Raw genomic sequence first — 56,738 nt, forward strand, 5'->3', positions numbered from 1 at the left:
ATGCTGTACATGGCCGGCGGCGGGCGCATCACCCGCGTGCACGGCCCCTTCTGCTCCGACGAGGAGGTCGAGAAGGTCGTCGCCCACCTCAAACGACAGGGCCGTCCGCAATATCTCGACGCCGTCACGGCGGACGAGGATGGCGGTGGCGGCGACGGCGGCGACGCGCCGGTCTTCGACCAGGGCGAGTTCGGCTCCGGCGGCGGCGACCTCTACGACCAAGCCATCGCCGTGGTGCTGCGCGACAAGAAAGCCTCGACCTCCTACATCCAGCGCCGCCTGCAGATCGGCTACAACCGCGCCGCGTCGCTGATGGAGCGGATGGAGAAGGAGGGCATCGTGGGGCCGGCCAACCATGCGGGCAAACGCGACATCCTCATGGAAAGCGCCGGAGGCATGGACGGGGATTAAGCTTCGGCTTCGTCTTGGGGCGGAGAACCGGATCGGATTTTCGCGCGGTGCGCTAGCCACTGCGTCACTACGTGGCCATATAACGTGGCCGATAATGGCGCTATGGTGGGCTCAAGGAGAATATTCGGATGCGGTGTTCGGGCTTTGCGGCCTTTGCGACGGTTCTTGCGGCAGGTTTCGGCGCGGGATCATTGCCGGCTTCAGCCCAGATGGTGCCGACGGACATTCTCCTGCCGCAGTCGCACGGCCAGGAACCAGCCACGATGGAATCCATCGCGCAAGGGTTCAATCTTTCCGCCGCGCCGTTGCCCACCACCACGTTTCAGCCGAGAACGCCCCCCTCGGGCCCGGTCGCCATCGTCGAGTCGGAACCCGAACCGGATCCGATCCTTGAACGGGCCAGGCCCGCCATGGCGGAGCCGGCCAAGCCACCGCCACCACCCACGCGGCCTGGTCCGCCCAAACCGGACGCCGGCGAGCCCATCGAGATCGCGCCCCGCCCGGTCGTCACTGCGGCCGCCGGCTCCGAGGCCTTGGGCAAGGTCGAGCAGCTCTCGAACCGGGAGATCGTCGAGCGGGCGAACGCTTACTTCACGAACCTGACCACACTGGTGGCGGATTTCACGCAAGTGGGCGGCGACGGACGCCGGCAGGGCGGAACGCTCTATCTCCAGCGGCCCGGCAAGGTGCGCTTCGAGTACGACTCGCCCGCCACCCTTGAGGTGATCGCCGACGGCTCGTCGGTGGCCGTGCGCGACAAGAAGCTCGCCACCCAGGACCTCTATTCGATTTCGCAGACGCCCCTGAAATTCCTCCTGCGCGAGCAGGTCAATCTCGGCCAGGACATCACGATCCGGGGCATCACCACCGACAACGATTCCGTGCGCGTCGCCCTGGAAGACCGCTCGACGCTGGGCGGCACCTCCCGGATCACCCTGTATTTCGACCCCAAGATCGAGACCTTGACCCAGTGGCGCATCGTCGACCCGCAGGGCTTCCAGACCGCCGTGATCCTGAACAAGACCCAGAGAGGCCGCCGCATGGACCCGGACCTGTTCAAGATCCAGTACGAGGCCATCCTCGGCAATAGCAACCGGTAACCGTCCCGGGCATTACGGCTTCCCTCCCGGCGCAATCTGTCGTAGCCGGAAATCAGGCTTGCCGAAGGACCGTGCCGTGAAACTCACCGTCTCCACCTGGAACATCAATTCCGTCCGCCTGCGCATCGACCAGGTGAAGCGCTTCCTGAAGGAGCGCCGCCCGGACGTTCTGTGCCTGCAGGAGACCAAGTGCCCGAACGACAAGTTCCCGTTGAAGGAGCTGCAATCCTTCGGTTATCCGTTCGTCGTGCATATGGGCCAGAAAGGCTACAACGGCGTGGCTATCCTGTCGCGCTACCCGTTCTCCGACACCAGCGTGATGGAGATGTGCGGACGGTCCGACGCGCGCCACATCACCGTGACGCTCTCGCCCCAGGCCAAGGCGGCGTCCGGCCTCGTGATTCATAACTTCTACGTGCCGGCGGGCGGCGATATCCCGGACCAGAACCTCAACGAGAAATTCCGCCACAAGCTTCAGTTCATGGATGAACTGCGCTCGTGGGGCGGGCGCCAGAAACCGACAGCCACACCGGCGATCCTGGTGGGCGACCTCAACGTTGCGCCCCTGGAGCACGACGTCTGGAGCCACAAGCAGCTTCTCGACGTGGTGAGCCATACGCCCGTCGAGACGGCGGCTCTGGAGGAACTGCGCCAGGAGGCAGGCTGGGTCGACGCCATGCGGCTCCTCAAGCCTGAGCCGGAAAAGATCTATTCCTGGTGGAGCTATCGCTCGCCGGATTGGGAGGCCGCCAACAAGGGCCGTCGTCTTGATCACATCTGGGTCTCGGACAACATGAAGGGCGCCCTACGGTCCATCGATGTCTCCCGCGAAACCCGAGGCTGGGAACGGCCATCGGACCACGTGCCGGTCACGGCGGTGCTGGAGTTTTAGGCGCGACCAGCGGATTGTGGGCATATCTTGGTTATTTCCCGCATTCGGATATCTGTTATTGTCCCGACATGACCCAACGGAATGCTGAAGCTCGCCAGGTGACTGGTGCGGCTCTCGAACCGATGACTGCCGCGGATATCGAGGCCATTGGCCGCATCGGCGCAGTATCATCGATCCTGGAGATCGTGCTGGAAACCACCGGCTTGGGATTTGCGGCCGTTGCTCGCGTGACCGAAACATCCTGGACGGCCTGTGCGGTGCTCGACCGGATCGGTTTCGGCCTTGGGGTTGGCGGATCGCTTGACGTCGCCACGACCTTCTGCTCCGAGATCCGGGCGTCCAGCACACCTATCGTCATCGACCAGGCCAGCCGGGATGCGATCTTCTGCCAGCATCCGACGCCGAAAATGTACGGCTTCGAGAGCTACATCGCTGTTCCGATCATCCTGCGATCGGGCAAAACCTTCGGGACGATCTGCGCGCTGGACCCGAAACCCGCCAGTCTATCCGATCCTAAGATCCTGAAGACCCTGCAGCTTTTCGCCCAGCTCATCGCTACGCAAATCGAACTCGACGAAAGCCTGGCCGAGCTCAAGGCCGAGCGGGAGCACTTGCGCAACCTGTTCCGGCAGACGCCGAGCATCATGAGCGTCGTTCGCGGACCGGACCACATCCTCGACATGGCCAACGACGCCTACAGGCATCTCGTCGGCCAGGAGCGGCCGCTGCTGGGCCTCCCGGTCCGGGATGCGCTGCCGGAGGTGAGGGATCAGGGATTTCTCGACCTGCTGGACCAGGTCTATCGCACCGGACAGCCCCATATCGGGCGAGCTCACCGCATCCTCCTTGCACGGGATCCGAATGGCCCGCCGGAGGAGCGGTTTCTCGACTTCATCATGCAGCCGATCACCGACGGCAACGGCCGCGTGACGGGGATCTTCAGCGAGAGCATCGACGTCACCGATCACAAGCGCTCCCTGGATCACCAAGAGCTCCTGATCCATGAACTGAACCACCGGGTGAAGAACACCCTGGCGACCGTGCAATCCATCGCCTACCAGTCCCTCAAGCGGGCTCAGTCCGTGGATCACGCGCGGCACAGCCTCGAGAGCCGGCTGATGGCGCTTTCCCGGGTGCATGATCTGCTGACCCAGGAGAGCTGGGAGAGCGCGGATCTTCGCACCGTTGCCCATCAGGCGGTGTCGCCTTTCGACGGGACCGGAACGTCGCGTTTTACCCTGTCCGGACCAGAGATCAGGCTTCCGCCCCGGCAGGTGTTGCCGCTGTCCATGACATTCCACGAACTGCTGACCAACGCCGTCAAATACGGCGCGCTGTCGGCGCCCGGGGGCAGGGTTTCCCTATCATGGGACCGCGATAAGGACCGCAGGATGCTGGTGCTGACTTGGCGTGAACAGGACGGGCCGGCGGTGCAGCCGCCCACCGAGCGCGGGTTCGGCACCCGCCTGATCCAGCGCGGCCTCGCCCAGGAACTCGACGGATCCGTCGATATGAGCTTCGAGCCGTCGGGCGTGATCTGCACGATCCGGATTCCGCTGACGAACGGTCGGGCGTAGCGCCCTTGAGGGCTATTCGGTTTCGTCCGGGCGAGGGACCGGTCCCTCGCCGTCGATGGCGATGAGCTGGCGGCGGACCTGTTCCAGCCCATCCGTCAGCCGCGTCAGTTCCTCGGCCATGGCCTGATGCATGGCCGAGGCGGCGTTCGGGAACTCCTCCAGCACGCGGCGCATGAGGCTGGGCGACACCCGGATCACCGTGGAGGGCTCCCGTGCGATGGCGGTGGCCGGTCGCTCGATCCTGGCGAACAGCGCCGCCCGGCCGATCACCGAGCCTGGCCCGGCGATGAAGGCCGCGGGCGACCCGTCGTCCCGCGCGTCGAGCGCAACGGCGCCCCGGCTAACCACGTAGCCGCCATCCGACTTGTCGCCCTTGCGGAACAGCATGTCGCCCGCCCGAAGGGTGCGGTTCTCGGATGCGAACGCGACAAGCCTGAGCGCATCCCGTTCGAGCAGGTTGAACAGGGGCGCGCCGGACAGGACCGCGATGTCGTCGTCGAGGGCCATTTACGGGATCAGCTTGTAACCGCCGGGCTCGGTGACCAGGATGCGGGCGTTGGAGGGGTCGGCCTCGATTTTCTGCCGCAGCCGGTAGATATGCGTCTCGAGGGTGTGGGTGGTGACGTTCGAGTTGTAGCCCCAGACCTCGGTCAGCAGGGTCTCGCGGCCCACCACCGCCTGGCCCGCCCGGTAGAGATAGCGCAGGATCGCCGTCTCCTTCTCGGTGAGCTTGAGCTTGGAGCCCTTTTCCGTGGCGAGGAGCTTCGAGCCCGGACGGAACGTATAGGGGCCGATCTGGAAGACTGCGTCCTCGCTCGCCTCGTATTGACGCAGCTGCGCCCGGATGCGCGCCAGCAGCACCGCGAACTTGAACGGCTTGACCACGTAGTCGTTGGCCCCGGCCTCCAGCCCCATCACGGTGTCGTTGTCCGATCCCTGGCCGGTCAGCATGATGATCGGGCTGCGGAAGCCGTCTTGGCGCATGAGCTTGACGGCCTCGCGCCCGTCCATGTCGGGCAGGCCCACATCCATGATGGCGAGGTCGATCCGGTCGCCCTTCACGGCCTCGATGGCCGCGGCGGCGGTCTCGGCGGTGGCGATCCGGAATTCGTCGTACAGCCCGAGCTGCTCCGCGAGCGTGTCGCGCAGATCCTGATCGTCGTCGACGACGAGGAGACGGCTGGCATTCGACATCTCAAACCCTTCAACTCGGTGGAACGCGGGAAGCGTCGAGGCAAACGTCCGCCGATCGGGGCCGGCGGCGCGCCACAGTCGTCAAGTCATACATGATCTTTCCGGATCATGTTCTAGAGTAGTTATTCTCACCTTGACAACAAGGCGCTGGTCCAGCCCTTCCACTGCCATGAAGCGCGACTACGTCAACATCATCCGGGTCTTCCGCTCCCCTGTCGACCACCGGCGCGGGCGGCTCGTGGCGGGCAATCTCGTCCTCCCCTGCGCCCTTGGGCGCTCGGGGCCGCGCCGCGCCAAGCGCGAGGGCGACGGCGCCTCGCCGATCGGCCGCTTCGCCCTGCTGCAAGCCTTCTACCGGGCCGATCACGGCCCGCGCCCCCGCACTGGGCTTGCCCTTCGTCGCATCCGGCCCGGCGACGGCTGGTCCGACGAGCCGCGCGACAGGCGCTACAACCGTCTGGTGCCCCTGCCCTACGAGGCGAGCCACGAAAAGATGTGGCGCAATGACCACCTCTACGACGTGGTCATCGACATCGCGTGGAACCGGGGGCCCATCATCGGCGGACGCGGCAGCGCCATCTTCCTCCACCTCGCCCGCCCGGGCTTCACCCCGACGGAAGGCTGCGTCGCCGTCGACCGGCGCACGATCCGCCGCCTCATGCAGCGGATCGGGCCGAGGACCACGATCGAGATCGTGGGGTAGGACTTAAGCAACGGCAGGCATGTTCTGAGTCACGCCTGCGGCCGCGTCCCAAAAATCGCGCTGCCCACCCGCACATGGGTGGCGCCGAGCTGTATCGCCGCGTCGAAATCGGCGCTCATGCCCATGGATAGCACGGACAGGCCGTTGCGCTTCGCCATCATGTTGAGGAGCGCGAAATGTGGTGACGGCGGATCCTCCGCCGGGGGAATACACATCAGGCCCTCAATGGCGAGGCCGTGCTTCGTACGGCAGGCCTCGATGAAGGCGTCCACCTCGGCGGGCATGACGCCGCCTTTCTGCGGCTCCTCGCCGGTATTGACCTGGACCAGCAGGCGCGGGCGTTTGCCGGACTTCGCGATCTCCTTGGCGAGGGCTTCGGCCAGCGACGACCGGTCGAGGGTGTGGATCACGTCGAAGAGCTCCACCGCCTCCCGGGCCTTGTTGGACTGGAGCGGGCCGATCATGTGGAGCTCCACGTCCGGGTAGCGCTCGCGCAGGGCTGGCCATTTGGCCTTGGCCTCCTGCACGTAGTTCTCGCCGAAGACCCGCTGGCCCGCCGCCAGGACCGGCTCGATATCCTCGACTGGAAAGGTCTTGGAGACCGCCACAAGGGTGACGGACGAGGGATCGCGCTCGTAGTCGGAGGCGGCGCGATGGATGGCGGCCCGGACGCTGTTCAGGGCCTCGACGGGGTTGTGGTCGCTCATCAGGTCCTCAGTGGCTCCGGTTCAAGGCTGTCTGGCGCGCGAAACCGTTGACCGCGCGGGAGAGCTGTGTCCTAGTCCGCCGCAACCCGGCGGCGCAAGCCGCTTCGACTGTTTAAGCTGACGGACAAGTGACGAGCAATGAGGCCTGAGCGCTACAACGCCAAGGAAGCCGAGCCCAAATGGCGGAAGGTCTGGAACGACCGCGACCTGTTCCGGACCCGGAACGACGATCCCCGGCCGAAATACTACGTGCTCGAGATGTTCCCGTATCCGTCCGGGCGCATCCATATGGGCCACGTGCGCAATTACACCATGGGCGACGTGGTGGCGCGCTACATGCGGGCCAAAGGCTTCAACGTGCTGCACCCGATGGGCTGGGACGCCTTCGGGATGCCGGCCGAGAACGCCGCCATGCAGAACAAGGTCCACCCCAAGGAATGGACCTACCAGAACATCGCCACCATGCGCGGCCAGCTTCAATCCATGGGACTCGCCATCGACTGGAGCCGTGAGATCGCCACCTGCGATCCGGCCTATTACCGGCATCAGCAGCGCATGTTCCTCGACTTCCTCGAGGCCGGTCTCGTGGACCGCAAGACCGCCAAGGTGAACTGGGATCCGGTGGACCACACGGTGCTGGCCAACGAGCAGGTGATCGACGGGCGCGGCTGGCGCTCGGGCGCGCTGGTCGAGCAGCGCGAGCTGACCCAGTGGTTCCTCAAGATCACGGATTTCGCCGAAGACCTGAACGCCAAGCTCAACACCCTCGACCGCTGGCCGGAGAAGGTGCGCCTGATGCAGCGCAACTGGATCGGCCGCTCCGAGGGCCTGCTGGTGCGCTTCGCCCTGCGCCCCGAGACTACGCCTGCCGGCGAGACCGAGCTCGAAATCTACACGACGCGCCCGGACACGCTGTTCGGCGCGAAATTCATGGCGGTTGCGCCCGACCACCCGCTCGCCAGCGCCGCCGCCGAGAATAACCCTGAGCTTGCCGCCTTCATCGAGGAGTGCAAGCGCATCGGCACCGCGCAGGAAGCCATCGAGAAGGCCGAGAAGCTCGGCTTCGACACAGGCATCCGGGCCGTGCATCCGTTCGACCCGAACTGGACGCTGCCGGTCTACGTCGCAAACTTCATCCTGATGGAATACGGCACGGGCGCGATCTTCGGCTGTCCGGCGCACGACCAGCGCGACCTGGACTTCGTCAACAAGTACGGCCTGGGCAACACGCCGGTGGTGTGCCCGCCGGACCAGGACCCGCAAGCCTTCGTCATCACCGATACGGCTTATGACGGCGACGGCCGGATGATCAATTCCCGCTTCCTCGACGGCAAGACCATCCAGGACGCCAAGGAAGAGGTCGCCCACCGCCTGGAGAGCGAGACCCGCGACGGCCGCCCGGTGGGCGAGCGCAAGGTGAACTTCCGCCTGCGCGACTGGGGCATTTCGCGCCAGCGCTACTGGGGCTGCCCGATCCCGATCATTCACTGCGACGCCTGCGGCGTGGTGCCGGTGCCGAAGGATCAGCTGCCGGTGGTGCTGCCGGAGGACGTGACGTTCGACGTGCCGGGCAACCCGCTCGACCGGCATGCCACGTGGAAGCACGTGGATTGCCCGACCTGCGGCGGGAAGGCGCGACGCGAGACGGACACCATGGACACCTTCGTGGATTCGTCCTGGTATTTCGCCCGCTTCACCGATCCGACCCTGACGGACGAACCCACGGACCGCGCCACCGTCGACCGCTGGCTGCCGGTCGATCAGTATATCGGCGGCATCGAGCACGCGATCCTGCACCTGCTCTATTCGCGCTTCTTCACCCGCGCCATGAAAGAGACCGGCCATGCTGGGCTTGACGAGCCTTTCGCAGGCCTGTTCACGCAGGGCATGGTGGTGCACGAGACCTACCGGGACCAGAGTGGCGCCTGGGTGCTGCCCGCCGACGTGCGCTTCGAGACGGAAGGCGCCACCCGCAAGGGCTTCCATGTGACGACGGGCGCTCCGGTGGAAATCGGCTCCATCGAGAAGATGTCGAAGTCCAAGAAGAACACGGTCGACCCGGACGAGATCATCGGTTCCTACGGGGCCGACACCGCCCGCTGGTTCATGCTGTCCGACTCGCCGCCGGAGCGCGACGTGATCTGGACCGAGGAAGGCGTACAGGGTGCCGGCCGCTTCGTGCAGCGCGTGTGGCGTCTGGTGGGCGAGATAGCCGACCGCAGCGCCTCCGCCGGCAACGGCGCGACGGCGGACGGTTCCATCGGCACCGTGATCCGCAAAGCCGCCCACAAGGCGCTTGCTGCCGTCGAGGAGGATGTGGAGCGCCTGCGCTTCAACCGCTGCGTGGCCCAGATCTATGAGCTTGCCAACAACCTGCAGGACCTCCTGGGCCAAGCCAAGACCAGCGACGAGCCCGGTCTTGCGGAAGCCTTCCGGGAGGCGGGACGCATCTTCGTGCAGCTCTTGGCTCCCATGATGCCGCATCTGGCGGAAGAAGCCTGGCAGGCGCTCGGCCAGCCCGGCCTCGCGGCCGACACCGCCTGGCCCGAGGTGGCGCGCTCCCTGCTGGTCGAGAACGCCATCACGCTCCCTGTCCAGGTCAACGGCAAGAAGCGCGCCGACGTAACGGTGGCGCGCGATGCCGATCAGGCTGCGATCGAGGCGGCTGTGCTCTCGCTTGACGCCGTGCAAAAGGCTATGGAAGGGAAGCCTGTCCGTAAGGTCATCGTCGTCCCGCAGAGGATCGTGAATGTCGTCGCTTAATCTCAAGGCCCTGAATATCCGCGGCTTGGCCCATATCGCCGTCGTGGCGGGCCTTGCGTTCGGCCTATCGGCCTGCTTCCGGCCCCTGCATGGCCCGACCGCTTCGGGCGAGTCGCTCCAGAACGTCCTGGCGTCCATCGACGTTCCGGAGGTGAAATGGCCGGACAACCAAGCGCGGATCGGGCATTACCTGCGCAGCGAGCTGATCTACGCGCTCAACGGGTCGGGCTCCGACGTGCCCAAGCGCTATGATCTGAAGCTCAGCCTGGCCCAGGGCCTGACCACGCCGATCGTCGATTCGGAATCGGGCCGCGCCCTGTCGGCGACGCTGACCGGCAACCTCACCTATACGCTGACCACCGCGGACGGAAAGACCGTCATCACTCAGGGAACGGCCACATCGGCCGCCACCTATGACCGCTTCGAGCAGCGCTTTGCCACCCTGCGCGCGGGTCGCGACGCGGAGATCAGGCTGGCGAGGGAACTGGCTCAACAGGTCAGGACGCGGCTTCAGGCGGCGCTTGTCCGCAGCTGATCCATGGTGGCGGTGAAAGCCGGTGAAGTGGAAGGGGCGCTGCGGCGTCCCGATCCGCGCATCGGCGTTTTCCTGTTCTACGGACCGGATATCGGCCTCATCAACGAGCGCGCCCGCGCCGTTGCGGAGCGGGCCGTCGACGACCCGGCCGATCCGTTCCAGCTCATCCGGATCGACGGCGACGACATTGCGGCCGATCCTGCGCGCCTGGCCGACGAGGCCGGCACCATAGGGCTGTTCGGCGGCAAACGCGCCCTGTGGGTCAAGGCCACCTCCCGCAACATCGCGCCTGCGGTCGATGCGGTTCTCAAGGGCGACCTACAAGACACGGTCATCGTCATCGAAGGCGGCGACCTGGCGAAGTCCGCTCCCCTGCGAACCCTCTGCGAGCGCTCCCAGAAAGCCCTCGCCCTGCCCTGCTACGCGGATACGGGCCGCGACCTCGGGGCGGTCGTCGACGACACCCTGAAACAGGGCGGATTTTCCATTACGCGCGACGCGAGAACCGCCTTGATTGCTAGTCTCGGCGGCGATCGTCTGGCCACGCGCGGTGAACTTTCGAAGCTGATGCTCTACGCCCACGGACAGCGGGAGATCACCCTCGAGGACGTGGACGCCATCATGAGCGACGTGTCGAGCCTTGCCATGGACGCGGTGGTGGATGCGGCCTTCGCTGGTGAAGGCGCAGGCCTCGAGACGGGCTCGCGCCGCCTGGCTGCCGAGGGCGTGCATGCCTCCGTCGTTCTCGGAGCGGCCCTGCGCCATGCCCTGATGCTGCTGTCGGCCCGCATGGCCGTGGAGGAAGGTCGGCCGATCAGCGCCGTCATGGAGGGCATGCGCAGCCTCCATTTTCGCCGCAAATCCCTTGTGGAACGCCACCTTCAGCGCTGGACGAGCGAGAGCCTGAAACAAGCCGTCGCGCAAATTCAGGCGAGCCTCCTGGACACCCGCCGTCTCGCGGATCTCGACGACACCATCGCGTCCAAGACCCTGCTCGACCTGGCGAGAGCCGCGCGGCGTTAGCTACCCCAGTTCGAAGCTCGTGATCCCGTATGTTCGGGACAGCGGAAGGTCGGGCTGCGGGCCCCGGTACATCCTGGCCGTCTCGAAGACGGGCGACAGGCCATGGCGAGCCACGAGCCGGGCGGCGGCCGGGTTGGATTCCGGCAGGTCCAGGAACACCGGAGCACCCTCGGCCCGCGCCGCAAGGGCCTGAAACAGCAGGGCTGCTTTGCTCTCGTCGTCGGCGAAGAGCGGGCCGATCTTGAAACCGCTGCGGCATTCCCGGATGACGCCGTAGCCCTTGACCGTCCCATCCTCCACGAACGCAATCGCCGTGCGGGTGTCCGGACTCAGCCAGCAGCGCAGGAAGGCCGCCCGTGGACCGGCGAAGAACGGCCGGTCATACGCCAGCACTGCGTCGATCAAGTCCGGGCCAATCGGCTGAAGGCGCTCGTCCCGCGGAGCCTCGATCCGCGGGCTTCCGCCAAAGCGCACGTTGCGATGGGCCAGCACGAATCCCGACCGGGCATAATTCGACTGCTGCGCCACGACCCCGTCGAGACCGATTGTGCACCCATCGAGATGGGACATGCTGGCCTGCCACAGGCGATATCCGAAACCCTGTCCACGATGATCCGGCCTGACGATGTAAAGGCCCAGAAAGCCGAACGCATCGGAGTAGCGGACGACGGAGATCGACCCGATGGGCTCATGGCCGAGAGTGGCCACCAGGAATCCCAATGGATCGGCCGCCTGAAAGCAGTCCGCATCCTTGAAACCGGGATTCCATCCCTCCCCTGCGGCCCACTCAATCGCGCGGTCGAGATCCGCCCGCTCCATGACTCGGATCGTCAATTCGCCTTCACTCATGCCTGCACCACCGCTTGGACGGGTCGGGGCGGAGGCGCCCCGACGGGCTTTCCGCTCAGTCGACCTTCGCGCCGGAGGTCTTCACGACCTTGGCCCATTTCTCGTGCTCGGCCTTTACATAGGCCATGAGTTCCTCAGGACTCATCGGTCTGATCTCTCCCCCAAGATCCGCGAAACGCTTCTGAAGGTCGGGGGTCTCGAGCGCCTTGCGGACCTCCTGGTTCAGCCTGGAAGTGATTTCAGCCGGAGTGCCCTTCGGGGCGAAGAGCGCAAACCAGCTCGAGGCCTCGAAATCCGGGAGACCGGCCTCCGCCAGGGTCGGCATGTCGGGAACGGCGGGCGAGCGTTTGGCCGACGTAACGGCAAGCGCCCGCAGGTTGCCGGCGCGAACCTGCTCGATGGACGAGGGCAGATTGTCGAACATCACATCCACCTGTCCGCCAATCAGGTCGTTCACCGCCGGCCCGCTGCCGCGATAGGGCACGTGGGGCATCTCGATGCCGGTCATCTGCTTGAAGAGTTCACCCGAGAGGTGAATCGAGGTGCCGTTGCCGGACGACGCCATGTTGAATTTGTTGGGCGTCGCTTTCGCCTCGGCGATGAACTCCTGCACGGTGCTCGCCTTGACCTTCTTGGGACTGACCACCATCAGGTTCGGCACCCCGGCCACATAGGCCACGGGTGCGAAATCGTTGAGCGGATCGTACGGCATCTTGGCGTAGAGGCTCGCATTGATGGCGTGGGTGCCCACGGTGCCCATGACCAGGGTGTAGCCGTCCGGTTCGGCCTTGGCGACCGCGTCCGTGCCGATATTGCCCCCAGCCCCGCCGCGATTGTCGATGATGAATTGCTGACCCAGCGACCCGGACAGCTTCTCACCCACGAGCCGGGCGAAAATGTCGGTGGTGCCGCCTGCGGTGAACGGCACGATGATCCGCACGGGTCGGGAGGGATAAGACGCCGTCTGGGACAGGGCGGCTCCCGACGACAGGACGACCGCCGCAAGGGCAAGGGCGGTCCGGCGGGTGAGGCTAGAGGACGATGACATGGCGGCTCCCTCATTGGTGTCTTTGGCAGAACTGACGTTGCGTCAGTCCTGGCACCATGAGAGCGCAGCCGATGGCCCAGCACAATATGGGATCGGGCCTAAGGCCCGCCGGTTTGGAAACCAGCGAAAAGCTGTCAGCCTCTGGAAGGTCTGACCGGGCTTGTCCTGGCAATCCACGTCTTGGACAAGCCTGGGAACGAAGGAGGCGGACACGTCATCCCGGAAGCCGAAGGCGATCCGGGATCGTCCGCAGAAAGACGCGCCCTTCTCGTCTGACGATCCCGGGTTCCGCTCACGCGGCCCCGGGATGAGGGAGCTGTAACGTCCCCTATGGGTTCAACCGACGGCACAGGCCATCGAGTTGGTCGAGAGTCTTGTAGCGGATGCGCAGTTCCCCACCCTGCCCTTTGTGGTCGATGGACACCGTGAGGCCGAGCACGTCCTGAAGCGCCTTTTCCAACGCGCGGGTGTCCGGGTCCTTCTCGGCCTTCGGGCGGGCGGTTTTGGCCTCGGGCTTGTCGGGGGAGGCCTGATCGGCCTGGGCGATCTCCTCGACCTGACGCACGCTGAGGCCCTGATCGAGGATCTGCTTGGCGACCCGCTGCGGGTCCTTCACCGCCAGAAGCGCGCGGCCGTGACCCGCAGTGATCTGCTTGTTGACCAGAAGCGATTTGATCGGATCCGGCAGATCGGTGAGCCGCATCATGTTGGCGATGTGGCTGCGGCTCTTGCCGATGATCTTGGACAGGTTCTCCTGCGTATAGGAGAACTCGGCCATGAGACGGGAATAGCCCTGGGCTTCCTCGATGGGGTTGAGGTCGGCCCGCTGGACGTTTTCGAGAATGGCGTATTCGAGCGATGTCTTGTCGTCGATCTCGACGACCACCACCGGGACCTCGTGGAGGCCCGCCACCTGGGCGGCACGCCAGCGGCGCTCGCCGGCGACGATCTCGAAGGCGTCAGGCATGTTCTTGAGGGGCCGCACCACGATGGGCTGGATGATGCCGCGGTCCTTGATGGACTGCGACAGCTCCTTGAGCTCGCTGTCCTCGAACGCCTTGCGCGGGTTGCGGGGGTTGGGACGTAGAAACTCAACCGGAACCTTGCGCTGCCCACGGCCGCGCTCCACCACGGTCATCTCGTCGCCGACCTCGCCGATGAGGGCCGCCAATCCACGTCCCAGACGGGACCTTCCTTCTTCTGCCATGACTTTTCCCGGACTGACTGTTTTCAAGCCGCGCGCAAGGCGCGCTCGCGTTGGATGACTTCGGAGGCGAGGCGAAGGTAAGCCTGGGACCCGGCGCATTTCAGATCGTAGAGCAACACGGGCTTGCCATGGGACGGCGCTTCCGACACGCGGACATTGCGCGGGATCATGGTCTCGTAAACCTTGCTGCCCATGAACTGCCGGACATCGGCCACCACCTGACCCGAGAGGTTATTGCGCGGGTCGAACATGGTCAGCACGATGCCGTGGATCGTCAGTTGGGGGTTCAGAGCCGAACGGACCTGTTCGACCGTCTTGAGCAGCTGGCTGAGGCCTTCCAGAGCAAAAAATTCGCATTGGAGGGGGACCAGAACCGCGTCAGCAGCCGTCAATGCATTGATGGTCAAAAGATTGAGCGATGGCGGGCAGTCGATCAAAATATAGGTAAAAGGTTTCGTTACTTCGGAGGCCATCAGAGCCTTGATGGCGTTGCGGAGCCGATGCGTCCTGTCACGCTCGTGCGCGATCTCCAACTCGATCCCGAGCAGGTCGAGCGTCGATGGAGCAACGAACAATCCCGGCACCACGGTTTCGGTAATGGCGTTCTCGAGAGACGATTCCCCGGCGAGCACGTGATAGGTGGAGACGCGCCGGCTTTTGCGGTCGATCCCGAGACCGGTCGATGCGTTGCCCTGTGGATCGAGATCTAGAATGAGGACCTTCTCGCCGATCGCGGCCAAGGCCGTCCCGAGATTGATGGCGGTCGTCGTTTTGCCGACGCCGCCTTTCTGGTTGGCAAGCACCAGAACGCGGGGTTTAGCCGGCGTTCCCTGGTCGGATCCGCTGCGGTCGGTTGTCATGAAAGGCTCTCAATGGAGGTGATGCGAAGAATCCTGGCATCCGCGTCAGTCCGGCTCGGCAGGATTTCTAGATCGAATGTCCACGATTCCCGGGCCTCGGTCAATTCGGACTCGGCATCGCGACCTTTGGGAAACAGGCCTGTTGTCCCCGTTTTCAACAATGGCTCGGTCCATTCGAGGAGCTTGGCCAAGGAAGCGAGGGCTCGCGCAGACACGATATCGGCCTTGCCGACGAAACCGGGGATTACGGTCTCAAGCCGCGCCTCGTGCACTTTCGCCCGGGCTCCGGTGAGCCGCGCGATGTGGCGGAGGAAGGCGCATTTGCGGGAATTGCTCTCCACCAGATCGACCTGAAGGCCTCGTTCGTACCCGGCGATGGCGAGAACTAGACCGGGAAAACCGGCCCCCGAGCCTAGGTCGAGCCAGGTTTTGGCGGTGGGGGTCAGCTCCAAAAGCTGCAAGGAATCGACGATATGGCGGTCCCAGACGTGGTCGAGGGTCCCGGGACCAACGAGGTTCTTGATAGCCTGCCAGCGCCGAAGTTCGCTCTCCAGCAGACTCAGCTTCTCCTCTGTTTCACGTGAAACATCGAACCCGTCGAGGTGCCGGTCAGGGGCAGACATGGCGGCCGTCACAGTGCTGTCTCCGCTTCCGAGCGGGCCGACCCCGACCGTTTCTTGGCATGCGCAGCCAGTAGGGTCAGGGCCGCTGGGGTGATCCCCTCGATGCGAGCGGCCTGCCCCAGGGTCCCTGGCCTGACCAGATCGAGCTTCGCCTTGATCTCATTCGACAAGCCTGGCAGGCTGCGAAAATCGATCGCCTCTTCCAGCACAATGCTCTCGTCGCGCCGATAGGCCGCGATATCAGCCTGCTGGCGGTCGAGGTACACGGCGTAGGTAGCATCTGTCTCAAGGCGCTCTCGCACCGACTGAGACACCTCCGCCAGTTCCGGCCACACGGTCGCCAGATCGTTCCAGCCGATATGCGGGTAGGACAGGAGCTGGAACGCGCTGCGACGGGTGCCGTCCTGGTTGATCTCCAGCCCATAACGGGCCGCTTCCTTGGGGGTCAGCGTGAGGGATTGCAGAGCCTGCGCAGTTCCGGCGATCTCGTTCTGCGTGCTGAGGAAGTGCGCCGCCCTCTCCTGCCCCACACAGCCCAGGTCCATTCCTTTACCGGTCAGCCGCTCGTCGGCATTGTCGATACGCAGGCTGAGGCGGTACTCGGACCGGGAGGTGAACATACGGTACGGCTCGCTCACCCCACGGGTGATGAGATCGTCGATCAGCACGCCGATATAGGACTCGGCCCGGTCGAACACTGCACCGTCCTGGCTGGCAGACCGGCGGGCGGCATTGAGCCCAGCCACAAGACCCTGCGCGGCGGCTTCCTCGTAGCCGGTTGTTCCGTTAATCTGACCGGCTAGAAACAGACCCTGGACCGCCTTGGTCTCAAGGCTCGTCGTCAGGTTGCGCGGATCGACGTAGTCGTACTCGATAGCGTAACCGGGCTGGAGCATGCGCACCCGCTCGAGGCCCGGAATATGGGGCAGGAGCTCCCGCTGTACGTCCTCGGGCAGAGAGGTCGAGATGCCGTTCGGATAGACCGTGTAATCGTCGAGTCCTTCCGGCTCCAAGAAGATCTGATGACTCTCGCGGTCGGCGAAGCGCACCACCTTGTCCTCGATGGAAGGACAATAGCGCGGCCCGCGCCCCTGGATGTCGCCCGAATACATGGGGGCACGGTGCAGGTTGCCGCGAATGAGCTCGTGAATCGCAGGCGTCGTGCGGGTGATGCCGCATTCGATCTGAGGGGTGGTGATCCGCTGGGTCAGCATCGAAAATGGCACCGGATCTTCGTCGGCGGCCTGCTTCTCTACTGAGGCCCAGTCGATGGTCCGGCCGTCGAGACGCGGCGGTGTTCCGGTCTTGAGACGTCCGAGGGTGAAGCCAAGCCGCTGTAATGTCTTCGGCAGACCCAGGGATGGACGCTCGCCCATGCGACCGGCCGGGATCTTATGCTCACCGATATGGATGAGCCCAGAGAGGAATGTGCCCGTGGTCAAGACCACGGCTCCCGTCGCAAGGATGCGGCCGTCTGCGACCAGCAGGCCCGTGACATGGCTATCCTTGACCACGAGGTCGTCGGCCTCTCCTTCCACGATAGTGAGGTTGGGGGTCAAAGCCAGTTCCGCCTGCATGGCGCGGGCATAGAGCTTTCGGTCGGCCTGGGTGCGGGGGCCGCGCACGGCCGGACCCTTGCGGCGGTTGAGGAGCCGAAACTGGATGCCGGCCTTGTCGGCGATGCGTCCCATGACGCCGTCGAGGGCATCGATCTCCCGGACCAAGTGCCCTTTGCCAAGGCCGCCGATTGCGGGATTGCAGGACATCACCCCGATAGTGGCGGCCTTGTGCGTTATCAGTGCTGTGCGTGCGCCCGTGCGCGCCGCGGCGGCCGCAGCCTCGGAGCCGGCGTGGCCTCCGCCAACAACGATCACGTCGAATTGCTGAATCATCTGCATCTCCAGGCCAGGGCTGTAGAACCTGCGGGAACCAAGGTCAAAGGACAAAATGTTTCACGTGAAACATCCACTGCACCGAGCTCTATCGCGACAGCTTCCCCATCCCTTCTCCTACTTTCATCCTATGCCCACTGGGCTGATTGCCCCGAGACATGTCCATAGCAACAAGGCCTGATCATGGCCTCACGAGAGTCGATTATTTGCCAATGCAGAAGCTTGCAAACAGCCGGTCAAGAAGATGCTCCACATCCACCCGGCCGGTGATTTCCCCCACCGCCCGCGATCCCAAGCGCACTTCCTCGGCGATCAACTCCAGCGGGCCATGAGCTTTCATCATATCGATGGCCCTAAGGATAGAGGCCTGAGCCCGTTCCAGCGCGCTGCGGTGCCGCTGCCGGGTGAGGATCGCGTCCCCCTGCCCGAGAGCCGCTTCAGCTTCCGTCTGCAGGCGGCGGATCAGGTCGGAAATCCCCTCACCTGTGGCGGCCGAGACCGCCACATCACAATTGTGCCGAACATGGCTCAGGTCCACCTTCGTGGCGACTGACAAAAGACGCCGAGCCTGCGGCGGCTCCGTCCCGGCTCCCTCGGGCGGAACGAGCCATAGCACCACATCGGCGTCCTGCGCCTTGGCGCGGGCGCGGGAGACGCCCTCCTGCTCGATCAGGTCGTGGGTATCCCGTAACCCCGCCGTGTCGGTGATGACCACCGGAAAGCCGCTCAGGTCGCAATGCACTTCGATTGTGTCCCGGGTTGTGCCGGCAATCGGCGACACGATCGCCACGTCCCTTTGAGCCAGGGCATTGAGCAGGGTCGATTTTCCCGCGTTCGGCGGGCCGGCCAGCACAACGGTCAGGCCCTCCCGTAACCGTTCCCCGGACCGGTTCGCCAAAACCCGACGGATATCCTCCGCAAGCAGGGTCAGCTTCCGCAGGATCTCCGCCTCTAGGTCCTCCGGTACGTCACCTTCGTCGGAGAAGTCGAGACTCGCCTCCAGAAGGGCAAGCGCCTGCAAGATGTCTTCGCGCCAGCCCTCGGCCGCGTTGCCCAGCCGACCTTCGAGTTGGCGCAGAGCCTGACGGCGCTGCGCTTCCGTCTCGGCATCGATCAGATCCGCCAAGCCTTCGACCCGGCTCAAATCCATCCGCCCGTTGAGGAATGCCCGGCGGGTGAACTCACCCGCCTCGGCCGGGCGACAACCCTCTAGAGTGGCAAGGACACGCAGCACCGCCGCCCGGGTGGCGAGGCCGCCATGGATGTGAAGCTCGGCCTGATCCTCGCCGGTAAAGCTGCTCGGCCCGGGCATCCAGAGCACCAAGGCTTGATCCAAGGGTTCGCCGTTTTGCGGATCACGCAGAATCCGCACCGCTGCCCGCCGAGGTTCGGGAACCGATCCGGCCAAGGTCTCAACGACGGTCCGGCTTGCTCCCCCGCTGATGCGGATCAGGCAAACGGCCGAGCGTCCATAGCCAGACGCCGTGGCAAAGATGGTGTCGTCCGAGCGCATGCGCGTGAACCTTGTGGTCTGATCGAGCTTTACGTCTTGGCGCTAACCGGTCTGCCCAACGACCGGACGCCCTGTTTTCGAAGATCCACCTGAGCCAGCCTGGGAGCAGGACCCAATGAACCGTCTGATGGATGCCAGTTCGCCCTATCTCCTGCAGCACAGGGACAACCCTGTCCACTGGTGGGAGTGGGGCCCAGAAGCCTTCGCCGAGGCCCGCCGCGAGAACAAGCCGGTTCTGATCTCCATCGGCTACGCCGCCTGCCACTGGTGCCATGTGATGGCCCATGAAAGCTTCGAGGATGCCGGGGTGGCGCAGGTCATGAACGAGCTCTTCGTCAATATCAAGGTGGATCGCGAGGAGCGGCCCGATGTGGACCATGTCTATATGAGCGCGCTGCACGCCTTGGGCGAGCAGGGCGGCTGGCCGCTCACCATGTTCCTGACCCCGGACGGGGAGCCCTTCTGGGGCGGCACGTACTTCCCCAAGGAGCCGCGCTTCGGTCGTCCCGGCTTCAAGCAGGTCCTGCACGAGATTTCGCGCATCTATCACGCCGAGCCGGATCGGGTTCGCCAGAACGCGGGCGCGTTGAAGAACCACCTGGCCCAGACCGCAACCGGCGATGGCGGCACCCTTGGACTTGCCGACCTCGACCAGTTCGGAACCCGACTCGTGGGCGTTTTCGATGAGGAGAATGGCGGCATCCAGGGAGCGCCGAAATTCCCCAACCCGCCGATCCTCGAATTCCTCCTGCGCTACGCCCGGCGCGCCCGCGACGGGGCCGCCCGCAACCGCTTTCTCCACACCCTCGAACGCATGGCGTTTGGCGGAATTTATGACCATCTCGGCGGCGGCTTCGCACGCTACTCCGTCGACGCCCAGTGGCTGGTGCCGCATTTCGAGAAGATGCTCTACGACAATGCGCAGCTGCTGGAACTTTATGCGGTGGGGTTCGCCGAGACCGGACGTCCGTTGTTCCGTACGGCCGCCGAAGGCATCGTCGCCTGGCTCGAGCGGGAAATGACCACGCCGGAGGGCGGCTTTGCCTCGAGCCTCGACGCGGATTCGGAGGGCGAGGAAGGCCGCTTCTATGTCTGGAGCCTCGCCGAAATCCACCAGGTCCTGGGCCGCGAGGATGGAGACTTCTTCGCTAAGGTGTACGACATCACGGAGCACGGCAACTGGGAAGAGACCAACATCCCGAACCGCCTGATCTCCGGCGAGGCTCCGGCCGCCGTCGAGGAACGGCTGGCGCCCATGCGGACCAGATTGCTCGACCACCGGGCAGGGCGCGTCCGGCCGGGCCTCGACGACAAGGTCTTGGCGGACTGGAACGGCCTGATGATCTCAAGCTTGGTGCGGGCCGCTCCCCTGCTCGACCGGCCTGGCTGGATCGGGCTCGCGCAAAGGGCTTATGGTTTCATTTCGGATTCGATGACCCGGGATGGGCGGCTCGGCCATTCCTGGCGCGGCGGCTCGTTGATCTATCCAGGCTTCGCCCTCGACCATGCGGCCCTGATGCGCGCCGCCCTCGCCCTTCACGAGGTCACGGGCGATGATGTCTACCTTCGAGACGCGCAGACTTGGAGGGATGTGCTGCTCCAGGACTATCTGGTCCATGAGACCGGCGTCCTTGCCATGACCGCCAAAGGGGCAGACGCTCTGGTGGTGCGGCCGCAACCCACTCAGGACGAGGCCGTGCCTAACGCCAACGGCGTCTTTGCCGAGGCGCTCGTGCGGCTGGCGCAGATCACCGGCGCGCAGGCCGATCACCGCTTGGCCGACGAAACCCTCGACCGACTGGTCAGCACCGCCCGATCATCTCCGCTGGGCCAAACCTCGATCCTCAACGCTCTCGACCTTCACCTACGCGGATTGAGCATCGTGATCACGGGCCGCGACTCCAAGCCCCTGCACGAGGCGGCGCTGCGCCTCCCCTATCTGGACGGAAGCCGCCGCGCGGTGCGCGAAGGCCAAGTGCTGGACCCCGACCATCCGGCCCACGCTCTTGCGTCGGCTCAAGCCGGTCCCCAGGCGCTCGTCTGCGCCGGAACACATTGCTCCCTGCCGGTCCGGGATCCGGAGGCCCTGACCGCGCGGGTGCACGAGATGCTGCGGACGTGACAGGAACCGGCGACCGTTGCGGCAGGTTTGACAGACCGTCCGCCGCGTTGTTGCGATCGGGGCGCTCCGCCCTGGTCATTCTGGAGTCCTGATGTTCTTCTTTTTCTCGAACCGCCTCGGTTGCCTGGGATCACTCGCCATTTCGGCCCTTCTGACATTGCTTGTTCTGGCCCTGATGGGGGTGATTTGAAGCAGGTCCCGTCAAATGCCCGAGATGAGCCTCGCCAGCCCAAGCGCCGTTGTGGCGGACATCCCTGCCCTGTTTGCAACCGGAATCGTCATAGCCCTCATGCTCGGGAGGTGCGAAGCACCGTCCCAAAGCACGAGGGCGTCTCCCGTGCCCACTGGATCCTCCTTCGAGACGCAGCCTGGAGGCTGCTCCTCAGCATGAGGTTCGCGGATTAAGCCAGACGCTCAAGACAACGGGATAAAGGACAATAATCTTAAAACGATCAGACAACAAAAAAACCCCACCCTCGCAGTGGAGGATGGGGCCTTGCTGAACCTCGGAACGCCAGGCGTCAGGTGTTCATCGAATCGAAGAAGTCGCTGTTCGACTTGGTCTGGCGCAGCTTGTCGAGCAGGAACTCGATGGCGTCGACGGTGCCCATCGGGTTGAGGATGCGACGCAGCACGTACATCTTCTTGAGCGTATCGGAAGGAACCAGGAGTTCCTCCTTGCGGGTGCCGGACCGGGTGATGTCGATGGCCGGGAAGGTGCGCTTGTCGGCCACCTTGCGGTCCAAGATGATTTCCGAGTTGCCGGTGCCCTTGAACTCTTCGAAGATCACCTCGTCCATGCGCGATCCAGTATCGATGAGCGCGGTGGCGATGATGGTGAGCGAACCGCCTTCCTCGATGTTACGCGCCGCGCCGAAGAAGCGCTTCGGACGCTGCAGGGCGTTTGCGTCGACACCGCCGGTGAGCACCTTGCCGGATGACGGCACAACCGTGTTGTAGGCACGTCCCAGGCGCGTGATCGAATCGAGCAGGATGACCACGTCGCGGCCGTGCTCCACCAGGCGCTTGGCCTTCTCGATCACCATCTCGGCAACCTGCACGTGGCGGGTGGCCGGCTCGTCGAAGGTGGAGGCCACGACCTCACCCTTCACGGAACGCTGCATGTCCGTCACCTCTTCCGGGCGCTCGTCGATGAGCAGTACGATGAGATAGCATTCCGGATGATTGGTGGTGATCGACTGCGCCACGTTCTGCATCAGCACGGTCTTGCCCGTGCGCGGCGGGGCGACGATCAGGGCGCGCTGGCCTTTGCCGATCGGCGACACGATGTCGATGATGCGCGGCGAGAAATCCTTGCGGGTCGGATCCTCGATCTCGAGCTTGAAGCGCTCGGCCGGGAAGAGCGGCGTCAGGTTGTCGAAGTGAACCTTGTGCCGGATCTTCTCCGGGTCCTCGAAATTGATGGTGTTGACCTTCAGGAGAGCGAAGTAGCGCTCGCCTTCCTTAGGGCCTCGGATCGGCCCGTCCACCGTGTCGCCGGTGCGAAGCCCGAACTTCCGGATCTGCGACGGCGACACGTAGATGTCGTCTGGTCCGGGCAGGTAGTTCGAATCAGCCGAACGCAGGAAGCCGAAGCCGTCCTGCAGAACCTCGACCACGCCCGCGCCGATGATCTCCACCTCGCGGGTCGCAAGCTGCTTGAGGATGGCGAACATGAGCTCCTGCTTGCGCATCGTGCTCGCGTTTTCCACCTCAAGCTCTTCGGCGAAAGCGATGAGTTCGGTGGGCGTCTTGGATTTCAGGTCTTGAAGTTTGATTTCCCTCATCGGGGAACACTCTCGGGTAGGATTCTCGCGGGCAGATTGTGGGTGAGCCTGAACGCGTGGGAAGATGAAAGGGGAACGTTGACAGGGCCGCCCAGTTCACGAACCGTGACTTGAAGGGCCTGAGAGCCCCGCGCAGCGCAATCTGTCTTTAGGGAAGAGAAGTCTTCTTTAACCCGGTTCGGTATTTTTCTCAAGAGCCTTGGCCACAGGAGATTGATCAAGGTTTTGTGTGCGCTCCTCAGGATGAGGGCGAGCGCCAAAGAGCACCTCCACCGTCATCCCGGACGGAGCGCAGCGAAGATCCGAGACCCATAACCGCCAGCGGCTCAAGATGTGGTGGTGAGCGTCCCGCCGCGTCGAAACAATGGGATGGCCGGGACACGCCCGGCCATGACAGAGAACCTTCTGTTGCCTCTCACCTCGAGGCCAACCTGGGAGGGCGATTCACCGGATCTTCAAAACGGCTTCACGATCACCAGGATCACGATGCCGATCATCAGCACCGTCGGAACTTCGTTGATCATCCGGTAGAACTTTTGCGGGCGCTCGTTCCGGTCGGCGGCGAAATCCTTCACCATGCGCGACAGCATCCCGTGCACGCCGGAGAGGATCAGCACGAGCAGAACCTTCGCGTGCAGCCAGCCCGACGTGTACCACCCGCCCTGCCAGATCAGGATCAGGCCCAGCACCCAGGTGACGATCATGGCCGGGTTGATGATGGCCTTGAGGAGGCGGCGCTCCATGATCTTGAACGTGTCCGACTGGATCGAGCCCTTCGGGGCGTCGCAATGGTAGACGAAGAGCCGGGGCAGATAGAGCATCCCGGCCATCCAGCTGATGACCGCGATGACGTGGAAGGCCTTGATCCACAGATACAGCATGTCATGCCCCCCTGACGCGCGCGACAAGCTGCGACACGTGCTCGACCGGCGTCTCCGGCAGAATGCCGTGCCCGAGATTGAAAATATGCGGACGGCCTTTGACCGCCGAGAGGATGTGATCGACTCCCCTCTCCAAAGGCTCGCCGCCCGCGATCAGAGCCAGGGGATCGAGATTGCCCTGTGTGGCCACATGGCCGGGCAGGGTCGGCAACACCTGGGCCGGATCGAGGGTCCAGTCGAGCGCGAGGGCATCGCCGATGCCGGCCGCGGCGAAGCGATGAAGATGCGACCCGCCTCCCCTGACGAACACGATCACCTTCGCGTGCGGTCGCGCGGCCTTCAATCCCTCGACGATGCGCCGGATCGGCTCGAGGGACAGGGAGTCGAACAGAGCCGGAGGAAGGGCCGACCCGAAGCTCTCAAAGATCTGCACGGCTTCCGCGCCCGCGTCGATCTGCCGGATGAGGTAGGTGGTCGATGCCCGCACCAGCCTGTCGATCAGGGCCACCATGAAGGCCGGATCGCGATAGGCGGTCAACCGCGCCGGTGCTTGGTCGGGCGTGCCCTTCCCGGCGATCATGTAGCTCGCGACCGTCCAGGGTGCCCCGCAGAAGCCCAGAAGGGTGGTCTCGGCCGGCAGGGAACCCCGCAGGCGCTGCAGGGTCTCGAAGACCGGCTCCAGACGCTCCAGGGGAAGCTCATCCTTCAAGCGGGTGAAATCGGCCTCCGACGTGACCGGATCGAGCTTGGGACCCTCGCCTTCCACGAAGCGCACGTCCTGGCCCAGCGCATGGGGGATCACCAGGATGTCGGAAAACAGGATCGAGGCGTCGAACTGAAAGCGCCTGATCGGCTGGAGGGTGACTTCCTCGGCGAGCCTTGGGGTGTAGCACAGATCCAGGAACGAGCCGGCCTGCGTGCGCGTGGCGCGATACTCTGGCAGATAGCGTCCGGCTTGGCGCATGATCCAGATCGGCGGAGGCCAGACGGCTTCTCCTTCGAGAACGCGGAGGATGGATTTGGTCGGACGCTCGCTCACAGGCCCTCTCTAAAACTATAGAATATTTGAATCTAGAATCTGATGTTTCTCTTGGAGCGTGAATCACGACGCCGCAAGCCCATCCACAGCCGGTCCACACCGCCCCGCTTGTTCACGATTGATTAACGGGTGTGACGCCGGCGCCCCAAACCTTTCCGAATTCTTAAAGCTTAACAGATCCCTAACGCGCCGTTGCGAGATTCGACTCGAGACCGACCGGCTGATTCGTGCCGGATTCTCCCAAAGAGGCGACTCCCGTTCCGCACAAAGGCTGGCCCTGTTGATGATTTGGTAACCTTCCCACAGGGCCTCGCGCTGGACCTGCGCGCGCAAGCGAACTATCCACATTCATCGACTCCTTATACGGGGGCCTGTGTGGGACGCAGTTATTTCCATCTTCATCTCGTGTCCGACTCCACGGGCGAGACCCTGATCACCGTAGCGCGGGCGGCCGTTGCCCAATACGAAGGCATCGCGGCGATCGAGCATGTCTATCCGCTGGTCCGCTCGCACACCCAGCTCGCGCGGGTCCTGTCCGAGATCGAAAACGCGCCCGGCATCGTGCTCTACACCCTGGTGGAGCAGGATCTCGCCGAGCGCCTGGAAGAGGTGTGCCGGGCGACCTCGTCGCCACATCTCTCCGTGCTCGCCCCGGTCCATCAGCTGCTGTCGTCCTACCTTGGAGCCCACTCGACCGCGCGGCCCGGCGCGCAGCACATGCTGAACGCGGAATACTTCAAGCGCATCGACGCCATGAACTTCACCCTCCTCCACGACGATGGGCATCTGCCACAGGATCTGGACGAGGCGGACGTGATTCTGGTGGGCGTCAGCCGCACGTCCAAGACGCCGACGGCGATCTATCTTGCCAATCGCGGCATGCGCACGGCCAATATTCCGCTGGTGCCGGGCGTGCCGCCGCCGTCCATTCTCGAAACCGCCCGCAAGGCCCTGATCGTGGGCCTCGTGGCGACGCCCGAGCGCATCGTGCAGATCCGGCAGAACCGGCTGCTCAGCCTGAAGGCCGACGACGACACGGCCTACGTGAACCGGGACGCGGTCGCGGAGGAAATCGCGGCCTCGCGCCGGCTCTTCGCCCGCCACAACTGGCCGATGATCGACGTGACCCGCCGGTCGATCGAGGAAACGGCGGCCGCCATCATCGAGCTGCACCGCGACCACCGCCTGCGATTCATCGCCGAATGAGCATGAGCCGCCTCTGGACCGGACCTGCCCCGCTGCTCCTGGCCTCCACCAGCGCGACCCGGCGCGCCCTTCTGGAAAGCGCAGGCCTCTCGGTCGACACCGACGCGCCGGGGGTGGATGAGCGCGCCATCGAGGAGGTGGCGCGACGCGAGAACCTTAATCCCATGGGCCTGGCCCAGCGGCTTGCGGCGGAAAAAGCCCTGGCGGTGAGCCGCCGGCATCCGGAACGTCTGGTCCTCGGGGGCGATCAGGTTCTAGCCTGCGGGGCCGAGATTTTTCACAAACCCGAAGACCGGCAGGCAGCGCGAGCGCAGCTCGAACGTCTTGCGGGACGACGCCACGCCCTGCACTCCGCCGGCGCGCTTGCCCAAGGCGGGCGCGTGGTGGGTGAATTCAAGGATGCGGCGCACCTTGCGATGCGGACGCTTACGCCGGAAAACATCGACCTCTATCTGGCGCTTGCCGGGCCGCAGGTCCTCCACAGCGTCGGGGTCTATCAGCTGGAGGGACTCGGCATCCATCTGTTCGAGGAGGTTGAAGGGGACCACTCGACCATTCTAGGACTGCCGCTACGGCCGCTTCTTTCCACCCTGCGCCGTCTCGGCCTTCTTGCCTTCTAGGAACGGTTTCATGACGAAAGCCTTCGTCGTCGGACATCCGATCAAACATTCCCGCTCGCCGCTCATCCATGGGCATTGGCTGAAGGAGCACGGGATTTCAGGTGCCTATGAGCGGATCGACGTGTCGCCCGACGATTTCCCCCTGTTCCTGAAAAATTTTTCGGACCAGGGATTTATCGGCGGAAATGTCACCATCCCCCACAAGGAGGCGGCTTTCAGGGGCGTCGACCGCCGCACAAAGCGCGCGCAGCGGCTCAAGGCGGTCAACACCCTCTGGATCGAGGACGGCCTTCTCTGGGGCGACAACACGGACGTGCTGGGCTTCATGGCCCATCTCGACCAGAGCCTGGGGAAAAACTGGGCAGACGTTGTGGATACGGCTTTGGTGGTCGGAGCAGGCGGAGCAGGGCGGGCCATCGTGGCCGGCCTTCAGGAACGGGGTCTCGGGCATGTTCTCGTGGCAAACCGCAGCCTGTCCAAAGCTGAGGAACTCGTTGCCGATCTTGACGATGACGGTCCGTCAGTTCTCCAAGCCCTTGGCTGGGACCGGATCGACGCGGCCCTGAGCCAGGCGGACCTGATCGTCAACACCACCTCGCTGGGGCTGGCCGGACAGCCGCCCCTGGACCTGGACCTGGGGAAAACCACTGACAAGACCGTGGTGGCCGATGTGGTGTATGTTCCGCTCAAGACGCCCTTGCTGGCCGCCGCCGAGGCGCGGGGCTTGCGCGTGGTCGACGGTCTGGGGATGCTGCTCCATCAGGCGGCTCCAGGCTTTGCCCGCTGGTTCGGCGTGACGCCGGAGGTCACGCCCGCCCTGAGGGACCTCATCGTGGCCGATATCGAGACCTCCGCATGACGTTCGTGCTCGGGCTGACGGGCTCCATCGGGATGGGCAAGTCGGCGACGGCCGCCATCTTCCGGCGGCTCGGCGTTCCGGTCCACGACGCGGACGCCACCGTGCACACCCTCTATCGCGGCCGCGCCGCGCCGCTGATCGAGCAGGTCTTTCCGGGCACTGTCACGGACGGCGCGGTCGACCGGGCGAAGCTCGGGGCGGCCGTTCTCGGGGATTCCGAGCGGATGAAGGCGCTCGAGACCATCGTGCATCCCCTGGTGCGCGAGGAGGAAGAGGCCTTTCTGCACCGGGTCTCGGCGCTGGCGCCCGTGGCGATCCTCGACATCCCCCTCCTGTTCGAGACCGGTGGAGAGGCGCGTTGCGACGGCGTTCTGGTGGTCACCGCCCCTTCGGCTGTGCAGCGCGAGAGGGTTCTGGCCCGGCCGGGGATGACGCAGGAAAAATTTACCGCCATCCTGCATAAGCAGATGCCGGACGCAGAGAAGCGCGCCAGGGCCCATTTCCTCTTGGATACGGGTCGCGGTTTTGCGTCCGCGCAGGCTCAGGCGCGGTCGATTCTGGCCTGTCTGGCCGGCAGGCCCGGGCGGGTCCGGCACCAAGGGGTTCGATGATGTTGCGTGAAATCGTTCTGGATACGGAAACCACCGGCACCGAGCACGCCCAGGGCGACCGGGTCATCGAAATCGGCTGCGTCGAACTCCTGAACCACATTCCGACCGGCCGGACCTATCACGTCTACATCAACCCGCAGCGCGCCGTCTCCGCGGGGGCCCTTGCGGTCCATGGCCTGTCCGACTCCTTTTTGGCCGACAAGCCGGTTTTCGCATCGATCGCGGACGAGTTCGTGGAATTTATCGGCGACGGACGGCTCGTCATCCACAACGCTTCGTTCGACGTGGGCTTTCTGAACGCGGAATTCGCCCGGACCGGCCACAAGCCCATCGATCTCGGCGGCGTGGTCGATACCCTGTCCATGGCCCGGCGCAAGCATCCGGGCGCGGCCAACAACCTCGACGCGCTCTGCTCCCGCTACGGGATCGACAATTCCAAGCGCACCAAGCACGGGGCGCTCCTCGACGCGGAAATCCTGGCCGAGGTCTATATCGAGCTCATCGGCGGCAAACAGGTGGGCTTCGATCTCTCCCTGCAGCCCGCCTCGGGACGAGGCACCCAGGTTCAGACGGGAGCGGCAGCTCCCCGAGAGGCGCGACCACGCCAGATGATCTCGCGGCTGACGGAGGCCGAGCGGGCCGCTCATTCGGCTTTCATCGAGACGCTCGGACAAAATCCGCTGTGGCGGGAGTATCTCGGACAGGCTCCCGATGCGAAGGCTTGAGACGGATTATCCCATCGCAGCCTCATCCTGAGGGGCGCGAAGCGCCGTCTCGAAGGATCAGGCGTCTCCAGAGAGCACTTGAACCTCCTTCGAGACGCAGCCAAGGCTGCTCCTCAGGATGAGGGTGGAGACAGGTTGTCGAAAACAAATCGGGCGAGACAGATGCTGCCTCGCCCGGGAAAACTTCGAGCCGTGTGACCGGCAACCCTTACGACAGCGTCGTGGCCTGGCCGCCTTGCTGGCCCTGCATTTCGGCTGCGCGCTGGCGATAGAGCGCCACGAAATCGATCGGGTCGATGTAGAGGGGCGGGAAGCCGCCGTTGCGGACCGCATCGGCCACCATCTGGCGCGCGAAGGGGAACAGCAGGCGCGGGCACTCGATCATCACCACCGGGTGAAGCTGGTCCTGTGGGATGTTTTGGACCCGGAAAACGCCCGAATAGGTCAGCTCGAACGCGAACAGAACGTCCTTGTCGCCGATCTTGGCATTGCCCTCGAGGGTCAGGTCGATCTCGAAATCCGCATCGGCGAGCTGCTTGGCGTTGACGTTGACCTGCAGGTTGATCTGCGGGCCTTCCGCCTGCTGCTGCAGAGAACGGGGGGCATTGGGGTTCTCGAACGAGAAGTCCTTGCAGTACTGGGCGAGGGCGTTGAGCGAGGGCACGCCGCCGTCCTGCGCTCCGTTGTTTGCCGGGGTGTCGGCCATGTTTCATGCTCCGAGTTGAAGAATCGGGTGGAGCCCGCACGGAGCGCTCATGAAAAAGCGCCGGATCGGCAACGGGCCATGGGCGTTCGCGCTACCATGCTTCATTCCCGCGAACAAGATTGAAGCTTTCTCGGTCGCTTGTCGCAGGCAGAGGTGGATGTTACGACCCATAGGCCCCATATGCGGAGGATCACTCCTTTGCTTTGGTCGGGGCAAAGCCTGGCGGTTCCAACGCCAGGTCCGGGCAAGCCGACAACGGATCGACGATGCAGGACTCCTTCGACATCACGACCCTTATTTTTATCGTTCTGGCGGTTTTCGTCATCTGGCGCCTTCGTTCGGTGCTGGGACAGAAGACCGGCAACGAACAGCCGCCGTTCGATCCGCTCTCGCGCCGCGATTCCGGCGTGCGTCCCGGCCCCGCGTCGGCCGAGCAGGACAATGTAGTGCGTCTCCCCGGCGCCAATGGCGCTCGTCCCGCAGCCGAGGTTCAGCTCTCGGAACGCTGGAAGGGCATTGCCGAGCCCGGCACGCCGATGGCCCAGTCGCTCAACGACATCGCCCGTTCCGAGCCGTCCTTCGAGCCTGCATCCTTCCTGGAAGGCGCAAAGGCCGCCTACGAGATGATCGTCACGGCCTTCGCCCAGGGCGATCGCCGCACCCTCAAGGACCTCCTGTCGAAGGAAGTCTATGAGGGCTTCGAGCGCGCCATCACCGAGCGCGAGCGTCGGAACGAGAAGGTGGAGACCACCTTCGTGTCGATCGACAAAGCCGAGATGGCCGGCGCCGAAATCCACGGGAAGACGGCCCAGATCATCGTGCGCTTCCACTCGAAGCTGATCACCGTTACCCGGGACGCCGTCGGCGCCGTGGTGGACGGAAGCTCCGATGCGGTCGTGGACGTCACGGACGTGTGGACCTTCGCCCGCACCCTCGGCAGCCGCGATCCCAACTGGCAGCTGGTCGCGACCGAAGCGGGACAATGACGCATGCCGGGCAGGCCCTTCTCTCCTGCGTCGCCTGCATCTTCTCCTGGACGGTGATCATGTCGGGCGCGGTCGCATCGCCGCTCGAGGGCAAGGCGCGCCTCGAACCCGTGTCCTTTGCGGATCTCTCGGGCTGGGAGGCGGATGATCACCAGGCGGCCTTCGGGGCTTTTCTGCGCTCCTGCAAGGCGCTCGTGGCGCAGGCCGCCGAACTGAGGCCCGCCCAGACGCCTGATGCGGACCTGCTGGAGGTCTGCCGCGCAGGCCTGGCGGTCCCCTCGCCGACGGCCCCCGAGGCGCGCCGCTTCTTCGAGACCCACTTCGAGCCCTTCGCCGTTCGGCCGGTTTCAGGCGAAGGGTTCCTGACCGGCTATTACGAGCCCGAGTTCAAAGGCTCGCGCGAGCGCAACGCTGCCTACAAGGCCCCCCTGCTCTCCCGGCCCGACGATCTCGTGACCATACCCCAGGGCGAGACCCTGCAGGGCCTCGATCCCGGTCTTCAGGCCGCCCGGCAGACCGCTCAGGGCTACGAGCCCTACCCCGACCGCGCCGCCATCGAAGACGGGGCGCTAGGCGACCGGGCGAAACCCATCGTGTACCTGCGCGAGCCCGGCGAGGCCTTCATCATCCATGTCCAGGGCTCCGCCCGGATCCGCCTCGACGACGGCTCCGTGATGCGCGTTGCCTATGCGGGCCGCAACGGCTTGCCCTATACGTCCATCGGCCGCCTCCTCGTGCAGCAGGGGGTGATGGACCTGGAATCCATGACGCTCGAAAAGCTCATGGGCTGGCTGAAGGACAACCCCGAGCCTGCCCGTGCGCTCATGCGGCAGAACCGGTCCTATATCTTCTTCCGGGAGGCTGGCGAGCTTGCTCCCGAGGACGGTCCGATCGGCGGAGCCGGCATTCCGCTGATCCCGGGCCGTAGTCTTGCGGTCGACCGGAGTCTCTGGGCCTATAGCCTGCCCATGTGGCTCGAGGGCCAGCTTCCCCTGACGCTCACGGAGGCCGAACCCTTGCGGCGGCTCATGATCACGCAGGACACGGGCTCGGCCATCGTGGGTCCGGCGCGGGGGGATTTCTTCTTCGGCAGCGGCCCCGAGGCCGGCACCCGGGCCGGGTTGCTGCGCCACCCGGTGCGTTTCGTGGTCCTGAAGCCTCGCGTCCAGTCATGAACAAGCCGCGCCGGTCCCGTCCGCTCAGCCCGGAAGAGCGACGGCTCTGGGGGCAGGTCGCGCGGAGCGTCAAGCCCATGAAGGGCAAGGCGCCGCTGCCGGAACCCGAGCCCGACGAGCGGGCCGATGCGGCTCCGACGCGCAAGACAGTGCTCCCGCCCCTGCCCGCTCCCGTCGTCGCGGCAAAGCCGGCGCTGCCGCCCCTCGCGCCCGTCGAGCGCAAGACCCTGCAGGCCTTGCGGCGGGGAAAGAAGGCGGTCGATAGCGTCATCGATCTCCACGGGATGCGCCAGGACGAGGCGCATTTCGCCCTGATCCGCTTTCTTCACCGGGCGCAGGCCTCAGGCCACGCGGTCGTTCTCGTGGTCACCGGCAAGGGCGGAGCCCCCTCGGCCCACGGCCTGTTCGAGGAGCGCGGTGTCCTGCGCCGGATGGTGCCGCACTGGCTGCGCCTGCCCGATCTCAGATCCCTTGTGGTCGGATTCGAGGAAGCCTCTCCCCAACATGGCGGATCCGGTGCACTCTATGTCAGGCTTCGCCGCAGGCGGGGCGCGGGATGAACGGATGACGCCTTTCGGTGAACGGGTACGGCAGCTTCGCCGCGAGCGTGGACTCCTCCTCAAGGACATGGCTGCGCATCTGGGGGTCTCCAGCGCCTATCTGTCGGCCCTGGAACGGGGCGAGCGCGGAAAGCCGACCTGGACCCTGATCCAGGGAGTCCTCCAATATTTCAACATTATCTGGGACGAGGCCGACGAGCTCGCCCGACTGGCCGACATGTCCGACCCGAGGGTGAAGATCGACACCGGCGGCTGCGACTCCCGCGCCACCCTGGTGGCGAACCGCCTCGCGCGGGAGATCCGCAGCCTGTCCGAGAGCGAGATCGACGCCATCCTGGCCGTGCTCGATACCGCCCAGGAACGGGCCAGGCGAGCCGTGCTCTTTATCGAGACGGCCCAGGATTCCGGCCAATCCGCTTCGCCGCCTGGCCAACTTTAGGGCGCGTCGAACGAACTCAACCTTCGTGGCCGGAAAGTCGAAGCGCCGCGTTGCCCCATGAGCCTGCAAAGACGCTCCGTCCGCACCCGTCTCGGCAAGGGAAGGGGGAGCCCCGTCCTGCAGCGTTTGCGCTCCCGGACGCCGCTGCCCGCCCGCGCTAACGAACATGTTCCCGAAAACCGGTTCCCACCGGTCCTGATCATGCTCTAAAGAGACCATGAGATCAGACGGAGACGATCCCTTGCGCGTACTTGCCATCGACACAGCGCTCAACGCCTGCTCGGCCTGCATCCTGCAGGCGGGGGATGCCGAGCCGTTGGCCCAGGAGACCATCCTGATGGAGCGGGGCCACGCGGAAGCCCTGCTGCCGCTCATCGATCGGCTCGCCGCCCAGGTCGATGGAGGCTTCGACAGCCTCGACCGGGTCGCCGTCACGGTCGGTCCCGGTAGCTATACGGGCCTGAGGGTCGGCATCGCGGCCGCCCGCGGCATCGGGCTGGCGGCCGATATCCCGGTGATCGGCGTCGCGACGCTCTCGGCTTATCTCGCGCCCATCATGGCGAGCGAGAGGCGCGGCCTCTTCACGGCTGCCATCGACGCCAAGCACGGACACATCTACATCCAGGCCATCGCGGCCGGCGGGCGCACCATCATCCAGCCGAGTCTCATGGGCTTTCGCGACGCGGTCCGGCTCCTCGGCTCGGGGCCTATCCTGGTGACCGGAAACGCCGCGCCCCAGCTCGCCGCCGAGGCGAGGGCGCAGGGGGTCGAGGTTGTGGGCAGCGAACCGTCGCTGGTGCCGGACATCGCCTGGGTGGCCCGGCTCGGCGCCTTGGCCGACCCCACTCATGCCCTGCCGAAGCCGCTTTACCTGCGCGAGCCCGACGCCAAGCCCCAGGATGGCGCGCGAATCGCCCGCCGATAGGTGTCCTCGGATGAGTTTCCTGGACCGCTTCAGCCGCCCGCCTCCGGCCCATGTCGAGCCCCTCGGCACGGAAGCGGCCTCCCGCCTCGCCGCCATCCATGCCACCGCTTTCGCGCGCGCCTGGAGCACCGTCGAGTTCGAGGGACTGCTGGGGGAGCGGGGCATAATCGCGGACGGGCTCTTCCTGGGCCGCAAATCGAGGCCTGCCGGATTCGTCCTCTCACGGGTCGTGGTGGACGAGGCGGAAATCCTCACCGTGGCCTTAGGCCCGGAGGCCCGTGGACGCGGACACGCCCGCCCCCTCCTGACCCGGCATCTCGACAATCTATCCCGCCAGGGCGTCTGCCGGGTGCATCTGGAAGTCGAGGAGGGCAACGCGCCGGCACTTGCGGTCTACCGCCGTCTCGGCTTCCAGGAAATCGGACGCAGAACAGGCTATTATCTCAAATCGGACGGAACGCGGGTCGCAGCACTCACCATGGCGCTGGACCTCTAGCGCGTCGTGGAGAAATGGATGCCGTTTCGCGCATCGAACGGGTCCCGGAAGCGAGGACGGCTTTCCGGTTCGGGGCTCTAGAGCGTCGGACATTTAAGTGGACGCACCACCAGCGGCTTGGAGATGGCTCCAGGATTGCTGAGATGCAGAGTACATCGGATCCGACTTCTTGTCTGATGCTCTAGAGTATAGCCCCCGCGCAACCTGTCGCCTATAAGCATCCGCGAGGAGTGGGTTCAGCCTTGGCTTCACGCAACACCAAACCGGCAAGACCGCGTCGGTCGGACGCCATCGAGCGGGCCTGCCGCGAGAAGGGACTGCGCATGACCGGCCAGCGCCGGATCATTGCGCGCATTCTCGACGATGCGGCCGATCATCCCGACGTGGTGGAGCTGCATCGTCGCGCCGCGGCGGTGGACGACCGCATCTCGCTCTCGACCGTCTACAGGACCGTGAAACTCCTGGAGAACCAGGGCATCATCGAGCGCCTCGATTTCCGCGACGGTCGTTCCCGCTACGAGCAGGCGGCCCGGGAGCACCACGACCATCTCATCAATCTGGAAACCGGCGCCGTGATCGAGTTCCAGTCGGACGAGATCGAAGCGCTTCAGACCGAAATCGCCCGGCGGCTCGGTTACAAGGTGGTGTACCACCGGCTCGAACTTTACGCCGTGCCCATCCCCAAGGACGAAGCGTGAGCCGGATCCTCGTGGGGTTTCGGCTCCTTTGCCTGGCCCTTTGCAGCCTCGTCCTTGTGCCCCTGCAGATGCTGGCGCTGCTCCTGGGCTGGGACATCCTGCACCGGGTGCCCATGTGGTTCCACCGGGTCCTGCTGCGCCTCTTCAACGTGCGCGTGATCGAGCGCGGGAAGCCACCCGGGGAGGCCGCCACGCTGGTGGTGTCCAACCACGTGTCCTGGCTCGACATTCCGGTGATCGGGTCGCTTCATCCTCTCTCGTTCATCGCCAAGTCCGAGATCGAGGGCTGGCCGGTGGTGGGCTTCATGGCCAAGCTCCAGCGATCCGTGTTCATCGACCGCCAGCGCCGGAAAGCGACCGCCGAGGTCAATGATGCGCTCGCTCACCGGCTGGTGAAGGGCGAGGTGATCGTGCTCTTCGCGGAAGGAACCACCAGCGATGGCAACCGGCTCCTGCCCTTCCGCTCCTCTCTGGTGGGCGCGGCGCAGACGGCCCTGATGCACGACGACGTCGAGCATGTCTTCCTGCAACCGCTCGCCATCTCGTATACGCGCCGCCACGGCCTGCCGGTCACCCGGCGCGACCGCCCCTTCATCGCCTGGTACGGCGACATGGATCTCGCATCGCACCTGAAACTTTTCGTCCAGGCCATCCCGCTTGAGGTGGTCGTGACCTGGGGCGAGCCGATCTCCTTCGAGGGCAGCCGCAAGGTGGCGACGAAGCGGGCGGAGATCGAGGTGCGCAAGGCGCTGAAACACGCCTGATCCGATGCCGCAGGCGCGCGGCTATTCTCTTGACGCGGCAAAAGGCGTAAAGAACCGTTCGACTCCTGCCCTTTTCGGGCTCCTGATCCAAGCACGGGCCGTCCCAGCGTGAAAAAAGTCTTCGTCAAATCCTATGGCTGCCAGATGAACGTCTATGACGCCGAGCGCATGGCGGACGTTCTTGCCACCGAGGGGTACAGCGAAACCAAGGCCATGGAGGAGGCGGACCTCGTCATCCTCAACACCTGCCACATCCGCGAGAAGGCGGCCGAGAAGGTCTATTCCGAACTTGGGCGCGTGCGCGAGATGAAGCAGGAGCGGGAGGCTTCGGGCCTCGAGACAAAAATCGTCGTGGCGGGTTGCGTCGCCCAGGCCGAAGGCAAGGAAATCCTGCGCCGACAGCCGGCCGTGGACGTGGTGGTGGGCCCGCAGAACTATCACAATCTCCCGGCGCTTCTGAGGAAGTCCCAGGCCGAGCGGATCGTCGACACGGAATTCCCCGTCGAGGACAAGTTCGACCACCTGCCCGCGCCCGCCAAGGCCAAGATCCAGAGCCGGGGCGTCTCGGCCTTCCTGACCATTCAGGAGGGTTGCGACAAGTTCTGCACCTTCTGCGTGGTGCCTTATACCCGCGGCGCCGAGGTCTCGCGCCCCGTCTCCCGAATCCTGGACGAGGCGATGCGCCTTGCCGATGCGGGCGTGCGGGAGTTGACCCTCATAGGCCAGAATGTGAACGCGTATCATAGGGAGGGGCCGGACGGTTCGGTCTGGTCGCTCGGACGCCTGTTGCGCCGCTTGGCCGAGGTGCCGGGCATCGCGCGCCTGCGCTACACCACCAGCCATCCCCGCGACATGGACGACGAGCTGATCGAGGCCCATGGCGGTCTGCCGGCGCTGATGCCCTACCTGCACCTTCCCGTGCAGTCCGGCTCCGACCGGATCCTCGACGCGATGAACCGCAAGCACACGGGCGACGAATACCGCCAGCTGATCGCGCGCATACGCAAGCTGCAGCCCGACATTGCCCTGTCGTCCGACTTCATCGTGGGCTTTCCGGGCGAGACGGACCAGGATTTCGAGGACACCATGCGGCTTGTGGCCGATATCGGCTTTGCCATGTCGTATTCCTTCAAATACAGCCCCCGCCCCGGCACGCCGGCGGCTGAAATCGCCGATCAGGTTCCGGAAGCCGTGAAGGCGGAGCGCTTGGCCCGCCTGCAAAACCTGTTGGAAACGCAAAGACAGGCTTTCAATCACGGAACCGTTGGTCAGACTCTCGACGTTCTCTTGGAGAAGCCGGGTCGTCATCCGGGCCAGATCGCAGGCAAGTCGCCCTATCTGCAACCCGTGCAGTTCGAGAGCGACCAGCACCGCATCGGCGAGATCGTGGCGGTGCGGATCGTCCGGGCGGGCTCCAACAGCCTGTTCGGGGAGTGGATCAAGCCTGGCGACAAGGTCGCGGCTTAAACAGATGGAGAGGCATTTGAGGCCAGCGGACAACGTGACCGCACGAGCACAAAGGGGCCGAAACGCTTCAAGCTTACATCCAGGCGTCGTGGAAGAGGCCGAGATCATTCTCACCTTCGACGACAATCGCCTCGCCAGCCTTGTCTTCGGTCAGTACGACCAGAACCTCGCCCATCTGGAGAGACGCCTGAACGTGGCGGCCATCGCCAACGGCAACCGGGTCACCGTGAAGGGCACCCCCGAGGCGTCCGAACTGGCCCGACGCGTCCTCGAAGGACTCTACGAGCGCGCCCGGCAGGGCGTGACGCTGGCTCCCGGCGACGTGGACGGAGCCATTCAGGAGAGCACCCTGCAAGGCACCCTTTTTCCGAAGGCCGAGGACGCGCCTGTTCCAGGCCTAACCGCCTTCGATCAGATCGCGACCCGCAAACGCGGTCCTGTCCGGGCCCGCAACGCGGCGCAGAACGCCTATATCAAGGCCCTCAAGCAGCACGAGCTCGTGTTCGCCGAAGGTCCGGCCGGCACCGGCAAGACCTGGCTGGCGGTGGGCTACGCGGTGTCCCTGCTGGAGCAGGGCCAAGCCGACCGCCTCATCCTGTCGCGCCCGGCCGTCGAGGCGGGCGAGCGCCTCGGCTTCCTGCCGGGCGACATGCGCGAGAAGGTCGATCCCTACCTTCGGCCGATCTACGACGCCCTCTACGATTTCATGGAGGCCCGTCACGTGGACCGGGGCCTGCAGACCGGCATGATCGAGATCGCGCCGCTGGCCTTCATGCGCGGTCGCACGCTCACCAACGCGGTGGTGCTGCTCGACGAGGCGCAGAACACCACCACCATGCAGATGAAGATGTTCCTGACCCGCCTCGGCGAAGGCTCGCGCATGATCATCACCGGCGATCCGACCCAGATCGATCTGCCTCCCGGCCAGAAATCGGGCCTGATCGAGGCCGTGCGCATTCTCGACGGCGTCGAGGGCATCGGGCGCGTCACCTTCAAGGAGCAGGACGTGGTGCGCCACGACCTCGTGCGCCGCATCGTGACCGCCTACGACGCGGCCTCCCGGCAGGAACCGGCGCAGGATCGCAGGTGATCACGCTCGATGTCATGATCGAGGCCGGCGCCTGGGCCAGCCTCGACAACGCGGAGGCTCTGGCGCAGCGGGCCGCCGAAGCCGCCGTCACTGTCGCCGACGAGACCGACGAGGAATTCGAGGTGAGCGTCATGCTGACCGACGATGACCACATCCAAGAGCTGAACCGCACTTGGCGGGGCAAGGACAAGCCCACCAACGTCCTGTCTTTCCCGGCGCCGGAGCAGCCGGGCCAAAGGGCCCCAGGCGAAACGGGCCCTCGCCATCTGGGCGATATTGCTTTAGCGTATGAAACGCTGGTGCGTGAATCCGAGGACGAATCCAAGGAACTTGCGCATCATTTTGCCCATTTGATCGTTCATGGAATCCTGCATCTCCTCGGTTACGACCATGAGGTCGAAGTGGAAGCGGAAATCATGGAAGCTCTTGAGGTGAAAGCACTCGCCACCCTTGGCATCGCCGATCCCTATCGCGATATGGCAGCTTGAGCCGCTGAGGCTTAAGGCTGAAACTCAACACCAATGAATGAAGATCGAAGTCCCAACGACCGTCTGGCCCGAACTCCCGCCGAGCCCGAGGCCTCCCATGACCACTGGTACGACAGGGTTCTGACCCGGCTCGGTCTCAAGGCCCGGGACTCCATCCGCGACGATCTCGAGGACGCCTTGTCCGAGACCGTCGAGGATGCGGACTTTTCGCCCCAGGAGCGGGCGATGCTCAAGAACGTGCTGGGTTTTCACCGCGTCCGCGTCGAGGACGCCATGGTGCCCCGGGCCGATATCGTGGCCGTGTCCGCGGATACGACCCTTGGGGAACTCCTGAGCCTGTTCCGGACCGCCGGCCATTCGCGCTTGCCGGTTTATGGCGAAACCCTCGACGACCCGAAAGGTATGGTTCACATCCGGGACTTCCTGGATTTTATAGCCATGAGCGCCGATGCGGGCGCTTCGGAGGCCGGAACCGGTGCCGACACCCTGCCGAGCCTGGGACAGATCGACCTGTCCAAGACCTTGTCCGAAGCCAACATCTTACGCCCGGTCCTGTTCGTGCCGCGCTCCATGCCGGCCATCGACCTTCTCGTGCGCATGCAGGCCACCCGAACCCATATGGCGCTCGTCATCGACGAATATGGTGGCACCGACGGCCTCGTGTCCATCGAGGACCTGGTCGAGATGGTGGTCGGCGACATTGAAGACGAACATGACGAGGACACCGCCGAGATGATCGTGCGGGCGGCCGACGGATCCTTCATTGCGGACGCCAGAGCGAGCCTCGACGAGGTCCAGGAAAGCCTCGGCGTCGACCTCAATGGCGAGGACAGCGCTGAGGACATCGATACGCTGGGCGGCTTCATCGTCACGCTCGCGGGCCGCGTTCCCTCGCGCAACGAACTGATTCTCGGCCCCGCAGAGCTGGAATTCGAGGTCTTGGACGCTGACCCGCGTCGGGTGAAGCGCCTGCGCATCTCCCGGCGGGACGTCGCCATCCCGCCAGACGCCAGATCGGCCTCTCCCGAAAGCGCCGCCGCGGAATGATCCCCCTGGCGGATCGCGTCATCCACGCAACCGGATGGCGTCGCTGGCTCGTCGCTTTCGCGGCGGGCGCCGTCGGCGCTTTGGCGATGCCTCCCTTCGGCGTGCTTCCGGCGCTGGCCGTCTCTCTCACGCCTGCGGTCTGGCTTCTGGACGGCTCCATGAAGGCCGGACCCTCGCGCCGATCAGGCCTCAAGGCAGCGGCCGGGATCGGCTGGTTCTGGGGCTTCGGCTATTTCGTGGCCGGGCTTTGGTGGCTGGGGGCGGCCTTTCTGGTCGAGGCGGATCAGTTCGCTTGGGCCCTGCCCTTCGGCGTTTTGGGTCTGCCGGCTCTTCTCGCATTCTTTCCGGCTTTCGGCTTTGCGCTTGCTCGTCTGTTGTGGCTGCCGGACGCCTCCCGGATCCTTGCCTTTGCGTTCGCCCTGACAGCGAGCGAGTGGCTGCGGGGTCACCTCTTCACCGGCTTTCCCTGGAACAGCCCCGGCATGGCGCTGGGTCAGAACCTGTGGCTCATGCAATCCGCGTCCCTGGTCGGCCTCTACGGACTAACTTTCATGGCCTTGGCCATTGGGTCGGCGCCTGCAATGCTGGCAACGGGCCATACGAGGCGCGAGCGCTGGATGGCTCCGGGTCTTGCGGCGGCGTTTCTGGCCGCCATGGCGGCGTTCGGAGCCTGGCGGGTCCCCTCCGAGGCCGTGGCCAATGTCGACAATGTGCGGCTGCGCATCATGCAGCCGAACCTGCCCCAGGACGCCAAGTTCAATCCGCGTAACCGCGACGCAATCATGCGGCGCTATCTCACCATCAGCGCCGTTCCGGCAGCCGAGGGCTCGGCCCCGGCAACACATCTGATCTGGCCGGAATCGGCCTTTCCGTTTCTCCTGCACCGGGATCCGGGATCGCTGGCGCAGATCGCCACGCTGTTGGGGCCCAGCTCAGTCCTCGTCACCGGGGCGGCGCGCATGGGCGAACCTTTGCCGGGCGAAGCGGTCGGAAAATTCTTCAACGCCATTCAGGTCATCGACGATCAGGGAACCGTCATCGGCTCCTACGACAAGGTCCATCTAGTGCCGTTCGGCGAGTACGTGCCGAAATTCCTCGATGCAGCCATCAGGGCCGTGGGGCTACGCCAGTTCGTCCACATCCCCGGCGGCTTCGAGCCGAGCGAGAGCCGGGCCGCGTTGAGCATCCCCGGCCTGCCGCCGGTCGCCGCGACAATCTGCTACGAGGCGATCTTTCCGGGCCAGATCCTGCCGGACGGCCCCCGGCCCAATCTGATTCTCAACGTGACCAACGACGCTTGGTTCGGCCAAACGCCCGGACCCTACCAGCACTTCGCCCAGGCCCGGCTGCGTGCCGTCGAGGAGGGCCTTCCTCTCGTCAGGGCGGCCAACACGGGCATTTCCGCCGTGATCGATCCGTTCGGCCGGGTGGTCAAGAGCCTGCCCCTCGGCGTGGAGGGTGCAATCGATGCTCCTCTTCCGGTTGAAATTTCCGCAACTGTTTATAGCCAATTTGGCATCTTTGTTTTGACGGCCACGCTGGTGATCTGCTTAATGGCCCTCGTTGCGCGCCGCCGGCCAAGGATCATTCCAGGGCCGGGGAGAACGCGCGTCAACGCTGCGTAGTCTTGGAAGGAATTTGGGGTCTATGAAGAAGTCGACCGGCTCGATCGATAAGGAAATCGGCAGCAGGGTGCGCATGCGCCGCGTTTCCATCGGGATGAGCCAAGAAAAGCTCGGCGACATGCTGGGCCTCACCTTCCAGCAGGTCCAGAAATACGAAAAGGGCACGAACCGGATCAGCGTTGGGCGCCTTGTGGACATTGCCAAGATCCTTGGCGTCGACATCCATTTCTTCTTCAACGGGATCAAGAGCATCAAGGCCGATGCGGGCTTTGCAGAGGAAGACACGCCTCCTTATATCTCAGATGTGATGTCCACCCCCGAAGGCCTACAACTCATCCGGACCTTCACGGGAATCAAGAGCGCCAAGGTCCGCCGGAGCATCGTTCAGCTCGTTGCGGCTCTGGCCGCTCAGGAAGACGAAGAACGTTCGTCATAAAGAACGCGTTCGCTTGACCTTTCCTTCGGCCTGCGGCATGAGCCTTTTTTAACGCCTAGCGATATTAGGTTTCCTCTTCTTTATCCGCCACAAGGAATTCGTCGTGCGCCGTTCAAGCTACCTTTTCACCAGCGAGTCGGTTTCCGAAGGTCATCCGGACAAGGTTTGCGACCGGATCTCGGATTCCGTGGTCGATGCTTATCTGGCAGCCGAGCCGGAAGCCCGCGTGGCCTGCGAGACGCTTGCCACCACCAACCGGGTGGTCATTGCCGGCGAGGTGCGCGGACCTGATTCCATCACCAAGGACCGGGTGATCGAGCTCGCCCGCGAGGCCATCAAGGACATCGGCTACGAGCAGGACGGCTTCCACTGGAAGACCGCCGACGTCGCTGTCCACCTTCACGCCCAGTCGGCGCATATCGCCCAGGGCGTGGATGCCGCCGGCAACAAGGATGAAGGCGCGGGCGACCAGGGCATCATGTTCGGCTATGCCTGCAACGAGACCCCGGAGCTGATGCCGGCCCCGATCTTCTATGCCCACAAGATCCTCGAGGACCTGAACGAGGCCCGCAAGGCCAAGGCCAACGGCGCCGCCGTGCTCGGCCCCGACGCCAAGAGCCAGGTCACGGTGAAATACGAGAACGGCAAGCCCGTCGGCGTCACCCAGATCGTGCTCTCGACCCAGCACCTGGACGAGAACCTCTCGTCGGATGACGTGCGCGAGATCGTCGAGCCCTATATCCGCAAGACCCTGCCGGCCGGCTGGGTTTCGCCCGAGACCGTCTGGCACGTGAACCCCACCGGCAAGTTCGTGATCGGTGGCCCCGACGGCGATTGCGGCCTCACCGGCCGCAAGATCATCGTCGACACCTATGGCGGCGCGGCTCCCCATGGCGGCGGCGCGTTCTCCGGCAAGGATCCCACGAAGGTGGACCGCTCGGCGGCTTACGCGGCGCGCTATCTCGCCAAGAACGTGGTGGCGGCCGGCCTTGCCGATCGCTGCACGCTCCAGCTTTCCTACGCCATCGGCGTGGCCAAGCCCTTGTCGATCTATGTGGACCTGCACGACACCGGCAAGGTGGACGAGAGCAAGCTCGAAGCGGTTCTCATGGACGCCATGGACCTGTCACCCCGCGGCATCCGCACCCATCTCGGCCTCAACAAGCCGATCTACGCCCGCACCTCGGCCTATGGTCATTTCGGCCGCAAGCCGCAGGCGGATGGCGGCTTCTCGTGGGAGCGGACCGACCTCGCCGACACCCTCAAGTCAGCTCTCAGCTGATCCGATGAGCGCAGCGTCCGAACGTGCCGGCGCCTTCTTCGGGCGCCGGAAGGGCAAAAAGCTGCGCGCCCATCACGACGATCTCGTCCAGAACAGCCTGCCCTCCTTGCGGGTGGTGCCCGGCCAAGCGCCCGCCGAGCTTTTCAAGGAGCTTGGCGAAGGCCGTGAAACCTGGCTCGAGATCGGCTTCGGCGGCGGCGAGCATCTCGCCGCGCAGGCCCACGCCCACCAGGATGTGAATTTCATCGGCTGCGAGCCGTTCGTGAACGGCATGGCGAAGCTCCTGGCTCTGGTCGAGCAGGATCGACTCGACAACATCCGGGTCTGGGACGAGGACGTCACCGACCTGCTGCCCACCCTGCCGGACGCCTGTTTCGACCGGGTCTACATCCTCTATCCCGATCCCTGGCCCAAGCGCCGCCAGCGCAAGCGGCGGCTCGTCTCCGACGAGATGCTGAAGGAGCTCGCCCGGGTCATGAAGCCCGGCGCGGAGCTGCGATTCGCCAGCGACATCGACAACTACATCGGCTGGGTCCTGGCCCGCATCCTCCGGTCCCAGGATTTCCACTGGATCGCGGAGCGCCCCGACGATTGGCGCAAGCCCTACGAGGGCTGGCCCGGCACCCGCTACGAGGCCAAAGCCATCCGCGAGGGGCGGGTGCCGTCCTACTTACGCATGGAACGCGTCTAAAAGTCCTGTACTGCGGCGCACCTTGCTTTTCTGGACTTGATTCAGTATATTCCCCTCGTCAGCTCTGGTTGCAGCGTCAAGCTGCTGGTCGAGAGTGGGCCCCGCCGGGTCCGCTCTTTTTTATTGTTTGAAAGCCAGAGCCTGCGAACGAAATTGGCGGAGCGGGCATTACGACCAACATGGTACAGGAACGCGACAAGCGTCTGATCACGGAAAACGGCGTCGCCGCCCGGGTGGCTGCGATCGTCGAGCCGGTGATCGAGGATCTGGGCTTCAACCTCGTGCGGGTGAAGGTCACGGCTACCAACGGATGCACGGTGCAGATCATGGCCGAGCGGCCGGACGGCACCATGTCGGTCAGCGACTGCGAAACCGTCAGCCGCGCGCTTTCGCCCGTTCTCGACCTCGAGGATCCGGTTTCTCAGGCGTATTATCTCGAAATTTCTTCGCCGGGGATCGACCGGCCGCTCGTGCGGGCCAGCGATTTCGAGCGTTGGAGCGGATATGACGCCAAGATCGAGATGGCCGTTCCTCTGGCTGGCCGCAAACGTTTCCGGGGCTTCATCCGGGGCGTGGAGAACGGAGCCGCGCTCATTGAACTGCCCGACGTGAAGGAAGGCGAGGATCCGATCGCGCGCCTGCCCTTGACGGATCTCGGCGAGGCGCGCCTCGTCCTGACCGACGAGCTGATCCGCGAATCGCTGCGCCGGGGAACCGCCCCGACGGCGGATGACGAGACCGAAGAAGACACTGACGACGAGATTGATGCGGAGCCGGCGCCACAACCGCGCGGCCCCAAGAACAAGTCCGAGAAGGAGTAACCTCGATGGCTGTTAGCGCCAACAGGCTTGAGCTCTTGCAGATCGCAGATGCGGTCGCGCGCGAGAAGGTGATCGACAAGCAGATCGTGCTGGACGCCATGGCGGACGCGATCGCCAAGGCCGCCCGGTCGCGCTACGGCGCCGAGACCGACATCCACGCGGAGATCAACCCCAAGACCGGCGAGCTGCGCCTGTCCCGGCACCTGCTAGTGGTGGAAGACGCGGAGATCGAGAACGACTCCCGCGAGATCACCCTGTCCGAGGCACGCAGCCGCCACAACCCGGCAGCCCAAGTGGGCGACACCATCGCCGAAACCCTGCCGCCCTTCGACTTCGGCCGCATCGCGGCGCAGTCCGCCAAGCAGGTCATCGTCCAGAAGGTGCGCGACGCCGAGCGCGACCGTCAGTACCAGGAATACAAGGACCGCATCGGCGAAGTGGTGAACGGCGCGGTCAAGCGCGTGGAATACGGCAACGTGATCGTGGATCTCGGCCGTGGCGAGGCCATCGTGCGCCGCGACGAGCTGATCCCGCGCGAGACCTTCCGCCCGGGCGACCGCATCCGTGCCTACCTGTTCGACGTGCGCCGCGAGGCGAGGGGGCCGCAGATCTTCCTGTCGCGCACGCACCCGCAATTCATGGCCAAGCTCTTCACCCAGGAAGTGCCGGAGATCTACGACGGCATCGTGTCCGTCCAGGCGGTCGCCCGCGACCCGGGCTCCCGCGCCAAGATCGCCGTGACGTCGCGCGATTCCTCCATCGACCCGGTTGGCGCGTGCGTCGGCATGCGCGGCTCCCGCGTCCAGGCGGTGGTGGGCGAGCTCCAGGGCGAGAAGATCGACATCATTCCCTGGTCGCCCGATCAGGCGACCTTCATCGTCAATGCGCTCCAGCCCGCCGAAGTGGTCAAGGTGGTGCTCGACGAGGAGGCCGATCGCATCGAGGTAGTGGTGCCTGACGACCAGCTGTCGCTGGCCATCGGCCGCCGCGGCCAGAACGTGCGCCTCGCCTCGCAGCTCACCGGCTGGGACATCGACATCCTGACCGAAGCCGAGGAGTCCGAGCGCCGCCAGAAGGAATTCGCCGAGCGCACCGAGCTGTTCATGAACGCGCTGGACGTGGACGAGGTCGTGGGCCAGCTCTTGGCCGCCGAAGGTTTCCGCTCGGTGGACGAAATTGCCTATGTGGACCCGGCCGAAGTGGCCTCGATCGAAGGCTTCGACGAGGACACGGCGGGCGAGATCCAGGAGCGCGCGCGGGAGTACCTCACGCGTCTCGAATCCGAGAACGACGAGCGCCGCAAGGAGCTTGGTGTCGCCGACGAACTCAAGGAGATCGACGGAGTCACCACAGCCATGCTGGTGGCTTTCGGCGAGAACGACATCAAGACGGTGGAGGATCTAGCCGGCTGCGCGACCGACGATCTGGCCGGCTGGACGGAAGGCCGCGGCCAGGAGACTACTCGTCACAAGGGTGCTCTCGACGGCTTCGACGTCTCCCGGACGGACGCGGAATCCATGATCATGGCGGCCCGCGTGAAGGCCGGTTGGATCGAGGCGCCCGTAGAGACTGAAGAATCGGCCGAAGAGGCCGAAACCGAAGCCCAGCCGTCTTAAACACGGCCATGGTCAGGCGAGGACAGAACCCTTGGGGCGGCACGAACCGGAGCGCACCTGCATCGTCACCCGCACGGCACAGCCGTCGGCGGGGCTGATCCGGTTCGTCCTCGGGCCTGACCACCAGGTCGTCCCCGACCTGAAGCACAAACTGCCCGGCCGGGGCGTGTGGGTGACCGCGCGCTCCGACTTGGTCCGGGAGGCAGTCAAACGCCGCCTCTTCGCCCGCGCCTTCAAGGCAGACGTTAAGGCTCCCGAATCTCTTGCCGACGACATCGCCAGGACGCTTCGGGACGACCTGCGCCAAGCCCTCTCGCTCGCCAACAAGGCGGGCACGGTGATCACCGGATTTGAAAAAGTCGAGTCCGCTATCGCCGAAAAGCCTCTGAGCGCCCTTATTCATGCCGCAGAAGCGGCTGAAGATGGGCGAAGAAAGCTCGCGAACCAGTTGCGAAAACGCCTCGGCGACGCAATATCAGGCTTTCCGGTCATCCAAGACTTGTCAAACGATGAATTGAGTTTGGCATTGGGCCGGTCACATGTGATACATGCTGCCCTCGTCGCGGGCGCTGGAAGCGACGGCTTTCTGAACCGATGGCATCGTTACTGTACCTATTGCGGAAGCGAAGCCTATCAGGCTGGCCTCATTACCGGGGCCGGCGCACCCACGATTATGGAACCCGACGGATCTGAGCGGAATGAATGATACGAAAAACCCGGGCGACAAGACGCTGCATGTGTCGCCCAAGACGCTTTCACTGAAGCGACCCGTCGAACAGGGCGTGGTGCGCCAGAGCTTCTCCCATGGCCGCTCGAAGGCGGTCGTGGTCGAGACGGTGAAGCGTCGCCCTGTCGGTCAGGGCGGGGGCAAGGACGAGCGTCCGGCCCCGCAGCAGCAGAACGCTGCCCCTGCGCCGAAGCCTGCAGCCCCGGCTCCACAAGGCCGCCCGCAACGTTCGGGCGGATCCTCGAACGCGCCTCGATCCGGCGTCGTCCTGCGCACCCTCTCCGACCAGGAGCGCGATGCCCGTGCGAGCGCACTGGCCGATGCGCGCCGCCGCGAGGAGGAAGACCGTAGGACCCAGGAAGTCGAGGCCAAGCGCCGCGCCGAACGCGAAGCCGCCGAGGCTCAGGAGCGCGAAGCCGCCGAAGCCCGCAAGCGCGAAGAAGACGAGCGCCGCCGACAGGAAGAGGAGCGCAAGCGCCGCGGTGAGGAAGAAGCTCGCCGCCGCCTGGGCGAGGAATCCGCGCCGGCCGCCGCGAGCCCTGCTCCGGCCCCGCGCCAGAACACCACCGCACCGGCCCCGGCCGGTCGCAGCGGACCGGGCGCCGGACCGCGTCCTCCCCGGGAAGGTTTCCGCGACGGTTCCGGGCCACGTCCCGCCCGCGAGGGCTCCCGCGACGGCGCAGGCCCCCGGCCGCCGCGCGAAGGCGGACCGCGTCCCGGCGGACCGGGCGGTCCCCGTCCGGGCGGCTTTGGCGGTCCCCGCAGCGGTGGCGGCACGACGGGCGGTCGCCCGCCGAGCCTCAATCACATGGCGCGCCCGGCTGCGCCGGCTGCGCCCGATCCGACCACCGTCAAGCCCAACACCCGCACCGCACCGCCGGTCGCGGCCCGCGCCGTCGTGGTGGATGATGAGGATGGAGCAAGGACAATTCGGCGTCCTGGCGTTGCGGCAAAGCCCGCAGCCGTGCCGAAGACCCCCAAGGCAGCCCCCGGCGAAGAAAAGCGCCGCGGCCGCCTGACCCTGGCCGCAGCAACCTCGGGCGAGGACGAGCGCACGCGCTCCGTCGCGTCGTTCCGTCGTCGCATGCAGCGCCTGACCGGTCACCGCCAGGTCGAGCAGAAGGAAAAGATCGCCCGCGAGGTGATCATCCCCGAGACGATCACCATCCAGGAACTCGCAAACCGCATGTCGGAGCGCGGCGTGGACGTGATCAAGCTGCTCATGAAGCAGGGCCAGATGCACAAGATCACCGACGTGATCGACGCGGACACGGCTCAGCTCATCGCCGAGGAACTCGGTCACACGGTTCGCCGCGTGGCGGAGTCCGACGTGGAGGAAGGCCTCTTCGACACGCCGGACGTGGACGATAACCTCATCTCCCGTCCGCCGGTCGTGACCATCATGGGCCACGTCGACCACGGCAAGACCTCGCTTCTGGACGCAATCCGCAAGACCAACGTGGTCTCGGGCGAAGCCGGCGGCATCACCCAGCACATCGGCGCCTACCAGGTGACCTCGCCGCTCGGCGGCAAGATCACCTTCATCGATACGCCCGGTCACGCGGCCTTCACGGCCATGCGCGCCCGCGGCGCGAAGGTGACGGACATCGTCGTGCTAGTCGTGGCCGCCGATGACGGCGTCATGCCCCAGACCGTCGAGGCGATCACCCACGCGCAAGCCGCCGGTGTGCCGCTGATCATCGCGATCAACAAGATCGACAAGCCCGACGCCAATCCGCAGCGGGTTCGCACCGAGCTGCTCCAGCACTCGATCGTGGTCGAGTCCATGGGTGGTGAGACCCTCGAATTCGAGGTTTCGGCCAAGACCGGCGACGGTCTCGAAACCCTCCTCGAAGGCCTCCAGCTTCAGGCCGAAATCCTCGACCTCAAGGCTAACCCGGAGCGTTCCGCGGAAGGCACCGTCATCGAGGCGAAGCTCGACCGCGGCCGTGGCCCTGTGGCCACCGTGCTGGTCCAGCGCGGAACCCTTCGCACGGGCGACATCGTCGTCGCCGGCGCGGAATGGGGCCGCGTGCGTGCGCTGATCAACGATCTTGGCGCCGCCGTGAAGGAGGCTGCACCCTCCGTCCCGGTGGAGATCCTGGGCTTCAACGGCACACCCGAGGCGGGCGACCGCGTCGCGGTGGTCGAGTCGGAGGCCCGCGCCCGCGAGGTCACCGAGTACCGCACCCGTCAGAAGCGCGAGCGTCAGGCAGCCCGCATGGGCTCGGCCGGCCGCACGCTGGTCGACATGATGCGCGACCTCAAGGCCGGTGCGGGCCGCAAGGAATTCCCGCTCGTGGTCCGGGCGGACGTGCAGGGCTCGGCGGAAGCCATTGCCGGTGCGCTCGAGAAGATCGGCAACGAGGAAGTCTCGGCCCGCATTCTTCAGGCAGGCGTCGGCGGCATCTCCGAATCCGACGTCACCCTGGCGGAAGCCTCCGGGGCGATCATCCTGGCCTTCAACGTACGCGCCCACAAGGAAGCTCGCGAAGCGGCCGAACGGGCTGGCATCGAAATCCGCTACTACAACATCATCTACGACCTCGTGGATGACGTGAAGGCGGCGATGTCGGGTCTTCTCGCCCCGACGCTCCGCGAGGAGCGGCTCGGCGAGGCGCAGATCCTCGAGGTCTTCAATGTCTCGAAGGTGGGCAAGATCGCCGGCTGCCGCGTCCTCGACGGCGTGGTCCAGCGCGGCGCCCATGTCCGCCTCATCCGCGACAATGTGGTGATCCACGAGGGCAGGCTGTCCCAGCTCAAGCGCTTCAAGGACGACGCCCGCGAGGTGACCTCGGGTCAGGAATGCGGCATGGCATTCGAGAACTACCAGGACATGCGCGCCGGCGACCTGATCGAGTGCTACCGAGTGGAAGAGGTGAAGCGGTCGCTGTAAGGCCGCTTCCATTTCTCGTTCTATCTCATCACCGGGCTTCGGCCCGGTGATCCCATTTCCGACAAGCGCGTTGTCTTCATGACTGAGATGGCCGGGCTTCAAACCCGGCCACGATCCCGCTTGTTCATCCGGTCCAACCCCGGGGATGCCCATGGCTAAACGATTCGAACAAACCACCGGCCCCACCCAGCGCCAGCAGCGCGTGGCCGAGCTTATCCGTCATGCCCTGGCCGAGGTCCTGTCCCGCGGCGACATCCAGGACGACGTGCTGACCAACAACGTCATCACGATTCCGGAGGTGCGCATGACCCCCGACCTCAAGCTCGCAACCGCTTATGTCATGCCGCTCGGCGGCAAGGACGAGGCGGCCGTGATCAAGGCCCTCGACAAGAACAAGAAGGTTCTGCGCCAGGAAGTCGCTCGCCGGGTAAACCTGAAATTCGCTCCGGATCTGCGCTTCCTCCGGGACGAGAGCTTCGATGAGGCGGCGCGCATTGACGCGCTCCTGCGCACGGAAAAGGTCATGCGCGACACGGCAAAGCCCGATGCCGACACTCCTGACGACGACAACGACGAGTAAGATCCCATGACCGAAGAAAGACCGCAGCGGCGTCCTCAGCACGACCGCCCGAAGAAGCGCGACGTCAACGGCTGGATCATCCTCGACAAGGGCGTCGGGATGACCTCGACCCATGCGGTCGCGGTGGTGAAGCGCGGTCTCTCGGCCAAGAAGGCCGGCCATGCGGGCACTCTCGATCCGCTCGCCTCAGGCATCCTGCCAATTGCGCTGGGCGAGGCCACCAAGACCGTGCCGTTCGTCATGGACGGGCGCAAATCCTACGTGTTCACGGTGGCCTGGGGCGCCGAGACCAACACGGACGACACAGAGGGCGACGTGGTGGAGCGAACCGATACGGTTCCCGATCCGGCTGATATCGAGGCCCTGCTGCCCCGGTTCACCGGCTCTGTTCAGCAGGTCCCTCCCCGGTTTTCGGCCATCAAGATCCAAGGCGAGCGCGCCTACGACCTCGCCCGCGACGGCGAAACCGTGGAACTGCAGCCCCGCACCGTCGAGATCGACCGTCTCAGCCTCATCCACCACGAGGGCGACCGCTCCGTGCTGGAGGCCGATTGCGGCAAGGGCACCTATGTGCGCGCCATCGCGCGCGACCTCGGCCGGGCGCTGGGCTGCCTCGGCCATATCGCGGCCCTGCGCCGGACCCGCGTCGGACCCTTTACCGAAGACGATGCGGTGGTGGTCGACGACGTCGCGACCGACCCGGCGGCCCTGCGCCCTGTCGAGATGGCCTTGAACGAAATTCCGTCGATTGCGGTCAGCCGCGACATGGCGGCACGGCTCATGCGCGGCCAGTCGATCATTCTGCGCGGCCGTGAAGCGCCGCTCTCGGGCAAAATCTACGCCACCTGCAACGGCGTGCTCGTGGCCGTGGGCGACGTGGAACGCGGTGAACTGGTGCCGCATCGGGTGTTCAACCTGGGGGCGTGACAAGCCCTCACCCGTCGTAACCGACTTGTTCCGGAGATCCACGACTAGAGCATCGGACGATTTGTCGGACCCGCTCCGTTCCTACCCCTGCCTAGCGGAGAAAGGTGGAGCGTCGTGGATCCGCTTTTTCGTCCGATGCTCTAGCGGCTTCGAAAACGTGGATGGCCGGGACAAGCCCGGCCATGATGGAGAGAACGGCTTAAAGCCTAGCGATCCGCCTTCAGCCCTTGCGCCTCGCGCTCGAGGTAACGGCGGGTGATCATCTCGATCTGGTCGTGGATCAGCTGCGCGGTCTTCTGCTCCTCGCGCAGGGATTCCTCCAGGGCCGGGATGAACTTCGCATGGCCCGCGACCTCGGCCATGGTGATCAAAGACCGGTAGGACGCGATCTCGAAGTTCTCGAAAGCGTGGTTGGCGAAGGTGTTCTTAAGGATCTCGTCCGCCATCGGCACATGGGCCATGGCGGCGATATTGCCCATGACCTGGGTGGCCATGTCCTTCAGGAGCGAGCGGTCCTCCCCGAAATTGTGAAGGATTTCATCCAGCCGGCGGATCTGTCCTTCGGTCTCGCGGACGTGCTGCTCGAGGAGCTGCCGCATCTCCGGATAGTTCTCGATGCGCTCGATCTGCCGATTCATCAGCTGAATCGCTTCTTTTTCCAGGGAATGAGCGTTCTGAAGACCGGTGATGAAGATGTTCCTGACCGTCTCCGAATTCGACAGGTCTGCTGTAGCGGCGACCATGATTGTACCTTCCTGTTCAGGTGAACCCTGTTCGGACAACCAAGGCCCTGCGGTGTTGTTCCGGGGTCTTTTCTCCCGAAAGGGGGCCGTTTGCCTTGCAATCTTTCGTGGGGATACGATCTATCTAGCACTTGCGCGCTTTTCGTGTATGGTGCGCGCCATTCCCGCAGGCGTTGCCCGCGGGGTGCGTCGCGAGATAAGACCGCGCTGGACGACATCCCGGCCCGGCCGTTTCCCGGCGAAGCGGACCTCGAGCTCCAAACGGCCGAGGTTGATTGAAAGTACCAACCTGAAAGGACAAGCGATGTCGATTACGGCTGAGCGCAAGAACGCGCTCGTGAAAGAACACGCCCTCAAGGCGGGCGATACCGGTTCCCCCGAGGTTCAGGTCGCGATCCTGACCGAGCGGATCAACAACCTGACCGGCCACTTCAAGACCCACACCAAGGACAACCATTCCCGTCGTGGCCTCCTGAAGCTCGTGTCGCAGCGCCGTTCCCTTCTCGACTACGTCAAGAAGAAGGACGAGGCGCGCTACCGCACGCTGATCGAAAAGCTCGGCATCCGCCGCTAAGCTTTGACAAATTCCGTCCGGGGCCCGGCCCCGAACGGCCTCTTGACGCAGGCGGACCGATTCCCCGCGTCCATTGAAAAGAGGCGGATGACGCGATGACCATGGCAGGATCGCAAGGGGCTTCAACCGATGGGATCAACCCGTCGGACAGCCTCTTGCCGTCTTGCTCATGGCATCGAGCCGCCGCCATGTCATGAAAGACAAACGCATGTTCGACATTCAACGCGAAGAACTGATCTGGGGTGGGCGCAAGCTCACGCTCGAAACGGGCAAGATGGCCCGTCAGGCCGACGGCGCCGTGGTCGCCACCTACGGCGAAACCACGGTTCTCGCCACTGTCGTCTCGGCCAAGGAGCCGAAGGCTGGCATCGACTTCTTCCCGCTCACGGTGAACTACCAGGAGCGCACCTACGCGGCCGGCCGCATTCCCGGCGGCTACTTCAAGCGCGAAGGCCGCCCGACCGAGAAGGAGACCCTGGTCTCCCGCCTCATCGACCGTCCCATCCGGCCCCTCTTCGCCGACGGCTACCGCAATGAGACGCAGGTCGTCGTGACCGTGCTGTCGCACGATCTCGAGAACGATCCGGACATCGTCGCCATGGTGGCGGCGTCCGCCGCCCTCACCCTCTCGGGCGTTCCCTTCATGGGTCCCGTGGGCGCGGCCCGCGTCGGCTATATCGGCGGCCAGTACAAGCTGAACCCCCCGCTGCAGGAGATGGAAGGCACGTCCCTCGATCTCGTGGTCGCCGGCACCACCGACGCCGTGCTGATGGTGGAGTCCGAGGCCAAGGAGCTCGCCGAGGATGTGATGCTCGGCGCCGTGATGTTCGGCCACAAGCACTTCCAGCCGGTGATCGAGGCCATCATCCGCCTCGCCGAGAAGGCCGCCAAGGAGCCGCGCGACTACCAGCCCGCCGATATGTCGGACGTGGAGAAGGCCGTTCTCGACATCGCCGAGACCGATCTGCGCGAGGCCTACAAGATCACTAAGAAGCAGGACCGCTACGCCGCCGTCGACGCCGTCAAGGCGAAGGTGACGGAAGCGCTGCTGCCGGCCGAGGGCGAAGCCCGCTTCGAGGCCGAGAAGGTCAAGGCCGCGTTCAAGGAAGTCCAGGCCAAGGTCGTGCGCTGGAACATCCTCGACACCGGTTCCCGTATCGACGGCCGCGATCTGCGCACCGTTCGGGCGATCCTGTCCGAGGTCGGCGTTCTGCCCCGCGCCCACGGCTCCGCGGTGTTCACCCGCGGCGAGACGCAGGCTCTCGTGGTGACCACGCTCGGCACCGGTGAGGACGAGCAGTTCATCGACGAGCTGGAAGGCACCCGCAAGGAAACCTTCCTGCTGCACTACAACTTCCCGCCCTACTCCGTCGGCGAGACGGGCCGCATGGGCTCGCCCGGCCGCCGCGAGATCGGCCACGGCAAGCTCGCTTGGCGCGCCATCCACCCGATGCTGCCCCCGAGCCACGAGTTCCCCTACACCCTTCGCGTGGTGTCGGAGATCACGGAATCGAACGGCTCCTCGTCCATGGCCACCGTCTGCGGCGCCTCGCTGGCGCTCATGGATGCGGGCGTCCCCCTGCGTCGTCCGGTAGCGGGCATCGCCATGGGTCTCATCCTCGAGGGTGAGCGCTTCGCGGTCCTGTCCGACATCCTCGGCGACGAGGATCACCTCGGCGACATGGACTTCAAGGTGGCCGGAACGGAGCAGGGCATCACGTCCCTCCAGATGGACATCAAGATCGCCGGCATCACCGAGGAGATCATGCGCGTCGCGCTCGATCAGGCCAAGGAAGGCCGCGCCCACATCCTCGAAGAGATGAACAAGGCGCTCACCGCGCCCCGTTCCGAACTCGGCGAGCATGCTCCGCGCATCGAGACCATGCAGATCCCGGTCGACAAGATCCGCGAAGTCATCGGTTCGGGGGGCAAGGTCATCCGCGAGATCGTGGAGAAGACCGGCGCTAAGATCGACATCAACGACGACGGCCTCATCAAGATCGCGTCGGCGGACGGCAAGTCCATCAAGGCGGCCTATAACTGGATCCGCTCCATAGTGGCCGAGCCCGAGATCAACGTGATCTATGACGGCACGGTCGTGAAGGTAATGGAGTTCGGCGCCTTCGTGAACTTCTTCGGTTCGCGCGACGGCCTCGTGCATATCTCGGAGCTGGCCAAGAACCGCGTCGGCAAGGTCACCGACGTGGTCAAGGAAGGCGACAAGGTGAAGGTCAAGTTCCTCGGCATGGACGAGCGCGGCAAGGTTCGTCTCTCCATGAAGGTGGTCGACCAGGAGACCGGAGAGGACATCACCGAGCAGCTCAAGGCCGAGCGGGACGCCGAAAAGGCCCAGCGCGACCAGCAGAAGCAAGCTGCCGGCGAGTAAGATCACCTAATATGAAATCGAGAAAGCGCGGCGAAAGCCGCGCTTTTTGTTATCTGATGGTTGCCGCGCTTGATTGATTGGTCGAACTCACGTCAGATTCGGTCATGACACTCATCTCGACCATCATCGACCTCGAAGCCCTCTACGGCGAACCCCTCGAGGCCTCGATCCTCAAAGAGACTGACCGGGTGGTGCCGGTCTATCGGGCCCTGATCGAAGCCTCCCCCTTCGCAACGCTGGCGACCCGGGGGGCCGAAGGGCTCGACTGTTCGCCGCGGGGTGACGGCCCAGGTTTTGTCAGGGTGGCGGATGAGAAGACGCTGCTCTTGCCTGATCGGCGCGGCAACAACCGGCTCGATTCCCTGCGCAACATCCTGCACGACCCGCAGGTGGCGCTGCTGTTCCTGATCCCCGGCGTGGGCGAGACCCTGCGGGTGAATGGTCGCGCGGTCATCTCGACGGACCCTGCCCTATTGGACAGCTTCGCGGTCGACGGCAAAGCGCCACGCACGGTCGTGGTCGTCACTGTCGAGACCGTCTATTTCCAATGTTCGCGCGCCGTGGTGCGCTCCGACCTGTGGAATCCGGACAAGCACGTGGCGCGAAAATCCCTGCCGAGCGCCGGTCAGATCCTGGCTGCGGTCAGCGAAAACCGGGTCGGGGGCGAGGCTTATGACGCGGGATTGCAGGAGCGGGTGCGGACAACGCTCTATTGAGGCTTGACCTCCTGCGGCAGGGCTCCGAAAAAGCCCTCCTCTCTTCAGTTTCAAACGCTCAGGGACATTTCATGACGATTCAACGCATCAAGCCCAGTCCGCGCATGAGCGGGGCCGTCGTTCACGGCAACACGGTCTATCTGGCCGGCCAGGTGGCGAGCCAGAGCGCCGGGCAGAGCGTCACCGAGCAGACCAAGGAGATCCTGTCGATCATCGACGGGCTGCTGGCCGAGGCCGGCACCGACAAGTCGAAGATCCTGATGGCCAATATCTGGCTCACCGACATGGGAACGTTCCAGGAGATGAACGCCGTGTGGGATGCCTGGGTCTCGCAGGGCAACACCCCTGCCCGCGCGACCGTCGAGGCCAAGCTCGCGACCCCGGCTTTCAAGGTCGAGATCGCCGTGATCGCCGCGAAGTAAAATCCCGACACAATAAAACGGGCCCAGAAGGGCCCGTTCTTACGCATGTACCCAATTTACGGGCAGGGATGGCGCAGGCCGTCATAGCCCAAGAAGGTGCCAGAGGCCGGGTCGTAGGAGCGGTAGCGCTGCGAGCAATACGCCACCGAGTTCTGGCCGGGAGCCACATAGACCGAGGCCGCCTGCGCCTGTTGCTGCGCTAACGCGCCGCCGATGATCGCGCCGGTCGCAAGGCCAACCGCACCCGCCGCCAGAGCGCTGCCGCGGTCACGGCGGTAATAGCCATAGGGACGACCATAATAGGGGCGGCCGTAAGCATAGGGACGTCCGCGCCAGCCGGGGCCGGCATAGCCGCCACGATAGCCGCGCCGCCACTGCACGTAAGTTGTCTCCAAGTCGCCGGCCTGCAAAGCCGCGATTGGATTGGTCACTTGAACGCTTTGCGCTTGGGCGGCACTCGGAGCGGCTACAAAACCGACAGAACCGAGGGCAGCCGTGCCAAGAACAGCCATCAAGACTTTACGCATAGGAATCACCTTCAACCGTTAGTAGTCGAACGTTCTTTTTCCCAAGTCGTTCCAGAAGAAGGTTTGGGCCGCTCTACACTCGCGAAAACGTGACGGGGACTACGGAGTCGCTTCGGCGTTTCCGGGGATCCTGCCCGCTCCCACCCTTCCCTGCCCGGTCGGGCAAAGATCGAGGATCGCG

General features: G+C 64.9%; 56 protein-coding genes and 1 pseudogene (1 of these 57 running past the window's edge). 40 read left to right on the top strand and 17 right to left on the bottom strand.

All coding sequences use genetic code 11. From position 1 onward, the window contains the following. From DRB19_RS14405 to DRB19_RS14420, 4 genes are all read left to right on the top strand, one after another. On the top strand, positions 1-411 hold a 411-nt coding region (locus DRB19_RS14405), incomplete at its 5' end, for a DNA translocase FtsK (RefSeq protein ID WP_162815695.1). Positions 412-539: 128 nt separating this feature from the next. Beyond that, the gene (locus tag DRB19_RS14410) at positions 540-1,511 is read left to right on the top strand and encodes an outer-membrane lipoprotein carrier protein LolA (RefSeq protein ID WP_245439510.1); all 972 of its coding nucleotides are present in this window, start codon (positions 540-542) and stop codon (positions 1,509-1,511) included. A gap of 76 nt (positions 1,512-1,587) precedes the next feature. Then, complete coding sequence (xth, locus tag DRB19_RS14415; protein ID WP_114186821.1) at positions 1,588-2,403, top strand: exodeoxyribonuclease III; 816 nt, start codon at positions 1,588-1,590, stop codon at positions 2,401-2,403. Positions 2,404-2,501: 98 nt separating this feature from the next. Then, positions 2,502-3,980: an HWE histidine kinase domain-containing protein gene (locus tag DRB19_RS14420; RefSeq protein WP_162815696.1), complete on the top strand. Its 1,479-nt coding sequence runs from the start codon at positions 2,502-2,504 to the stop codon at positions 3,978-3,980. 12 nt (positions 3,981-3,992) lie between these two features. Here the strand turns inward: DRB19_RS14420 and DRB19_RS14425 are convergent, their stop codons facing one another. Further along, positions 3,993-4,487 (bottom strand): cyclic nucleotide-binding domain-containing protein, encoded by a 495-nt coding sequence (locus DRB19_RS14425; protein ID WP_114186734.1) that lies wholly within the window; start codon positions 4,485-4,487, stop codon positions 3,993-3,995. Beyond that, the gene (locus DRB19_RS14430; RefSeq protein ID WP_114186735.1) at positions 4,488-5,174 is read right to left on the bottom strand and encodes a response regulator transcription factor; all 687 of its coding nucleotides are present in this window, start codon (positions 5,172-5,174) and stop codon (positions 4,488-4,490) included. A gap of 169 nt (positions 5,175-5,343) precedes the next feature. On the opposite strand from DRB19_RS14430, the gene DRB19_RS14435 reads away from it, so the two are divergent. Next, positions 5,344-5,877: a L,D-transpeptidase family protein gene (locus tag DRB19_RS14435; RefSeq protein WP_114186736.1), complete on the top strand. Its 534-nt coding sequence runs from the start codon at positions 5,344-5,346 to the stop codon at positions 5,875-5,877. A 29-nt stretch (positions 5,878-5,906) separates the two neighbouring features. On the opposite strand, the gene DRB19_RS14440 is transcribed toward DRB19_RS14435, so the two are convergent. Beyond that, on the bottom strand, positions 5,907-6,584 hold the full coding sequence (locus DRB19_RS14440; RefSeq protein ID WP_114186737.1) for a YggS family pyridoxal phosphate-dependent enzyme: 678 nt from the start codon (positions 6,582-6,584) through the stop codon (positions 5,907-5,909). 138 nt (positions 6,585-6,722) lie between these two features. Between DRB19_RS14440 and leuS the strand changes: the two genes are divergently transcribed. The 3 genes from leuS to holA are packed head-to-tail and all read left to right on the top strand — an operon-like array spanning position 6,723 to position 10,905. After that, entirely contained in the window at positions 6,723-9,347 is a 2,625-nt protein-coding gene (gene leuS / locus DRB19_RS14445; protein WP_114186738.1) for a leucine--tRNA ligase, read from the top strand. Continuing rightward, entirely contained in the window at positions 9,334-9,882 is a 549-nt protein-coding gene (gene lptE / locus DRB19_RS14450) for an LPS assembly lipoprotein LptE (RefSeq protein WP_114186739.1), read from the top strand. Before leuS ends, lptE begins: the two co-directional genes overlap by 14 nt. Positions 9,883-9,885: 3 nt before the next feature. Next, on the top strand, positions 9,886-10,905 hold the full coding sequence (gene holA / locus DRB19_RS14455; protein WP_114186740.1) for a DNA polymerase III subunit delta: 1,020 nt from the start codon (positions 9,886-9,888) through the stop codon (positions 10,903-10,905). On the opposite strand, the gene DRB19_RS14460 is transcribed toward holA, so the two are convergent. The 7 genes from DRB19_RS14460 to mnmE form a co-directional block, all read right to left on the bottom strand. Continuing rightward, the gene (locus tag DRB19_RS14460; protein ID WP_114186741.1) at positions 10,906-11,754 is read right to left on the bottom strand and encodes a GNAT family N-acetyltransferase; all 849 of its coding nucleotides are present in this window, start codon (positions 11,752-11,754) and stop codon (positions 10,906-10,908) included. A gap of 55 nt (positions 11,755-11,809) precedes the next feature. After that, on the bottom strand, positions 11,810-12,802 hold the full coding sequence (locus tag DRB19_RS14465; protein ID WP_114186742.1) for a Bug family tripartite tricarboxylate transporter substrate binding protein: 993 nt from the start codon (positions 12,800-12,802) through the stop codon (positions 11,810-11,812). A 328-nt stretch (positions 12,803-13,130) separates the two neighbouring features. Further along, positions 13,131-14,009, bottom strand: a complete 879-nt coding sequence (locus DRB19_RS14470; RefSeq protein ID WP_114186743.1) for a ParB/RepB/Spo0J family partition protein — start codon at positions 14,007-14,009, stop codon at positions 13,131-13,133. A gap of 23 nt (positions 14,010-14,032) precedes the next feature. Further along, complete coding sequence (locus DRB19_RS14475; protein WP_114186744.1) at positions 14,033-14,869, bottom strand: ParA family protein; 837 nt, start codon at positions 14,867-14,869, stop codon at positions 14,033-14,035. Continuing rightward, complete coding sequence (rsmG, locus tag DRB19_RS14480; protein ID WP_114186822.1) at positions 14,866-15,492, bottom strand: 16S rRNA (guanine(527)-N(7))-methyltransferase RsmG; 627 nt, start codon at positions 15,490-15,492, stop codon at positions 14,866-14,868. Before rsmG ends, DRB19_RS14475 begins: the two co-directional genes overlap by 4 nt. An 8-nt stretch (positions 15,493-15,500) precedes the next feature. Continuing rightward, positions 15,501-17,384 carry a tRNA uridine-5-carboxymethylaminomethyl(34) synthesis enzyme MnmG gene (gene mnmG / locus DRB19_RS14485; protein ID WP_114186745.1) on the bottom strand — a complete coding sequence of 628 codons (1,884 nt, stop codon included), beginning with the start codon at positions 17,382-17,384 and terminating at the stop codon, positions 15,501-15,503. 202 nt (positions 17,385-17,586) lie between these two features. Then, a complete protein-coding gene (mnmE, locus tag DRB19_RS14490) occupies positions 17,587-18,897 on the bottom strand; it encodes a tRNA uridine-5-carboxymethylaminomethyl(34) synthesis GTPase MnmE (RefSeq protein WP_114186746.1) in 1,311 nt (436 codons plus the stop codon). A gap of 115 nt (positions 18,898-19,012) precedes the next feature. Here mnmE and DRB19_RS14495 point away from each other — a divergent pair, with 115 nt between their 5' ends. Then, on the top strand, positions 19,013-21,019 hold the full coding sequence (locus DRB19_RS14495) for a thioredoxin domain-containing protein (protein WP_114186747.1): 2,007 nt from the start codon (positions 19,013-19,015) through the stop codon (positions 21,017-21,019). 521 nt (positions 21,020-21,540) lie between these two features. On the opposite strand, the gene rho is transcribed toward DRB19_RS14495, so the two are convergent. The 3 genes from rho to hemE all read right to left on the bottom strand — a co-directional run bounded on the left by rho (position 21,541) and on the right by hemE (position 24,726). Next, on the bottom strand, positions 21,541-22,806 hold the full coding sequence (gene rho / locus DRB19_RS14500) for a transcription termination factor Rho (RefSeq protein ID WP_114186748.1): 1,266 nt from the start codon (positions 22,804-22,806) through the stop codon (positions 21,541-21,543). A 455-nt stretch (positions 22,807-23,261) separates the two neighbouring features. Continuing rightward, a complete protein-coding gene (gene hemJ / locus DRB19_RS14505; RefSeq protein ID WP_174799935.1) occupies positions 23,262-23,687 on the bottom strand; it encodes a protoporphyrinogen oxidase HemJ in 426 nt (141 codons plus the stop codon). Position 23,688: 1 nt separating this feature from the next. Further along, complete coding sequence (hemE, locus tag DRB19_RS14510) at positions 23,689-24,726, bottom strand: uroporphyrinogen decarboxylase (RefSeq protein WP_114186749.1); 1,038 nt, start codon at positions 24,724-24,726, stop codon at positions 23,689-23,691. Positions 24,727-25,101: 375 nt separating this feature from the next. On the opposite strand from hemE, the gene DRB19_RS14515 reads away from it, so the two are divergent. The 5 genes from DRB19_RS14515 to dnaQ are packed head-to-tail and all read left to right on the top strand — an operon-like array spanning position 25,102 to position 28,747. Next, positions 25,102-25,932, top strand: coding sequence for a pyruvate, water dikinase regulatory protein (locus DRB19_RS14515; protein WP_114186824.1), 831 nt, complete (start codon positions 25,102-25,104; stop codon positions 25,930-25,932). Continuing rightward, positions 25,929-26,552, top strand: a complete 624-nt coding sequence (locus DRB19_RS14520) for a Maf family protein (RefSeq protein ID WP_114186750.1) — start codon at positions 25,929-25,931, stop codon at positions 26,550-26,552. The genes DRB19_RS14515 and DRB19_RS14520 overlap by 4 nt, the downstream gene beginning before the upstream one ends. A gap of 10 nt (positions 26,553-26,562) precedes the next feature. Next, positions 26,563-27,411, top strand: a complete 849-nt coding sequence (locus DRB19_RS14525; RefSeq protein ID WP_114186751.1) for a shikimate dehydrogenase — start codon at positions 26,563-26,565, stop codon at positions 27,409-27,411. Further along, a complete protein-coding gene (coaE, locus tag DRB19_RS14530; RefSeq protein ID WP_114186752.1) occupies positions 27,408-28,022 on the top strand; it encodes a dephospho-CoA kinase in 615 nt (204 codons plus the stop codon). Before DRB19_RS14525 ends, coaE begins: the two co-directional genes overlap by 4 nt. Then, positions 28,022-28,747: a DNA polymerase III subunit epsilon gene (gene dnaQ / locus DRB19_RS14535; RefSeq protein WP_114186825.1), complete on the top strand. Its 726-nt coding sequence runs from the start codon at positions 28,022-28,024 to the stop codon at positions 28,745-28,747. The genes coaE and dnaQ overlap by 1 nt, the downstream gene beginning before the upstream one ends. A 208-nt stretch (positions 28,748-28,955) precedes the next feature. Here dnaQ and secB read toward each other — a convergent pair whose 3' ends face one another. After that, positions 28,956-29,453, bottom strand: coding sequence for a protein-export chaperone SecB (secB, locus tag DRB19_RS14540; protein WP_114186753.1), 498 nt, complete (start codon positions 29,451-29,453; stop codon positions 28,956-28,958). A gap of 266 nt (positions 29,454-29,719) precedes the next feature. Here secB and DRB19_RS14545 point away from each other — a divergent pair, with 266 nt between their 5' ends. The 22 genes and pseudogenes from DRB19_RS14545 (at position 29,720) to truB (ending at position 51,189) form a co-directional block, all read left to right on the top strand. Further along, positions 29,720-30,439 carry a Tim44/TimA family putative adaptor protein gene (locus DRB19_RS14545; protein WP_114186826.1) on the top strand — a complete coding sequence of 240 codons (720 nt, stop codon included), beginning with the start codon at positions 29,720-29,722 and terminating at the stop codon, positions 30,437-30,439. Continuing rightward, positions 30,436-31,614, top strand: a complete 1,179-nt coding sequence (mltA, locus tag DRB19_RS14550; protein ID WP_114186754.1) for a murein transglycosylase A — start codon at positions 30,436-30,438, stop codon at positions 31,612-31,614. The genes DRB19_RS14545 and mltA overlap by 4 nt, the downstream gene beginning before the upstream one ends. After that, the gene (locus DRB19_RS14555) at positions 31,611-32,174 is read left to right on the top strand and encodes a Smr/MutS family protein (RefSeq protein ID WP_114186755.1); all 564 of its coding nucleotides are present in this window, start codon (positions 31,611-31,613) and stop codon (positions 32,172-32,174) included. Before mltA ends, DRB19_RS14555 begins: the two co-directional genes overlap by 4 nt. A gap of 4 nt (positions 32,175-32,178) precedes the next feature. Then, the gene (locus DRB19_RS14560) at positions 32,179-32,613 is read left to right on the top strand and encodes a helix-turn-helix domain-containing protein (protein WP_114186827.1); all 435 of its coding nucleotides are present in this window, start codon (positions 32,179-32,181) and stop codon (positions 32,611-32,613) included. A gap of 241 nt (positions 32,614-32,854) precedes the next feature. Continuing rightward, positions 32,855-33,538 carry a tRNA (adenosine(37)-N6)-threonylcarbamoyltransferase complex dimerization subunit type 1 TsaB gene (gene tsaB, locus DRB19_RS14565; protein ID WP_114186756.1) on the top strand — a complete coding sequence of 228 codons (684 nt, stop codon included), beginning with the start codon at positions 32,855-32,857 and terminating at the stop codon, positions 33,536-33,538. Positions 33,539-33,548: 10 nt separating this feature from the next. After that, on the top strand, positions 33,549-34,034 hold the full coding sequence (locus DRB19_RS14570) for a GNAT family N-acetyltransferase (RefSeq protein WP_114186757.1): 486 nt from the start codon (positions 33,549-33,551) through the stop codon (positions 34,032-34,034). Positions 34,035-34,276: 242 nt separating this feature from the next. Continuing rightward, complete coding sequence (locus DRB19_RS14575; RefSeq protein WP_276330610.1) at positions 34,277-34,732, top strand: Fur family transcriptional regulator; 456 nt, start codon at positions 34,277-34,279, stop codon at positions 34,730-34,732. Beyond that, positions 34,729-35,496, top strand: a complete 768-nt coding sequence (olsA, locus tag DRB19_RS14580; protein ID WP_245439513.1) for a lyso-ornithine lipid O-acyltransferase — start codon at positions 34,729-34,731, stop codon at positions 35,494-35,496. Before DRB19_RS14575 ends, olsA begins: the two co-directional genes overlap by 4 nt. A 108-nt stretch (positions 35,497-35,604) precedes the next feature. Next, entirely contained in the window at positions 35,605-36,963 is a 1,359-nt protein-coding gene (gene miaB / locus DRB19_RS14585) for a tRNA (N6-isopentenyl adenosine(37)-C2)-methylthiotransferase MiaB (protein ID WP_114186758.1), read from the top strand. Between the two features lie 16 nt (positions 36,964-36,979). Continuing rightward, positions 36,980-38,053: a PhoH family protein gene (locus DRB19_RS14590; protein WP_373867354.1), complete on the top strand. Its 1,074-nt coding sequence runs from the start codon at positions 36,980-36,982 to the stop codon at positions 38,051-38,053. Positions 38,054-38,067: 14 nt separating this feature from the next. Next, on the top strand, positions 38,068-38,541 hold the full coding sequence (gene ybeY / locus DRB19_RS14595) for an rRNA maturation RNase YbeY (protein WP_114186830.1): 474 nt from the start codon (positions 38,068-38,070) through the stop codon (positions 38,539-38,541). A gap of 33 nt (positions 38,542-38,574) precedes the next feature. Further along, positions 38,575-39,588, top strand: a complete 1,014-nt coding sequence (locus DRB19_RS14600; RefSeq protein ID WP_114186760.1) for a hemolysin family protein — start codon at positions 38,575-38,577, stop codon at positions 39,586-39,588. Continuing rightward, positions 39,585-41,213 (top strand): apolipoprotein N-acyltransferase, encoded by a 1,629-nt coding sequence (lnt, locus tag DRB19_RS14605; RefSeq protein ID WP_114186761.1) that lies wholly within the window; start codon positions 39,585-39,587, stop codon positions 41,211-41,213. Before DRB19_RS14600 ends, lnt begins: the two co-directional genes overlap by 4 nt. A 22-nt stretch (positions 41,214-41,235) precedes the next feature. Further along, positions 41,236-41,649: a helix-turn-helix domain-containing protein gene (locus DRB19_RS14610; protein WP_114186762.1), complete on the top strand. Its 414-nt coding sequence runs from the start codon at positions 41,236-41,238 to the stop codon at positions 41,647-41,649. A gap of 103 nt (positions 41,650-41,752) precedes the next feature. Beyond that, positions 41,753-42,931 carry a methionine adenosyltransferase gene (gene metK / locus DRB19_RS14615; RefSeq protein ID WP_114186763.1) on the top strand — a complete coding sequence of 393 codons (1,179 nt, stop codon included), beginning with the start codon at positions 41,753-41,755 and terminating at the stop codon, positions 42,929-42,931. A 4-nt stretch (positions 42,932-42,935) separates the two neighbouring features. Continuing rightward, positions 42,936-43,622 (top strand): tRNA (guanine(46)-N(7))-methyltransferase TrmB, encoded by a 687-nt coding sequence (gene trmB / locus DRB19_RS14620; RefSeq protein WP_114186764.1) that lies wholly within the window; start codon positions 42,936-42,938, stop codon positions 43,620-43,622. A 179-nt stretch (positions 43,623-43,801) separates the two neighbouring features. Next, positions 43,802-44,440: pseudogene (gene rimP / locus DRB19_RS14625) on the top strand (ribosome maturation factor RimP); the annotation flags it as partial. A gap of 8 nt (positions 44,441-44,448) precedes the next feature. After that, a complete protein-coding gene (gene nusA / locus DRB19_RS14630) occupies positions 44,449-46,059 on the top strand; it encodes a transcription termination factor NusA (protein ID WP_114186766.1) in 1,611 nt (536 codons plus the stop codon). 31 nt (positions 46,060-46,090) lie between these two features. After that, entirely contained in the window at positions 46,091-46,765 is a 675-nt protein-coding gene (locus DRB19_RS14635; protein WP_114186767.1) for an RNA-binding protein, read from the top strand. Beyond that, a complete protein-coding gene (gene infB, locus DRB19_RS14640) occupies positions 46,758-49,682 on the top strand; it encodes a translation initiation factor IF-2 (RefSeq protein WP_114186768.1) in 2,925 nt (974 codons plus the stop codon). Before DRB19_RS14635 ends, infB begins: the two co-directional genes overlap by 8 nt. Before the next feature lie 151 nt (positions 49,683-49,833). After that, positions 49,834-50,262 carry a 30S ribosome-binding factor RbfA gene (gene rbfA, locus DRB19_RS14645; RefSeq protein ID WP_114186769.1) on the top strand — a complete coding sequence of 143 codons (429 nt, stop codon included), beginning with the start codon at positions 49,834-49,836 and terminating at the stop codon, positions 50,260-50,262. A 6-nt stretch (positions 50,263-50,268) separates the two neighbouring features. Beyond that, entirely contained in the window at positions 50,269-51,189 is a 921-nt protein-coding gene (truB, locus tag DRB19_RS14650; RefSeq protein ID WP_114186770.1) for a tRNA pseudouridine(55) synthase TruB, read from the top strand. 206 nt (positions 51,190-51,395) lie between these two features. Here truB and DRB19_RS14655 read toward each other — a convergent pair whose 3' ends face one another. Next, positions 51,396-51,932, bottom strand: coding sequence for a ferritin-like domain-containing protein (locus tag DRB19_RS14655; protein ID WP_114186771.1), 537 nt, complete (start codon positions 51,930-51,932; stop codon positions 51,396-51,398). A gap of 304 nt (positions 51,933-52,236) precedes the next feature. Between DRB19_RS14655 and rpsO the strand changes: the two genes are divergently transcribed. The 4 genes from rpsO to DRB19_RS14675 all read left to right on the top strand — a co-directional run bounded on the left by rpsO (position 52,237) and on the right by DRB19_RS14675 (position 56,030). Then, positions 52,237-52,506, top strand: a complete 270-nt coding sequence (gene rpsO, locus DRB19_RS14660; protein WP_114186772.1) for a 30S ribosomal protein S15 — start codon at positions 52,237-52,239, stop codon at positions 52,504-52,506. Positions 52,507-52,714: 208 nt separating this feature from the next. After that, positions 52,715-54,892, top strand: a complete 2,178-nt coding sequence (gene pnp / locus DRB19_RS14665; protein WP_114186773.1) for a polyribonucleotide nucleotidyltransferase — start codon at positions 52,715-52,717, stop codon at positions 54,890-54,892. A gap of 104 nt (positions 54,893-54,996) precedes the next feature. Further along, a complete protein-coding gene (locus tag DRB19_RS14670; protein ID WP_114186774.1) occupies positions 54,997-55,608 on the top strand; it encodes a pyridoxamine 5'-phosphate oxidase family protein in 612 nt (203 codons plus the stop codon). Positions 55,609-55,679: 71 nt separating this feature from the next. Beyond that, entirely contained in the window at positions 55,680-56,030 is a 351-nt protein-coding gene (locus DRB19_RS14675) for a RidA family protein (protein ID WP_114186831.1), read from the top strand. Positions 56,031-56,086: 56 nt separating this feature from the next. Here DRB19_RS14675 and DRB19_RS14680 read toward each other — a convergent pair whose 3' ends face one another. Both DRB19_RS14680 and DRB19_RS14685 read right to left on the bottom strand, forming a co-directional pair. Further along, a complete protein-coding gene (locus tag DRB19_RS14680) occupies positions 56,087-56,557 on the bottom strand; it encodes a BA14K family protein (RefSeq protein ID WP_114186775.1) in 471 nt (156 codons plus the stop codon). Between the two features lie 99 nt (positions 56,558-56,656). Then, positions 56,657-56,738, bottom strand: partial view of an endonuclease III domain-containing protein gene (locus DRB19_RS14685; RefSeq protein ID WP_114186776.1) — the 3' end only. Its footprint extends 653 nt past the window's final position; 82 of the gene's 735 nt are visible here — the last part of the coding sequence; its start codon lies beyond the right edge, outside the window; the stop codon is at positions 56,657-56,659.

It is taken from the genome of Microvirga aerophila (assembly GCF_003332305.1).
GTDB classification, from domain to species: domain Bacteria; phylum Pseudomonadota; class Alphaproteobacteria; order Rhizobiales; family Beijerinckiaceae; genus Microvirga; species Microvirga aerophila.

Coding starts and splice junctions, on each gene's coding strand:
- DRB19_RS14600 (WP_114186760.1), top strand. CDS start 38,575: ATGAATGAAGATCGAAGTCCCAACGACCGTCTGGCCCGAACTCCCGCC.
- DRB19_RS14470 (WP_114186743.1), bottom strand. CDS start 14,009: ATGGCAGAAGAAGGAAGGTCCCGTCTGGGACGTGGATTGGCGGCCCTC.
- DRB19_RS14410 (WP_245439510.1), top strand. CDS start 540: ATGCGGTGTTCGGGCTTTGCGGCCTTTGCGACGGTTCTTGCGGCAGGT.
- lptE (WP_114186739.1), top strand. CDS start 9,334: ATGTCGTCGCTTAATCTCAAGGCCCTGAATATCCGCGGCTTGGCCCAT.
- coaE (WP_114186752.1), top strand. CDS start 27,408: ATGACGTTCGTGCTCGGGCTGACGGGCTCCATCGGGATGGGCAAGTCG.
- DRB19_RS14570 (WP_114186757.1), top strand. CDS start 33,549: ATGAGTTTCCTGGACCGCTTCAGCCGCCCGCCTCCGGCCCATGTCGAG.
- DRB19_RS14430 (WP_114186735.1), bottom strand. CDS start 5,174: ATGTCGAATGCCAGCCGTCTCCTCGTCGTCGACGACGATCAGGATCTG.
- DRB19_RS14425 (WP_114186734.1), bottom strand. CDS start 4,487: ATGGCCCTCGACGACGACATCGCGGTCCTGTCCGGCGCGCCCCTGTTC.
- rho (WP_114186748.1), bottom strand. CDS start 22,806: ATGAGGGAAATCAAACTTCAAGACCTGAAATCCAAGACGCCCACCGAA.
- DRB19_RS14435 (WP_114186736.1), top strand. CDS start 5,344: ATGAAGCGCGACTACGTCAACATCATCCGGGTCTTCCGCTCCCCTGTC.
- hemJ (WP_174799935.1), bottom strand. CDS start 23,687: ATGCTGTATCTGTGGATCAAGGCCTTCCACGTCATCGCGGTCATCAGC.
- rbfA (WP_114186769.1), top strand. CDS start 49,834: ATGGCTAAACGATTCGAACAAACCACCGGCCCCACCCAGCGCCAGCAG.
- nusA (WP_114186766.1), top strand. CDS start 44,449: ATGGCTGTTAGCGCCAACAGGCTTGAGCTCTTGCAGATCGCAGATGCG.
- DRB19_RS14560 (WP_114186827.1), top strand. CDS start 32,179: ATGACGCCTTTCGGTGAACGGGTACGGCAGCTTCGCCGCGAGCGTGGA.
- DRB19_RS14495 (WP_114186747.1), top strand. CDS start 19,013: ATGAACCGTCTGATGGATGCCAGTTCGCCCTATCTCCTGCAGCACAGG.
- DRB19_RS14655 (WP_114186771.1), bottom strand. CDS start 51,932: ATGGTCGCCGCTACAGCAGACCTGTCGAATTCGGAGACGGTCAGGAAC.
- DRB19_RS14525 (WP_114186751.1), top strand. CDS start 26,563: ATGACGAAAGCCTTCGTCGTCGGACATCCGATCAAACATTCCCGCTCG.
- DRB19_RS14465 (WP_114186742.1), bottom strand. CDS start 12,802: ATGTCATCGTCCTCTAGCCTCACCCGCCGGACCGCCCTTGCCCTTGCG.
- DRB19_RS14545 (WP_114186826.1), top strand. CDS start 29,720: ATGCAGGACTCCTTCGACATCACGACCCTTATTTTTATCGTTCTGGCG.
- DRB19_RS14475 (WP_114186744.1), bottom strand. CDS start 14,869: ATGACAACCGACCGCAGCGGATCCGACCAGGGAACGCCGGCTAAACCC.
- DRB19_RS14440 (WP_114186737.1), bottom strand. CDS start 6,584: ATGAGCGACCACAACCCCGTCGAGGCCCTGAACAGCGTCCGGGCCGCC.
- trmB (WP_114186764.1), top strand. CDS start 42,936: ATGAGCGCAGCGTCCGAACGTGCCGGCGCCTTCTTCGGGCGCCGGAAG.
- dnaQ (WP_114186825.1), top strand. CDS start 28,022: ATGTTGCGTGAAATCGTTCTGGATACGGAAACCACCGGCACCGAGCAC.
- mnmE (WP_114186746.1), bottom strand. CDS start 18,897: ATGCGCTCGGACGACACCATCTTTGCCACGGCGTCTGGCTATGGACGC.
- leuS (WP_114186738.1), top strand. CDS start 6,723: ATGAGGCCTGAGCGCTACAACGCCAAGGAAGCCGAGCCCAAATGGCGG.
- DRB19_RS14520 (WP_114186750.1), top strand. CDS start 25,929: ATGAGCATGAGCCGCCTCTGGACCGGACCTGCCCCGCTGCTCCTGGCC.
- truB (WP_114186770.1), top strand. CDS start 50,269: ATGACCGAAGAAAGACCGCAGCGGCGTCCTCAGCACGACCGCCCGAAG.
- infB (WP_114186768.1), top strand. CDS start 46,758: ATGAATGATACGAAAAACCCGGGCGACAAGACGCTGCATGTGTCGCCC.
- ybeY (WP_114186830.1), top strand. CDS start 38,068: ATGATCGAGGCCGGCGCCTGGGCCAGCCTCGACAACGCGGAGGCTCTG.
- rpsO (WP_114186772.1), top strand. CDS start 52,237: ATGTCGATTACGGCTGAGCGCAAGAACGCGCTCGTGAAAGAACACGCC.
- DRB19_RS14680 (WP_114186775.1), bottom strand. CDS start 56,557: ATGCGTAAAGTCTTGATGGCTGTTCTTGGCACGGCTGCCCTCGGTTCT.
- lnt (WP_114186761.1), top strand. CDS start 39,585: ATGATCCCCCTGGCGGATCGCGTCATCCACGCAACCGGATGGCGTCGC.
- DRB19_RS14555 (WP_114186755.1), top strand. CDS start 31,611: ATGAACAAGCCGCGCCGGTCCCGTCCGCTCAGCCCGGAAGAGCGACGG.
- secB (WP_114186753.1), bottom strand. CDS start 29,453: ATGGCCGACACCCCGGCAAACAACGGAGCGCAGGACGGCGGCGTGCCC.
- DRB19_RS14670 (WP_114186774.1), top strand. CDS start 54,997: ATGACACTCATCTCGACCATCATCGACCTCGAAGCCCTCTACGGCGAA.
- DRB19_RS14675 (WP_114186831.1), top strand. CDS start 55,680: ATGACGATTCAACGCATCAAGCCCAGTCCGCGCATGAGCGGGGCCGTC.
- DRB19_RS14610 (WP_114186762.1), top strand. CDS start 41,236: ATGAAGAAGTCGACCGGCTCGATCGATAAGGAAATCGGCAGCAGGGTG.
- mnmG (WP_114186745.1), bottom strand. CDS start 17,384: ATGATTCAGCAATTCGACGTGATCGTTGTTGGCGGAGGCCACGCCGGC.
- holA (WP_114186740.1), top strand. CDS start 9,886: ATGGTGGCGGTGAAAGCCGGTGAAGTGGAAGGGGCGCTGCGGCGTCCC.
- rsmG (WP_114186822.1), bottom strand. CDS start 15,492: ATGTCTGCCCCTGACCGGCACCTCGACGGGTTCGATGTTTCACGTGAA.
- pnp (WP_114186773.1), top strand. CDS start 52,715: ATGTTCGACATTCAACGCGAAGAACTGATCTGGGGTGGGCGCAAGCTC.
- mltA (WP_114186754.1), top strand. CDS start 30,436: ATGACGCATGCCGGGCAGGCCCTTCTCTCCTGCGTCGCCTGCATCTTC.
- DRB19_RS14460 (WP_114186741.1), bottom strand. CDS start 11,754: ATGAGTGAAGGCGAATTGACGATCCGAGTCATGGAGCGGGCGGATCTC.